This is a genomic window from Hymenobacter sp. IS2118 (assembly GCF_000715495.1).
Classification (GTDB): Bacteria; Bacteroidota; Bacteroidia; order Cytophagales; family Hymenobacteraceae; genus Hymenobacter.
Genome location: NZ_JNLX01000165.1, coordinates 57,672 through 112,865 on the forward strand (window position 1 = coordinate 57,672; position 55,194 = coordinate 112,865).

Annotated in this window: 42 protein-coding genes, 1 tRNA gene and 2 pseudogenes (1 of these 45 cut by a window edge); 11 read left to right on the plus strand and 34 right to left on the minus strand. The window is 59.6% G+C overall.

The genetic code is table 11. The features are described 5' to 3' along the window. On the plus strand, nt 1–1,484 hold the 3' portion of the coding sequence (gene accC, locus GM79_RS17190; RefSeq protein WP_035566339.1) for an acetyl-CoA carboxylase biotin carboxylase subunit. Its footprint begins 28 nt before the window's first position; only the last 1,484 of its 1,512 coding nucleotides appear in the window; its start codon lies off the left edge, out of view; it ends in the stop codon at nt 1,482–1,484. Nucleotides 1,485–1,693: 209 nt separating this feature from the next. Here accC and GM79_RS17195 read toward each other — a convergent pair whose 3' ends face one another. From GM79_RS17195 to GM79_RS17240, 10 genes are all read right to left on the minus strand, one after another. Further along, nucleotides 1,694–2,152 (minus strand): RES family NAD+ phosphorylase, encoded by a 459-nt coding sequence (locus GM79_RS17195; protein ID WP_035566342.1) that lies wholly within the window; start codon nt 2,150–2,152, stop codon nt 1,694–1,696. Between the two features lie 8 nt (nt 2,153–2,160). Next, the gene (locus GM79_RS17200; RefSeq protein WP_081867841.1) at nt 2,161–2,601 is read right to left on the minus strand and encodes an antitoxin Xre/MbcA/ParS toxin-binding domain-containing protein; all 441 of its coding nucleotides are present in this window, start codon (nt 2,599–2,601) and stop codon (nt 2,161–2,163) included. Between the two features lie 99 nt (nt 2,602–2,700). After that, nucleotides 2,701–3,420, minus strand: coding sequence for a bacillithiol biosynthesis deacetylase BshB1 (gene bshB1, locus GM79_RS17205; RefSeq protein WP_035566349.1), 720 nt, complete (start codon nt 3,418–3,420; stop codon nt 2,701–2,703). Between the two features lie 133 nt (nt 3,421–3,553). Beyond that, nucleotides 3,554–4,708 (minus strand): M23 family metallopeptidase, encoded by a 1,155-nt coding sequence (locus GM79_RS26350; RefSeq protein WP_316930132.1) that lies wholly within the window; start codon nt 4,706–4,708, stop codon nt 3,554–3,556. A gap of 124 nt (nt 4,709–4,832) precedes the next feature. Beyond that, on the minus strand, nt 4,833–5,768 hold the full coding sequence (gene trxB, locus GM79_RS17215) for a thioredoxin-disulfide reductase (RefSeq protein WP_035566350.1): 936 nt from the start codon (nt 5,766–5,768) through the stop codon (nt 4,833–4,835). Nucleotides 5,769–5,913: 145 nt separating this feature from the next. Beyond that, a complete protein-coding gene (locus GM79_RS17220) occupies nt 5,914–6,777 on the minus strand; it encodes an RNA polymerase sigma factor RpoD/SigA (protein WP_035566352.1) in 864 nt (287 codons plus the stop codon). Between the two features lie 123 nt (nt 6,778–6,900). Further along, the gene (pnp, locus tag GM79_RS17225) at nt 6,901–9,072 is read right to left on the minus strand and encodes a polyribonucleotide nucleotidyltransferase (protein WP_035566354.1); all 2,172 of its coding nucleotides are present in this window, start codon (nt 9,070–9,072) and stop codon (nt 6,901–6,903) included. Between the two features lie 197 nt (nt 9,073–9,269). Continuing rightward, entirely contained in the window at nt 9,270–9,545 is a 276-nt protein-coding gene (rpsO, locus tag GM79_RS17230) for a 30S ribosomal protein S15 (RefSeq protein WP_035566361.1), read from the minus strand. A gap of 218 nt (nt 9,546–9,763) precedes the next feature. Next, nucleotides 9,764–11,218, minus strand: coding sequence for an LptF/LptG family permease (locus GM79_RS17235; protein WP_035566369.1), 1,455 nt, complete (start codon nt 11,216–11,218; stop codon nt 9,764–9,766). A 104-nt stretch (nt 11,219–11,322) separates the two neighbouring features. Then, nucleotides 11,323–11,736, minus strand: coding sequence for an START-like domain-containing protein (locus tag GM79_RS17240; protein WP_035566372.1), 414 nt, complete (start codon nt 11,734–11,736; stop codon nt 11,323–11,325). Nucleotides 11,737–11,868: 132 nt separating this feature from the next. On the opposite strand from GM79_RS17240, the gene GM79_RS17245 reads away from it, so the two are divergent. After that, nucleotides 11,869–11,942, plus strand: a tRNA-Met gene (locus tag GM79_RS17245). A 191-nt stretch (nt 11,943–12,133) separates the two neighbouring features. Here GM79_RS17245 and rplT read toward each other — a convergent pair. The 8 genes and pseudogenes from rplT to GM79_RS17285 form a co-directional block, all read right to left on the minus strand. Next, nucleotides 12,134–12,478: a 50S ribosomal protein L20 gene (gene rplT / locus GM79_RS17250; protein ID WP_035566374.1), complete on the minus strand. Its 345-nt coding sequence runs from the start codon at nt 12,476–12,478 to the stop codon at nt 12,134–12,136. Nucleotides 12,479–12,634: 156 nt separating this feature from the next. Next, the gene (rpmI, locus tag GM79_RS17255; RefSeq protein WP_035566377.1) at nt 12,635–12,829 is read right to left on the minus strand and encodes a 50S ribosomal protein L35; all 195 of its coding nucleotides are present in this window, start codon (nt 12,827–12,829) and stop codon (nt 12,635–12,637) included. Between the two features lie 213 nt (nt 12,830–13,042). Further along, nucleotides 13,043–13,600, minus strand: a pseudogene (infC, locus tag GM79_RS17260) (translation initiation factor IF-3); the annotation flags it as partial. Nucleotides 13,601–13,816: 216 nt separating this feature from the next. Beyond that, the gene (gene thrS / locus GM79_RS17265; protein WP_035566458.1) at nt 13,817–15,751 is read right to left on the minus strand and encodes a threonine--tRNA ligase; all 1,935 of its coding nucleotides are present in this window, start codon (nt 15,749–15,751) and stop codon (nt 13,817–13,819) included. 133 nt (nt 15,752–15,884) lie between these two features. Beyond that, on the minus strand, nt 15,885–16,943 hold the full coding sequence (locus GM79_RS17270) for a tetratricopeptide repeat protein (protein WP_161787209.1): 1,059 nt from the start codon (nt 16,941–16,943) through the stop codon (nt 15,885–15,887). A gap of 228 nt (nt 16,944–17,171) precedes the next feature. Further along, on the minus strand, nt 17,172–18,146 hold the full coding sequence (locus GM79_RS17275; protein WP_152560057.1) for a tetratricopeptide repeat protein: 975 nt from the start codon (nt 18,144–18,146) through the stop codon (nt 17,172–17,174). 222 nt (nt 18,147–18,368) lie between these two features. Continuing rightward, a complete protein-coding gene (locus tag GM79_RS17280; RefSeq protein WP_410471189.1) occupies nt 18,369–21,095 on the minus strand; it encodes a DNA gyrase/topoisomerase IV subunit A in 2,727 nt (908 codons plus the stop codon). 863 nt (nt 21,096–21,958) lie between these two features. Continuing rightward, complete coding sequence (locus GM79_RS17285) at nt 21,959–23,896, minus strand: DNA topoisomerase IV subunit B (RefSeq protein ID WP_035566388.1); 1,938 nt, start codon at nt 23,894–23,896, stop codon at nt 21,959–21,961. 184 nt (nt 23,897–24,080) lie between these two features. On the opposite strand from GM79_RS17285, the gene GM79_RS17290 reads away from it, so the two are divergent. The 3 genes from GM79_RS17290 to GM79_RS17300 all read left to right on the plus strand — a co-directional run bounded on the left by GM79_RS17290 (nt 24,081) and on the right by GM79_RS17300 (nt 27,645). After that, a complete protein-coding gene (locus tag GM79_RS17290; protein ID WP_081867843.1) occupies nt 24,081–25,274 on the plus strand; it encodes an AI-2E family transporter in 1,194 nt (397 codons plus the stop codon). 95 nt (nt 25,275–25,369) lie between these two features. Further along, nucleotides 25,370–25,846 carry a ferritin-like domain-containing protein gene (locus GM79_RS17295; RefSeq protein ID WP_051719005.1) on the plus strand — a complete coding sequence of 159 codons (477 nt, stop codon included), beginning with the start codon at nt 25,370–25,372 and terminating at the stop codon, nt 25,844–25,846. Nucleotides 25,847–26,160: 314 nt separating this feature from the next. Continuing rightward, nucleotides 26,161–27,645 (plus strand): exonuclease domain-containing protein, encoded by a 1,485-nt coding sequence (locus GM79_RS17300; protein ID WP_035566391.1) that lies wholly within the window; start codon nt 26,161–26,163, stop codon nt 27,643–27,645. A 68-nt stretch (nt 27,646–27,713) separates the two neighbouring features. Here the strand turns inward: GM79_RS17300 and acs are convergent, their stop codons facing one another. From acs to GM79_RS17340, 8 genes are all read right to left on the minus strand, one after another. Further along, nucleotides 27,714–29,642, minus strand: coding sequence for an acetate--CoA ligase (acs, locus tag GM79_RS17305; RefSeq protein ID WP_035566393.1), 1,929 nt, complete (start codon nt 29,640–29,642; stop codon nt 27,714–27,716). Between the two features lie 59 nt (nt 29,643–29,701). Further along, the gene (locus tag GM79_RS17310; RefSeq protein ID WP_035566395.1) at nt 29,702–31,621 is read right to left on the minus strand and encodes an AMP-binding protein; all 1,920 of its coding nucleotides are present in this window, start codon (nt 31,619–31,621) and stop codon (nt 29,702–29,704) included. A 75-nt stretch (nt 31,622–31,696) separates the two neighbouring features. After that, the gene (locus GM79_RS17315; RefSeq protein ID WP_035566397.1) at nt 31,697–32,074 is read right to left on the minus strand and encodes a response regulator transcription factor; all 378 of its coding nucleotides are present in this window, start codon (nt 32,072–32,074) and stop codon (nt 31,697–31,699) included. A 27-nt stretch (nt 32,075–32,101) separates the two neighbouring features. Beyond that, complete coding sequence (locus tag GM79_RS17320) at nt 32,102–34,927, minus strand: sensor histidine kinase (protein WP_035566399.1); 2,826 nt, start codon at nt 34,925–34,927, stop codon at nt 32,102–32,104. A gap of 60 nt (nt 34,928–34,987) precedes the next feature. Next, complete coding sequence (locus tag GM79_RS17325) at nt 34,988–35,215, minus strand: hypothetical protein (protein ID WP_072008651.1); 228 nt, start codon at nt 35,213–35,215, stop codon at nt 34,988–34,990. Nucleotides 35,216–35,332: 117 nt separating this feature from the next. After that, complete coding sequence (locus GM79_RS17330; RefSeq protein ID WP_035566401.1) at nt 35,333–36,826, minus strand: MFS transporter; 1,494 nt, start codon at nt 36,824–36,826, stop codon at nt 35,333–35,335. A gap of 52 nt (nt 36,827–36,878) precedes the next feature. Next, nucleotides 36,879–38,417: a hypothetical protein gene (locus GM79_RS17335; RefSeq protein WP_235184094.1), complete on the minus strand. Its 1,539-nt coding sequence runs from the start codon at nt 38,415–38,417 to the stop codon at nt 36,879–36,881. A gap of 150 nt (nt 38,418–38,567) precedes the next feature. Then, the gene (locus tag GM79_RS17340) at nt 38,568–38,990 is read right to left on the minus strand and encodes a terminase gpP N-terminus-related DNA-binding protein (protein WP_035566404.1); all 423 of its coding nucleotides are present in this window, start codon (nt 38,988–38,990) and stop codon (nt 38,568–38,570) included. A gap of 178 nt (nt 38,991–39,168) precedes the next feature. Here GM79_RS17340 and GM79_RS17345 point away from each other — a divergent pair, with 178 nt between their 5' ends. Both GM79_RS17345 and GM79_RS17350 read left to right on the plus strand, forming a co-directional pair. Further along, on the plus strand, nt 39,169–40,092 hold the full coding sequence (locus GM79_RS17345) for a flavin reductase family protein (RefSeq protein ID WP_035566472.1): 924 nt from the start codon (nt 39,169–39,171) through the stop codon (nt 40,090–40,092). 474 nt (nt 40,093–40,566) lie between these two features. Continuing rightward, nucleotides 40,567–41,532, plus strand: a complete 966-nt coding sequence (locus GM79_RS17350) for a sodium-dependent bicarbonate transport family permease (RefSeq protein ID WP_035566405.1) — start codon at nt 40,567–40,569, stop codon at nt 41,530–41,532. 115 nt (nt 41,533–41,647) lie between these two features. On the opposite strand, the gene GM79_RS17355 is transcribed toward GM79_RS17350, so the two are convergent. The 6 genes from GM79_RS17355 to GM79_RS17380 all read right to left on the minus strand — a co-directional run bounded on the left by GM79_RS17355 (nt 41,648) and on the right by GM79_RS17380 (nt 50,805). Next, nucleotides 41,648–43,216, minus strand: coding sequence for a glycosyltransferase family 39 protein (locus GM79_RS17355; RefSeq protein ID WP_161787210.1), 1,569 nt, complete (start codon nt 43,214–43,216; stop codon nt 41,648–41,650). A gap of 358 nt (nt 43,217–43,574) precedes the next feature. Then, nucleotides 43,575–45,143 (minus strand): TolC family protein, encoded by a 1,569-nt coding sequence (locus GM79_RS17360; protein ID WP_081867844.1) that lies wholly within the window; start codon nt 45,141–45,143, stop codon nt 43,575–43,577. Beyond that, the gene (locus GM79_RS17365; protein WP_081867845.1) at nt 45,140–46,528 is read right to left on the minus strand and encodes an HlyD family secretion protein; all 1,389 of its coding nucleotides are present in this window, start codon (nt 46,526–46,528) and stop codon (nt 45,140–45,142) included. The genes GM79_RS17360 and GM79_RS17365 overlap by 4 nt, the downstream gene beginning before the upstream one ends. A gap of 194 nt (nt 46,529–46,722) precedes the next feature. After that, entirely contained in the window at nt 46,723–48,453 is a 1,731-nt protein-coding gene (locus tag GM79_RS17370; protein WP_035566409.1) for a peptidase domain-containing ABC transporter, read from the minus strand. A 19-nt stretch (nt 48,454–48,472) separates the two neighbouring features. Beyond that, the gene (locus tag GM79_RS17375) at nt 48,473–49,171 is read right to left on the minus strand and encodes a TetR/AcrR family transcriptional regulator (protein WP_035566411.1); all 699 of its coding nucleotides are present in this window, start codon (nt 49,169–49,171) and stop codon (nt 48,473–48,475) included. Between the two features lie 143 nt (nt 49,172–49,314). Beyond that, nucleotides 49,315–50,805, minus strand: coding sequence for an NADP-dependent isocitrate dehydrogenase (locus tag GM79_RS17380; RefSeq protein WP_035566415.1), 1,491 nt, complete (start codon nt 50,803–50,805; stop codon nt 49,315–49,317). A gap of 228 nt (nt 50,806–51,033) precedes the next feature. Between GM79_RS17380 and GM79_RS17385 the strand changes: the two genes are divergently transcribed. The 4 genes from GM79_RS17385 to GM79_RS17400 all read left to right on the plus strand — a co-directional run bounded on the left by GM79_RS17385 (nt 51,034) and on the right by GM79_RS17400 (nt 53,755). Next, nucleotides 51,034–52,089, plus strand: coding sequence for a prohibitin family protein (locus tag GM79_RS17385; protein WP_235184095.1), 1,056 nt, complete (start codon nt 51,034–51,036; stop codon nt 52,087–52,089). 230 nt (nt 52,090–52,319) lie between these two features. Further along, nucleotides 52,320–52,820, plus strand: a complete 501-nt coding sequence (locus tag GM79_RS17390; protein WP_035566417.1) for a hypothetical protein — start codon at nt 52,320–52,322, stop codon at nt 52,818–52,820. Nucleotides 52,821–52,875: 55 nt separating this feature from the next. Continuing rightward, nucleotides 52,876–53,400: a hypothetical protein gene (locus GM79_RS17395; protein WP_035566420.1), complete on the plus strand. Its 525-nt coding sequence runs from the start codon at nt 52,876–52,878 to the stop codon at nt 53,398–53,400. Nucleotides 53,401–53,440: 40 nt separating this feature from the next. Then, nucleotides 53,441–53,755, plus strand: coding sequence for a hypothetical protein (locus GM79_RS17400; RefSeq protein ID WP_035566423.1), 315 nt, complete (start codon nt 53,441–53,443; stop codon nt 53,753–53,755). A 74-nt stretch (nt 53,756–53,829) separates the two neighbouring features. On the opposite strand, the gene GM79_RS25590 is transcribed toward GM79_RS17400, so the two are convergent. Further along, nucleotides 53,830–53,967: a DUF4272 domain-containing protein gene (locus GM79_RS25590; RefSeq protein WP_161787211.1), complete on the minus strand. Its 138-nt coding sequence runs from the start codon at nt 53,965–53,967 to the stop codon at nt 53,830–53,832. Between the two features lie 450 nt (nt 53,968–54,417). Continuing rightward, nucleotides 54,418–55,194, minus strand: a pseudogene (locus GM79_RS26570) (IS5 family transposase); the annotation flags it as partial.

Here is a 55,194-nt window from a genome sequence, read left to right on the forward strand (position 1 = left end):
CTAACCGGGGCGAAATCGCATTGCGTATTCTCCGCTCCGCCAAAGAAATGGGCATTGCCACCGTGGCCATCTACTCCGAGGCCGACCGCAACGCCCTGCACGTGCGCTACGCCGACGAGGCCGTGTGCGTGGGCCCGCCCGCCTCGAAAGACAGCTACCTGCGCGGCGACAAGATTCTCGCGGTTTGTAAAGAGCTGGGCGTCGACGCTATTCACCCCGGCTATGGTTTCCTTTCCGAGAACGCCGGCTTCGCCCGGGCCGTACGCGAGGCGGGCCTGATTTTCGTGGGGCCCAGCCCGGAGGCCATGGAAATAATGGGCGACAAACTCTCGGCCAAGCAGGCGGTGAAAGCCTACAACATCCCGCTGGTGCCGGGCACCGACGAGGCCATTTCCGACGTGGCCGTGGCCAAGCAGATTGCGGAGGAAGTCGGCTTTCCCATTCTCATCAAGGCCTCAGCCGGCGGCGGTGGCAAGGGCATGCGCATCGTTAACAATGCCGGGGAGTTTGAGGAACAGATGCAGCTTGCCATCAACGAAGCGGTATCAGCCTTTGGCAACGGCGCCGTTTTCATCGAGAAGTTTGTGACCGGGCCACGCCACATCGAAATTCAGGTGCTGGGCGACGAGCACGGCCACATCGTGCACCTGTTCGAGCGCGAGTGCAGCATCCAGCGCCGGCACCAGAAAGTAATTGAAGAAGCGCCTTCGTCGGTACTCACGCCTGAGCTGCGCGCCCAAATGGGCCAGTGCGCCGTGGACGTGGCCCGCGCCTGCGACTACACCGGCGCCGGCACCGTAGAGTTTTTGCTCGACGACCAGCACAACTTCTACTTCCTGGAGATGAACACCCGCCTCCAGGTAGAACATCCCGTAACCGAGCAAATCACGGGGCTCGATTTGGTGAAGGAGCAAATTAAAGTGGCTCAGGGCGAGCCCCTCGCCTTCGCACAGGCCGACCTCACCATCACCGGCCACGCCCTGGAGCTGCGCGTGTACGCCGAAGACCCCCAAAACAACTTCCTGCCCGACATCGGAACCCTAACCACCTACGTGCGCCCCCAGGGCCCCGGCGTGCGCGTAGACGACGGCTTTGAGCAAGGCATGGAAATCCCGATTTATTATGACCCTATGATTGCCAAGCTGGTCACCTTCGGGGCCGACCGCGCCGAGGCCATTGCCCGCATGCTGCGTGCCATCGAGGAGTATAAAATCACCGGCATCGAAACCACGCTGCCTTTCGGCACCTACGTACTAACGCACCCTGCCTTCGTGAGCGGCGACTTCGATACCAACTTCATCCGCGACCATTTCACGGCCACCACCCTCGCGCCCACCCCGCCGGACGAGGCAACGGCTAAAATAGCCGCCGCGCTGGGCGCGTTGCTGCTTAGCGAGAAGAAACCCAAAGTAGCTCCTGCCACTGGCGAAACTGGTGGCGCGGAGGTTTCGGGCTGGCGGCGCAACCGGCTGGGTGTGCGGTAAGAAGCATGTTTTAAGCACACGGGCACAAATAATCGCAGTTTTCAAACCGTCATGCCGAGCGCAGCCGAGGCCTCTCGCTCGTACCGTCCAACGCAGCAAGCGGTAGGCCTCGGCTGCGCTCGGCATGACCAAACGCAATATGATTGCTTTTACCCTACTGCTCATAGCCCCAAGTTGGCGAACTCCAACAGCGGCGTAGGCACTGGCAACTATCCGTTTGCTTCCTTAATCCGCGGGTCAAACGCAAATTCCTCCCAGCCCACGATGCGAATCTGCCCGAAATCCGGGTGCAGGGTGTTGAGGACGTAGTTGTGCTCGTGGGCAATGATGGATGATGGCACCCGCAAGATGGCGGCCTCCTGGCGCTGGTACCAAGTGGCGCCCAAGGGCTGGCAGCGGGCGTAGTGGCGCGGCAATTGCCAATCGGCAGGCATTTGGTCCAGCGGTAAGTCCGCTATTGCAAGCGTTTCTGGTACGTCGATGCGGATGACTTTGAAGAGACTGTTGAGCCCTTCGCCGCTGCGGTGCACCACGTTTTCGAGGCAGGCCAGGGCGCGGCTGCCGGCGGCGTAAATAACCAGCTGGCCGCGCAGGTTCCAGCGGCCGGGGTTGCCGGAGGCCACCAGCTCGCCAGCATACTTGGCCAGGCAGATGCGGTAAATTTCCACGCGCGGCCCTATGCGAAATCGCCGTGGGCGATGCGGTCGACTTCATCGGCCACCAAATCGATGCCGCCGCTGGTTTCCAGCAAGGCCAGCGGTGGTTGGTTGTCGAGGCCGTAGGCGGGTTTGTCGAGCCAGCGCCGGAATGCGGACACCGAGCCAAACACTTCTTCGCCCTGACTAGCCAAGGCCAGCAACTTGAGCACTTGCTCGCTAGCAGCCGGTGCCAGACGCTTTTTGTCCAGCCGGTAAGAACGCAGGGTTTTGGTGGTGGTGTGCAGCAAATCGGCCAACTCGTCGGCACTCAACTGCAGCAGCGCGGCCACGTCGAAAGCCGTTTTAGCCAGCACGCCGGTTCGCGCGTGCATTACCAGTGCGAAGGAATCGGCTACGGTAGCTTGCAGCCCAAGCAGGGCTGGCGTGTAAAGAGCAGAGGGAGCAGCAGCAGCAGTCATGAGCGCAGGCAAAGGTGAGTTCCGAAAGATAGGAAGTTTTTCCGTAGATACGAGAAAAATTTCCTATCCGTTCCCGCTTCCCCCCTAAACAGCTGGCGCTTAGATAAGCTCCATTACGTCCTTAACCCCTATCGGCCGGTGCGTGGTAAAGCCTTCGCCAAACTCCACTCCTATCATGTGGCCGAACTCGCGGGCCCGGGCTTCCATAAACTTTGAAAATTCCTGGCTCGATAAATAGGTACTCGGCCCATCGAGGTCGGGGTTGAAAAACTGCGTTTTATACGCCTGAATGGACGCCCACTTGGTTTCCCAATGCGCCGATATATCCACCACGAAAGCCGGCACAATGGCGCGGTCCTGAATGTAGTGGTACACGTTGCGGGGGCGCCAGGGTACTTGCGGCTGGCCATCGTCGCCCAGGGTTTCAATCATGCGCAAACCTGCTAAAAAACAGGCATCAGCCGCCAACTGAGCGCCGCGCCCGTGGTCGGGGTGGCGGTCGCGAATGGCGTTGCACAGCACCACCTCGGGCTGGTAGCGACGGATTGCGGCAATGAGGGGTAGCTGGTGCTCACGCTCATTACGAAAAAATCCATCGGGCAGGCCCAGGTTCTCGCGGGCGCTCAAACCCAAAATCACGCTGGCGGCAGCAGCTTCCTCCGCCCGGGTCGCGGCCGTGCCCCGAGTGCCCAGCTCGCCGCGCGTGAAGTCCACAACTCCGATTTTTTTTCCCGCGGCGGCGGCCACGGCCAACGTACCGGAGCACGACATCTCCACGTCGTCGGGATGCGCCCCAAGGGCCAGGATATCAAGCTTCATCACTGATTTTCGCTGATTGAAATGATTACACTGATTATTAGTATGGCATCGAAGCCGTTGTCAGGATTTACGGAGCTACTGGGATTACGGTACGAAACAGGGTAATCATTCCAATCAGCGAAAATCAGTGATACTACTTGATGCGAACCGTGCGACCAGGCTGCAACGTTTTGATGCCGGGGTTCAACCTCTTCAGCGTGCTCAGGCCCACGCCGTGGCGCTCGGCAATTTCCGAAAGGGTATCGCCCGAGCGCACCTTGTAGGTAACGGTCTGCCGGGCCTTGGCAGGCCGGCTGCTGCTGGTTCGGCCGCTGCTACTACGGCTGCTGCTACTCCGGCTTCGGGTTTGCAACGACCGGTTGTAGTAGTTGAACAGCTCCGAGGTAATGGTGAAATTATCCTTCCGCAACTTGTAGTCCGGAAAATCATACACCAATGCCGGGTTGATGGGGTTGCCTTGGTAGCGCACTTCAAAGTGCAGGTGCGAGCCCGTGCTCCGCCCCGTACTGCCGCCGTAGCCAATAAGCTGGCCCGCCTTCACGAAGGTACCCACCGGCACCAGCGCCTTGCTCATGTGGCCGTATATGGTTTCCAGGCCGTTGTAATGGCGCACCAGTATGTAATTACCGTACCCGCCCCCGTCCCAGGCGTTGATACGAACCACGCCATCAAAAACGGTTTTTACCGAGTCCCCGGTGTTGAGGTCGAGGTCCATGCCATAATGCCAGCGATAGCCCCGGAAAGCAAACCCGGAAGTAATAGGGGTCTTCACCAGAGGCATGCTGGCAAAACGCTCGCGCGAAGGGTCGGTGAGCTTCAGTTGCAGGGAGTCGCGGTAGGTGCGGCCATCCACGCGGTAGGGATTTACGGTGCGCGTGTCCCAGATGGAATAGTAGCCCGCCACCTTCACCCAGGAGGAATCAATCAGTACTTCCTCCGACATTTCCACGATTTCCTGCCCGCCCAAATTGAGCCGGGAAGTGTCTTCGCTTACAATGCTCAGCTTTTTGGCGGGATTGAAGAAGATTGATTTTGCTGCGTCAGAATCGTCATCAGCTAATTCCTCGGTTTCGATAACCGTTGTGGTATCAGGGCGCACGTAACGCATTCTTGGCGTTTTGATGCGGAAAAAGTCGGCATTGCCGGTGGCGTTGCCGGCCTGGGCTTTGGTGCGTGGCGCTTTGCGACGCTGCGCGTACGCCGGGTTCAGTCCCGCCAGCAGCACCAGGAGCGCCAACAGCAGCAGCGCCGGACGCCAGTAACTTATTTTCAGATAGGTCAAAAGCAAACAGGGAAAAGGCCGAGGGCAATGGGAATAATCAGCCCACGCCTCGTGCCGTTCTTTTTAAAACAAGTGGTCAGAAAAGACGAGCTCCAGAGCTCGCCTTTTCTAACACGTCAATGCGCGGTTTTTAGTGTGCGCCCAGCGCTGCTAAATAACGTTCCGCGTCCAAAGCAGCCATGCAGCCGGTGCCAGCGGCCGTCACGGCCTGCCGGTAAGTGTAGTCCTGCACGTCGCCGCAGGCAAAAATACCGTCGATGTTGGTCTTGCTCGTGCCGGGAATGGTCTTCAGGTAGCCCTGCTCGTCGTGGTGCAGGTAGGACTGAAAAATCTTGGAATTCGGCTCGTGCCCGATGGCCACAAAGAAACCGGTAAGCTTGATTTCGCGGGTTTCCTGCGTCAGTGTATTTTTCACACGCACGCCCTCCACGGCGTGCTCACCCAAAATCTCATCCGTCACAGTATCGAACAGCACCTCAATCTTAGGGTTGTCGAGCACACGCTTTTGCATAATTTTCGAGGCTTTCATCTCGCTTTTGCGCACAATCATGGTCACCTTGCTGCACAGATTGGCCAGATACGTAGCTTCCTCAGCAGCAGTATCGCCGGCGCCCACAATGGCTACTTCCTGCCCGCGGTAGAAGAACCCGTCGCACACCGCGCAGGCCGACACGCCCGAACCATTCAGCCGCGCTTCCGACGGAATCCCCAGCCACTTGGCTGAAGCGCCAGTGGCAATAATTACGGTATCGGCCGTCAGCTCCAGGCTTTCGTCGATGGTAATTTTGCGTGGGTGCACCGAAAAGTCCACGGCCGTGGCAATACCGAAGCGAATGTCGGTACCGAAGCGGGTGGCCTGTTTTTTCAGGTCTTCCATCATCTCCGGGCCCATCACGCCATCAGCGTACCCCGGAAAATTCTCCACGTCATTCGTAATTGTGAGCTGGCCACCAGGCTGCAAGCCCATGTACATAACGGGCATCATGTTGGCGCGGGCAGCGTAGATAGCAGCAGTGTAACCAGCCGGCCCGGAGCCGATAATCAGGCATTTGATGTGTTCAGACATTGCGTTGTGCGGTCAGCCTTCGCTTTCCGTATTAAAGCTGATTTTTAAATAAAAGTCTCACGGCAAGCCAAAGCCTCCCGCTCAGGTGCTACAAAAAACCCCAACCTTACAGTCGGGGTCTTTCAATAACAAATCTAACTAAAAGTTAGCCCAGATAAGGCTTCAGCGCCTTCGAGCGCGACGTGTGCCGCAAACGACGAATCGCCTTCTCCTTAATCTGACGCACCCGCTCGCGGGTCAGATTGAACTTCTCGCCAATTTCCTCCAGGGTCAGAGCAGCCTCACCATTGAGCCCGAAATAGAGCGTGATAACATCAGCCTCACGCTTGGTGAGCGTGCTCAGGGCGCGCTGCACTTCCTTGCGAAGCGAGTCGTTCATCAGCGCCATATCCGGCGACTCTTCGTCCTCGTTTTCAAGTACGTCGAGAAGACGGTTTTCCTCACCCTGTACGAAGGGAGCATCTACCGATACATGGCGGCCCGAGATTTTCAGGGTGTCCACCACTTCCGAGGTAGTCAATTCCAGCACTTCGGCGATTTCCTCCGGCGAAGGCTCGCGCTCGAATTTCTGCTCCAGTTCCGAGAAGGACTTGCTGATTTTGTTCAGCGAACCCACCCGGTTCAGGGGCAACCGTACGATACGGCTCTGCTCGGCCAGGGCCTGCAGAATCGACTGGCGAATCCACCAAACAGCGTACGAGATGAATTTAAAGCCGCGGGTTTCATCGAAACGCTTAGCCGCTTTGATAAGACCGAGGTTGCCTTCATTAATGAGGTCACCCAGGCTAAGCCCTTGGTTCTGATACTGTTTTGCAACCGACACTACGAAACGCAGGTTGGCTTTCGTCAATTTTTCCAGCGCCTGCTGGTCTCCGTCGCGGATGCGCTGCGCAAGCGTAACCTCCTCGTCGGGCGTGAGCAAATCAACCTTGCCAATCTCCTGGAGGTATTTATCCAGCGACTGGCTTTCGCGGTTGGTAATCTGCTTACTAATTTTTAGCTGTCTCATTGGGGACTAGGTAAGAACAATATCTGATGGGGTTATACGTAAGAAAAAGCCGTCCGGACAGGCCCCTAAGTCAGAGGTAGCCAACAGGCTTCCTCCGACATTAGTTCGGGACCGTCCGTGCAACTACGCCTGAGCTTCGCCGTTGCTGGCTGCGGCCGTTTCCGGCTTGGGCAGCAACACCTTACGCGACAAGCGGTATTTACCGGTTTTCTTATCGATTTCCACCAGTTTCACGTCAATATCCTGGCCCACTTCCAACAAGCCTTCCAGCGTCTGAATCCGCTCGTGCGTCACTTCCGAAATGTGCAGTAGTCCGTCTTTGCCGGGCATAATCTCCACAAAAGCGCCGTAGGGCTGAATGCTGCGCACTTTGCCTTTGTACACCTCGCCCACTTCCGGCTGCGCCGCGATGGCCCGAATCCGGTCGATGGCGCCTTGCATGTCGTCTTGGTTAGCCGCGTAAATGCTTACGTGGCCCTTCTCGTCCTTCTCCTCGATAATCACCGTAGCGTTGGTATCCTTCTGGATTTGCTGGATAACCTTGCCGCCTGGCCCGATGATGGCGCCAATAAACTCTTTATCAATCAGCATTTTGTGCGAGCGTGGCGTGTGAGCTTTCAGCTCAGCTGCTGGCGCGGCAATGGTCTTCGCCATTTCGGCGAGAATGTGCAGGCGGCCGGCACGGGCCTGGTGCAGCGCGGCGGTCAGAATCTCATTACTCAGGCCCTGGATTTTGATATCCATCTGGCAGGCGCAAATGCCTTTCTCGGTGCCGGTCACTTTGAAGTCCATGTCACCGAGGTGGTCCTCGTCGCCAAGAATGTCGCTCAGCACGGCATATTCGCCGGTTTCCTTATCCTGAACCAAGCCCATGGCAATGCCCGAAACGGCACCCGTGATTTTCACACCAGCATCCATCAGCGCCAGCGAGCCGGCGCAAACCGTGGCCATCGAGCTGGAACCGTTCGACTCCAGGATGTCCGACACGATGCGGATGGTGTAAGGGTTTTCGTCCTCCGAGGGCAGCACCTGCTTTAGCGAGCGCAGGGCCAGGTTGCCGTGGCCGATTTCGCGGCGGCCAGCGCCCCGGTTGGGCTTCACTTCGCCGGTCGAGAAACCGGGGAAGTTGTAGTGCAACATGAACTTCGAGTAACCCTTGGTCAGCGGCTGGTCCACAATCTGCTCATCGAGCTTGGTGCCGAGCGTGGCCGTGGTCAGGCTTTGGGTTTCGCCACGGGTGAAAATGGCCGAGCCGTGCGCACCGGGCAAATAGTTGATTTCCGACCAGATGGGGCGAATTTCGGTGAGCTGACGGCCGTCGAGACGCACCCGCTCCTTCACCATCATGTCGCGAATAGCTTTCTTTTCAGCTGAGCCATAATAGCGGCTGAACATCTTCATGTTCAGTTCCGCATCTACGGCCAGTAATTGCTCCAGCACGGCTTTTTTCACCTTGCCAAAGCCTTCCTTGCGGCCACCTTTGCTGGTGTTGCCGCTGCGGGCCACGTCGTAAGCACCCTGGTAAACAGCGTCCAGAATGGTCTTTTTCAGTTCCTCGTTTTCCTCGTACTTGGGGTACTCGCGCGTAGGTGAATCGGCCGTGCGGCCCACGGCCTCGGCCAGGTCCTTTTGCAACTGGCACTGGGCCTTGATGGCTTCGTGACCGAAGGCAATGGCCGCTACCATTTCCTCTTCGCTCACTTCCTTCATCGCACCTTCCACCATGGCCACAGAGTCGGCAGTAGCGCCTATCATGAGGTCCATGTCGGCGCGGGCCAGGTCGGAAGTTTTAGGGTTGATATGGAACTGGCCGTCGATGCGCGCCACGCGCACTTCGGAAATCGGGCCAGCAAACGGAATGTCGGAAATCGACAGCGCAGCCGAAGCGGCCAGGGCGGCCAGTGCATCGGGCTGTACTTCTTTATCGGCCGAGATGAGGGTAATCATTACCTGCACCTCATAGTGGTAGTCTTTGGGGAACATCGGCCGCAGGATGCGGTCGACGAGGCGGCAGACCAGGATTTCGTGGTCGCTCAGGCGGCCTTCGCGGCGCTGAAACGAGCCGGGGATTTTGCCGGCCGAGCCGAATTTCTCCTGATAATCAACCGACAGCGGCAGAAAATCAACGCCTTCGCGCTGGCTCGGGGCCGAAACCACCGTGGCGAGCAGCATGGTATCGCCGAGACGAACCACGACGGCACCGTCGGCGAATTTGGCCAGCTTGCCGGTTTCGATGGAGATGACGCGGCCGTCGGGCAGCGCCAGGGTTTTAGTAATGGCGTGGGGTTGGGACATCAGCGGGATTTGCTTGGATAAGCGACAGCGGGCGAGCAGCCAAAAACGAGCGCCGCGCACGGCTCTCGCTACTCTGGTAAACACAACAATGCAACACGATAAACAGCTTTCCGGGCCGGCCTCGGCGCCAAACCAACCCGAACAAAAAAAGAGTAGGGAACCTTCGTTGGAAGGCTCCCTACTCTCAGATTCCGGACTTACTTACGGATGCCCAGCTCCTTGATGATGGCACGGTAGCGGTTGATTTCGCGGTGCTGCAGGTAATCCAGCATGCTGCGACGCTTACCTACCAGTTTCAGAAGGCCCAGGCGGGTGCTGTGGTCCTTCTTGTTCACCTTGAGGTGCTCGGTGAGGTGGGTGATGCGGTGCGTGAAGAGGGCAATTTGCGACTCGGCCGAACCAGTATCGGTTTTCACTTTTTGCAGGCTGTTCTTTTCGAAGATGGCCTGTTTTGCGTCTGTAGTTAGAATCATCGGCTGATAGGTGTTACCCCGTCTTAGATTTAAAGATGAAAAAAAGAATTGTGATTACCCCACACATTGGGGTGCCGCAAAGGTACGAAATTTAATAACAGGATGAAAGAGCTTTGTGGCCTAAGCTTTGGCTTATGACGAGCGCAGCGACTATCGGCACCCGCACCGCCTGACGCTTGCAGTCCCCAATACTCGCTGCGCTCGTCACAAGCCAAAGCTTAGGCTACTTGCTCTACTTCTGGTTCCGTGATTTTGCGCAGAGAAGGGATGCCCAAGCGTTGTGGCAACCGCCGCCAGAAATCCAATTCCAGCAAGCCGGAGTCGTTATAGGCTTGGTAGAGGAAGAAGAGGCCTACAGGCATCAGCACCAAATTAGACATCCACATGCCGAGGCCAACGGGCATCACAAACTCGCGGCCGTACTTCTCGCCCATGATGCTCAGCACGTAATAAATAATAAAGAAGAGGATGGATACCAGAATGGGCACCCCCAAACCGCCCTTTTTAATAATGGAACCCAGCGGCGCTCCAATCAGAAACATCAGCAGCACGGCAACGGACTGCGAATACTTCCGGTAAACCTCAATCCGAAATAAGGCCGAACTACGCGCGTATTCGTTTATGCGCTCGGCGCTGGCGGTGGCAAAGGCTTTGATATTGTTGGCGCGGTTGGCGGCCTGCTGCAGAATGGGCGCCGTGGCTTCAGCCAGCCGGGAAGCCGGCACCTGAATTGCCGCTACCCGCCGATTGGCGGCCTGCCCGGTAGTATCGAACCGGAAATACGTGTAGTAAGCATTGGTTTGCCGCGTAAGTTGGCCCTGCTCCATGTTGAGCTTCTTCTGCACCGAATCCGTCGCGCTGCGAAGCTGCGGAATATTGAGCATCATCCGGTTCTCCTTAAAAAGGTCTTCCGGTGTGCGGGTAGTCCCGAACGAAGCCAACGAAAAAGTAATCATATTGTGGTCGAACCCCTGCCGGATGAAACTTGCGCCGGCCCGGTCTTGCGCATTGGGCTGCTCCACGTAGTTATAGCCGTTAAATAGCTCTAGGCCGAGGTAGCCGCCGTTGAAGCGGGTGAACATGCGGCCCGAATCGGCCAGCATCAATTTGGCATTGCCCGATTGCTGGGTGTGGTCATAAATCATAACGCCGTGCAGTTGGTCGCCATTTTCGCCGGATTTGCGCTCCACTTTAATGGTGTAGCCCGGAATCCCGTTGTAGAAAACCCCGGCCCGGATGTCCAGAGCGAGCTTTTGCTGGCGTACGTCCCAGAGCAAGCTGTAAGCCTTGAGGTTGGCCCGTGGAACGATGGTTTCATTAAACCAAAAGGCCCCAATGGCCAAGCCAACCGTGAGCAGGAACACCGGCCGCAAAATGCGGGTCAGGGCAATGCCCGATGCTTTAATAGCCGTGAGCTCATGGTGCTCGCCCAGGTTGCCATAGGTCATCAACGATGACAGCAGTACGGCCAGCGGCAGCGATACCGGCACAATGAGCACACTGAAATAGAACAGCAGCTGCAGCAGCACCGCCGTTCCCAAATCCTTACCGATAATGTCGTCGAGGTATTTTAGCAGCGTATGTGTGAGCAGAATAAACTGCACGACCGCAAACGTGAGCAGAAAGGGTCCGGCAAAAGCCTTTAAAATCAGCTTGTCGAGCTTTTTGAGCATAAATCAGGGTAACGGGAATGGACTGCTACCAGCAGTTGAACGAAACACCACACGAAAAAGTACCGGACGATAAAACGCTTCCTGGTACCGATTTTCGCCGGGCGCTACCCTCCTACCTGCTCACGCAATTTGGCCACTAGGCTTTCCCATAGTTCCTGCTGCTCCTCGGCATCGTGGCCGGCAGAGTAGTCCACCACCCGCAAGTACACCTCATCGGTTACCTGCGAGGAGTCCAGCGTAAACTCCAAAAAGTTGGCGTCGGCCACCGGCTGCCGCTGTTCGTCGAGGAACACGAACCGGACCCCGCGGTTCAGGCGTTGGCCCGAAATTTCGGCGTAGTGATTTTCCTGGTCCCAGATAAAATTGAGACGCTGCCCCTCCACATAGCGCACATCGTCGCAAAACCACTGCGAAAGGCCGGAGGCAGTTGCCAGATAGGGAAAAAGTATCTTGGGCGAGGCGTTGATGGGAAATTCAACAATGAAACGCGTTTTGGTTTGAGTATCAGGCGCAGCCATAGGGATTAAGACGAAGGGACCTGAACAAACCACAGAGTGAATCCGGTCACAAGAGATAAATATGATGTTTTTTGCCCCTCACGCTTGCTTCGGGGTCTTTTGCAGCGTTACCTTTGCACCCACAAAAAACCCGGCGGGGTAGCTCAGTTGGTTAGAGCACAGGATTCATAACCCTGAGGTCACGAGTTCAACTCTCGTCCCCGCTACTTCTAAAACCGTTTCGGCTGTCTGCCGAAGCGGTTTTTCTGCTTTATGCCAGTTACAGACCTTAGTTGGGTTGGCCACAGAAGATGGGATTACAACAAGTACGGGGTCGTGATGGATAACAAGGCCCAAAAACAAGAAAACGCTGAACCCAAAGGCCAGCGTTTTCTTATTAAATCGCGCTGAAAGGCAATTACTTCACTTTCTCCACGATGCCTTTAAAGGCACCGGGGTTGTTCAAGGCCAAATCAGCCAACACTTTGCGGTTGAGTTCAATGCCAGCCTTTTTCAGGCCGCCCATCAGCTGCGAGTACGACAGGCCGTGCTCACGCGCACCGGCGTTGATACGCTGAATCCAGAGGGCACGGAATTCACGCTTCTTTACTTTACGGTCGCGGTAAGCGTACAAGAGGCCTTTTTCAACGGCATTCTTAGCTACGGTCCACACGTTTTTGCGACGGCCATAATAGCCTTTCGCCAAACGCATAATTTTCTTGCGACGGTGGCGCGAGGCCACGTGGTTGACACTTCTTGGCATAACCTAGAGCATTTTTGGCAGCCGGCGACGGGTTAAAGTCTTAAGGCCGGAAGCCTGGTGAATTAATTAGTGAGGGATAATTGGCAATTAACAGTCAGCAAAAAAAGAATTAAGACAAGAGTCACAATTCTTAATGGCTAATATTTTAATTACTAATTAAAAATTGAGCATCTGGCGCACACGGTTCATGTCGGCGCTGCTCACGAGGCCGGTACGGGTCAGGCCACGCTTTTGCTTGGTCGTCTTCTTCGTGAGGATGTGTGATTTGAAGGCGTGCTTCCGCTTCACCTTGCCCGTTCCGGTGAGCGCAAAGCGCTTCTTAGCACCGGATTTCGTCTTTACTTTCGGCATTGTAGTAAGTGTTGGAGGGTTGGTTGTTGATAGTTGATTGCTGACCGACCAAGGGTCGGGAAGCCATTTTCAACCGGGTAAAATCTATTCGGTGGCGTCGGTTGAAACCGGAGCCGTTTCGGAGGTCTGTTCGGTGGCTTCGGCCTTGGCTTCAGCCGGTTTAGGGGCTTTCTTCTCGGCCTTGTCCGGAGTTGCGGCGGGCTTGGCAGCAGGTTTCACAACGGCAGCCGCTTTCGGGGCTAGGTAGAGAAACATGCGCTTGCCTTCCAGCTTGGGCAGCTGCTCCACTTTGGCTAGGTCTTCGAGGGCCTGCGCAAACTTGAGCAGCAGGATTTCGCCCCGCTCCTTGAACACGATGCTACGGCCCACAAAGTGTACGTAACTCTTGATTTTAGCACCTTCCCGCAAAAACTCCTGAGCGTGCTTCACCTTAAAGGCAAAGTCATGCTCGTCGGTATTGGGGCCGAAGCGTATTTCCTTGAGAACGACTTTGGTCTGCTTGGCCTTCAGCTCACGGGTTTTCTTCTTCTGCTCGTACTTGAATTTCGAGTAGTCGATAACCCGGCAAACGGGGGGAGTGGCAGTGGGCGAAATCTCAACGAGGTCGAGATTTTGTTCCTGGGCCATTTTGCGGGCCTGGTCGGTAGGATAAACGCCTTGTTCGACGTTATCACCGACCAAACGCACTTCGCGGGCCAGGATTTTCTGGTTGATTTTGAACGGCTCTTCCACCTGCTGGCGGGGCACGTACCGACGGTTCGGGGCTGCTATGGTTTGGTCCTCCTCCTAAAAAGTGGCGAGAAATGAGAGTCTATATGATTCTGACCAGGTAGGGTCTGTCAATCAAGGGGCAAATATCGGGATTTATGTTGGTAAATGCAAGGCGGCTTGAGAAGCTTTAAGCTACAAGCCGCAAGCTGTAAGCTTCTCCCCAATGGAAATGGCTTGCAGCTTGTAGCTTAAAGCTTAAAGCTTAAAGCTTAAAGCTTAATAAGCTTCTACAATCTGACTCTGCACGCTTTGCACGAAGGCATCAAGTGGCATGGAGCCCAGGTCGCCTTCGCCGTGCTTGCGCACCGAGATAATGTTATCCTGTGCTTCCTTCTCTCCTACCACCAGCAGATACGGTATTTTGCCCATTTCGGCATCCCGGATTTTGCGGCCAATTCGCTCGTCGCGGGCATCCACGGTCCCGCGCAGGTCGTGCTGCTCCAACTGGGCTTTCACCTCGTAAGCGTAATCGATGTATTTATCCGAAATGGGAAGCACGATGAACTGCTCCGGGGTGAGCCAAAGCGGGAAATTGCCGCCGCAATGCTCGATGAGCACCGCCACAAACCGCTCCAGGGAGCCAAACGGAGCCCGGTGAATCATTACCGGCCGCTGGCGCGAATTGTCGGAAGCCACGTACTCCAGGTCGAAGCGTTCGGGCAGGTTGTAGTCGACCTGAATGGTGCCCAGCTGCCAGCGCCGGCCAATGGCATCGCGCACCATAAAGTCCAGCTTAGGACCGTAGAAAGCGGCTTCGCCCAGCACGGTTACGGTGTTCAGGCCTTTCTCGGCAGCGGCTTCCTGAATGGCAGCTTCGGCGCGCTCCCAGTTTTCGTCGGAGCCGATATATTTGGTTTTGTTCGTGGGGTCGCGCAGGGAAATCTGAGCCGTGAAGTCGGGGAAATCCAAGGCTTTCAACACGTAGAGTACGATGTCAATCACCTTTTTAAATTCGTCTTTTACCTGGTCGGGCCGACAGAAGATGTGCGCGTCGTCCTGCGTGAAGCCCCGCACCCGGGTCAGGCCGTGCAGCTCGCCGCTCTGTTCGTAGCGGTACACGGTGCCGAACTCAGCAAAGCGCACGGGCAGGTCGCGGTAGCTGCGGGGCTCGGTTTTGTAGATTTCGCAGTGGTGCGGGCAGTTCATCGGCTTAAGGAAGAATTCCTCGCCGGGATTGGGCGTTTTGATGGGCTGAAACGAGTCGGCGCCGTATTTTTCGTAGTGGCCGCTCGTCACGTACAGTTCCTTGGAGCCGATGTGGGGCGTTACCACGGGCTGGTAGCCGGCCTTCACCTGGGCTTTGCGCAGGAATTGCTCCAGCCGCTCGCGCAGGGCCGTGCCTTTGGGCAGCCACAGCGGCAGCCCCGCTCCTACTTTCTCCGAAAAAGCGAACAGCTTCAGCTCCTTGCCCAGCTTGCGGTGGTCGCGGCGCTTGGCTTCTTCCAGGCGCTCCAGGTATTCCGTAAGGTCCTTGGCTTTCTGGAAGGTGATGCCGTAGAGGCGCGTGAGCTGCTTATTCTTCTCGTCGCCACGCCAGTAGGCCCCGGCCACGTTCATCAGCTTGGCGGCTTTGATGGTGCTGGTATCGGGAATGTGCGGGCCGCGGCAGAGGTCGGTGAAACCGCCCTGCGTGTAGAAGGTAATCTGGCCATCTTCCAGGTTTTCGAGCAGCTCCAGCTTGTAGGGGTCCTGCTTTTCCTGGAAGTAGGCAATGGCGTCGGCTTTGGAGATTTCCTGCCGGACGTAGCGGTTTTTTTGCTTAGCCAGCTCCAGCATCTTCTTCTCGATTTCAGAGAAATCATCGCTGGAAATGCTGCGCCCTTCGCCCAAATCAACATCGTAGTAGAAGCCGTTTTCCACGGCGGGCCCGATGGCCAGCTTCACGCCGGGGTACAGCGTTTCGAGGGCTTCGGCCATGAGGTGGGCCGAGGAGTGCCAGTACGTCGCTTTGCCGGCATCGTCGTTCCAGGTTAGAATTTCGACGGTAGCGTCCTCGGTAAGGGGACGGTGCAGGTCGCGCACTTCGCCGTTGATGCGCACGGCCAACGCATTACGGGCCAGGCCTTCGCTGATGCTATTGGCCAGGGCATGGCCCGTAGAGCCGGATTCGACCTGGCGAACCGAACCGTCGGGGAGGGTGATATTGAGCATAGATTGGTGGTAAAAGGTGCCCACTGGGCAAAGCAAGGCGCAAGTTACGCGTTGCCCGACGAGGAATTAAGAATCTGAAACGAGAAATTGGGGTTTTTCTCATTCCAGTTTATGTATTGCTGTTGGCAGTTGGCTACTGCGCGCTAGGGCGCAGCAGCGGCAACGGGGCAATAGGCGCCGGCCGGGTGCTACCGGCAGGCCGGCGGTAGTAATATCGGGGCGAGGTGCGCAGGCTATCGGGCAGCGCGGCCTGCACCCGTTCGTTAGTTTTCCAAACTTTAAACGTCCAGTGGCCATTGCCGGGATTCTCCGCCACCAGCCGCCGAAATTGCGCCAGGGCCTCGGGCAGGCGGTTTTGAGTTTCCAGGGCTTCGGCCAACAGGACGCGGGCTTGTGGCAGCCGGGGATTGCGGCGCAGCGCCCGTTTTAGGTGCCCGATAACCTCGTTGGGGCGGCGCGCACTGGCCGCGGCCAGGCCCAACCGGTAATCGGCCCGGTACACAGTGGTATCGAGAGCGAGGGCCCGGCAGTAATACCAAAGGGCGCTATCGGGACGGCCACGCAGTTCCAGCTGTCGGCCGTAGTCGTAGCGCAAAAGGCCCGAGGTAGTGTCCAGCTTCATGCCCAGGGCGGCGTAGCGCGCCGCGTCGGCCGGCACGCGCCAGGCGTTCAACAGAAAAGCCAGCTGATGTAGAATTTCGGGTTGCCAGGGGTCGCGGGCCAGCGCATCCTGCAGGTATTGCACCGCCGTGGAAGTGTCGGCCGTAGCGGCGTAGGCCAGGCCCTTATAGAAAAGCGCGGCGGGCTGGTCGGGGTCCAGGCGCAGAGTCCGGTCGAGGTTATCGAGCGCGGCCGGGTAGTTGCGCGCGGCCAAGTGGGTTTCTCCTACTAATAAAGGCAATTCGGGGCCCGTGAAACCGTATTTGGCTGCCTGACGCGCGGCGGCCAGGGCCTCGGGCAGGCGGCCCAGGGTTCGCAGGGCCCGGGCTTGCACGTAGTACGTACGGCCGTCGGCATCATCGATTTCCAGGGCGGCGGCCACGTCGCTCAGCGCGGCGCGCGGGTCGCCGGCAGCCAGCCGCAAGGTGGCGCGCCGAACCCAAAGTGCGGCATTGCGCGGCTCCCGGGCAATTGCGCCGTTGAGCTCATCGGCCTGCACTTGGGGGCCGCTTTGCACGGTGGCCAGGTTCACAAGGGTATCGGGACGCTCGGTGGGCTGCGTGGAGCACCCCGGAAGCGCCAACGCTGCCAACGCACCCCATGCTAGCCTAAATAACCGTTGATAACTCATCATAGAAGGACACGCCACAAGCTACCGCAAAGAAAAGCACCCGCGAAGCTAAACCGGGTACGGCCCGGGGCGGCCAGCCAAAAGGAAGGTGTACGCGGCACTGCATTACCTACCGGGCCTGCCAAAAAACTAGTCGGAACCGTCATTATTACCGGTGGTATCTGCCGGCGCCCCGGCGTTGGGCGTGGCCGGGCGACGTGCCGAGGCCAGCCGTTTTTGGCGTCGGGCATCAGCGCGCAAAAGCGGGGGCAGCATCTTGCGGCATAGCCGGCTCAGCACCAAGTCTTCGCTTGTGACGGGGGGGATTTTTTCGGCGTGGCGCAAGATTTCAATGGCCCGGCGGCGGCGGCCCTGGTACTTGTACATGCGCGCCAGGTCGTAGCAGAACTGCAGGTTTTGGGGCGCCATGCGGTGCGCTTTTTCCAGGGCCTCAATGGCTTCCCGGCTACTGCCGCCGGCCGGCATTCCGCCCAGTACCAGGTTGGAGTATAGGCGTTCGAGCACGCTGTAATGGGCCACGCGGTACTGCCAGCGGCCGAGCAATTGCCAGGCCTGCGGCATGTCGGGACGATTTTGAGTGGCCAGGTACACATGGGAGCGCAGGTCTTTAAAGGCCTTCAGCCGGGCCCCGGCCTTGTACAGCGTGGCTTGGTTGAAGAGGGCCAGCGCCACGGCAAGGTTGCTCTCCCCGCCTTCGGGCCGAAGCAGGAGAGCGCGCTCGCCGTATTGGCGGCCGGCATCGAAATAAGCCGCTTTGCGGGTTTCGTCGGAATAACGGGCTCCGATTTTGACACTCAGCACGGCGGCTTGCCACAGGGCCAGGTAATGCAAGGGGTTGGTTTTGAGGACGTCCTGATAAATTGCCAGGGCTTCGGAATCCTTAAACTGGTTGACGAGGTCGGCCGCCAGGTCCAGCTTCTTCTGAACGGCCGGCGGGTTTTCGGGCAGTGGCGCAACCACCGCCGGCCGGGCAGGAGCAGCCTTGCGGGTGCGGGTTCGCAATTGGGCCGCAGCAGGCAGCCCCAGCATCAGGCCCAGGAGCAAAAGACTCAGCCATCGCACCCGGGCACGGGCCGGCAACACGCGCAGCCCTAACCACTCCAACGACAACATAAAGCAATTTAAGCAGTAAGCCACAAGCTTTAAGCTACAAGCTTTTATTTTGATTATCAATTGATTGTCAGCCAGTCAATGTGCGTTTACTTTTGCACAACTGCTCAACAGGACTCGCACCAAACTTTTCCAAAGCTGCAAAACGCGCTGCCGCTGCCGCAACGAAAGCGCGGGCGTTCCAGTTTCAACGGGCACTGCGAAGCCTCTGTGCGTTTAAAATAGCCCCAGCTGCGCCTTGGGCCGCTTGAGCAGCTCACGGGCCTGCGCCACTTCTTCGGCAGTAACGTCGACCGGGCCGCCGGGCTCGGCGGTGGGTGCCGGGCCATCAGTCGGCTTGCCGGGCACGGAGGCAGCGCGCTTTTTCACCTCGCGGCGCTGGGGCTCGGCGCCTTCGTCGGTGAGCAGCTCAATGGCGTGCACCTTGAAGTAGTTGAGCTTGTTGCCCATTGCCTTCCAGCCTTTTACATCAATAAATTCGTGCAGGCTGATTTTCTCGGTTTCCTTTTCCGCCTTTTTATCCCTCTGCAGTTTCACTTCCATCACCGGCTCCGGATTTGCCGTCACGGCCAACATTTTAGAGCCTTTCGACTCTGAAATAAACAGGAAACGCTTGCCCAGTGTCGTGGTTTCAATGCGGAAGCGCTTCACGTAATGGATTTTGCTTTCGCCCTCCATGTACACGGTTGCGAGCACTTCGTCGGGCTCAAATTTGCGCAGCAGCACGATGTTGGGCACATCGAAATGAATGGCGGAATCGGGTGGGGTCAGTTCGTAGCTGCCGTCGCGGAACACCACCAGCACGGTGTCGTTGGTATCGAAAGTGCCCAGGTAGCGGCCGTGGCTGGTACCGAGGCGGCCTACCACGCTGTCGAAGAACATTTCACGGCCGCCCAGGGTCGAGTCGCCCAGCAGCTTCTGGGTGATTTTTTTGATGGGCTGCTTCGTCACGATGTTGCCCATCGAGCCTTTGCCCTTGATGCCCAGCTCGGCGAAATCAAAATCAAACTGCTTGACCCGCGCCGGCGCTTTATCGGACAGTTGAATGCCAACAATTTCGGATTCAGAGTTAGGATTAGCCGTGAGATACAGGGTTTTGGTGCCCTTGGTGCCCTTGGTCAGGTCGTAGGTTTTGTCGCGGGTGATGCCCGAAACCAGGAAGCGCTTGGCGAAGGCAATACCCGACGCGCCATCGAGGTACACCATATTGTACACCAGCCGGTCGTCATTCTTATTGTACACGCCCACGTGCAGAATGTCCTTGCCCACGAAGGTTTTTTCCGCGATTCTGCTCACCGTGAAGGTACCGTCGCGCCGGATGGCGATGATGTCGTCCAGGTCGGAACAGTCGCAGATAGTGACGGCGTTTTCGTCCTTTTTCAAGCCGTAGCCCACAAAGCCGTCGGCGTAGTTCACGTAGAGCTTCTGGTTGGCCACGGCCACTTTCTGGGCCGTCACCACGTCGAAGGTGCGGAGCTGGGTTTTGCGCTCCCGGCCCGCGCCGTACTTCTTCAGCAGGCCCTTAAAGTAGTTGATGGCGTAGCGGGTGAGGTGGCCCAGGTGGTCGGCTACCTCGGCCAGCTCAGCCTCCAGGCGCTGCAAAAACTCGTCGGCCTTAAAGCCGTCAAACTTCGAAATGCGCTTAATCCGAATTTCGGTGAGGCGCGTGAGGTCGTCCTCAGAAATGGGGCGACGCAGCACGATGCGCTGGTCATCGGCGCGGGCTTTTTCGCCGTCGATGCGGACAAATTTCCGCAGGCCCTTATCAATGGTTTCGAGAATTTCCTCCCAGGTTTCGCACTCTTCAATTTTGCGATAGATGCGGTTTTCGATAAAAATCTTCTCCAGCGAAGCGTTGTGCCACTTCTCCCACAGCTCCTCCTGCCGAATTTCCAGCTCGCGCTCCAGCAGCCGCACGGTGGCTTTGGTGCTCTGGCGCAGCACGTCCTCCACGCCCACAAAGCGCGGCTTGTCATCGATGATGACGCAGGTGTTGGGAGAGAGGCTGATTTCGCAGTCCGTGAAGGCGTAGAGCGCGTCCATCGTGAGGTCGGGGCTCACGCCGGGCGGCAGCTGCACCTGGATTTCCACGTCCTTGGCCGTGTTATCGACCACCTTCTTAATCTTGATTTTATTGGCCTCGCTGGCTTTCACGATGCTCTCCATCAGCGCCATCGTCGTGGTGCCATAAGGAATGTCGCGGATGATGAGCAGCGTTTTATCGACCTTCTCAATAGTGGCGCGCAGGCGGATTTTGGCCCCGCGCATGCCCGAGTTGTAGTTGCTTACATCGCAAAGCCCGCCGGCCGGAAAGTCCGGAAACAGCCGCACCTCGTTGCCCCGCAGCACCTCAATGCTAGCCTCGCACAGCTCGCGGAAGTTGTGGGGCATAATCTTGGTGCTCAGGCCCACGGCGATGCCTTCCACGCCCTGCGCCAGCAACAGCGGAAACTTGACGGGCAGCGTGGTGGGCTCGCGCTTGCGGCCGTCGTAGCTCAGCTGCCACTCGGTGGTATCGGGGTTGAATACCACATCAAGGGCAAACTTGCTGAGCCGGGCCTCGATGTAGCGGGCCGCGGCCGCGCCGTCGCCGGTGCGCACGTCGCCCCAGTTGCCCTGCCGGTCAATGAGCAGGTCTTTTTGTCCCAGGTTCACAACAGCATCGCCGATGCTGGCATCGCCGTGCGGGTGGTACTGCATGGTCTGGCCGATGATGTTGGCCACCTTGTTGAGGCGGCCGTCGTCCATCTCCTTCATGGCATGCAGAATGCGCCGCTGCACGGGCTTCAGGCCGTCTTCGATGGCGGGCACGGCGCGCTCCAGAATCACGTAGCTGGCGTAGTCCAGAAACCAGTTCTGGTACATGCCGCGCACGGTGGCCACGTCGTGAATGGTTTCGCCGGGCGCGAATTTGGGCTCTTCCTCGGTTTCCGGCTCGGGCACCAGGTCAGCGGCCAAATGCACGGCCGGCGTTTCGCCAAACAGGCCACTCCCCTCGCCGGCCGGATTCAGGACCGGGCCATCGGCGGGCTCCGCCGCGTTGGCCGCATCCTGAGCCGCGAAACTGGTGGGCTCTGCCGCGTCGGCCGCGGCGGCGGGCGAAAAAGCCGTCAGGTCAAAATCCAGCGAATCGCCGGGCTGCAGAAAGTTTTGGTCAATGGATTCAGAATCGGGAGTATCGAGAGTAGCCACAGCGAAATTAAAAGAGGACGGCGAACGGCCATCAAAAGTACCGGAATCAGGAAGGAGCGCAGCAAATTACAATTCCCAGCCAAGCCGGAAAGTTCCTAATATTTTTAGCTTATCAGAGTGATTTGCTCAGCGCGATGGAAATCACAAACGCCGTCCCGAAGCAAATAACAGCATTATTCGGGAAAATACAAGCTAACAACAATAGCCAAGGCCGCTTGGCTCGAAATCCGCTCAGGCCGGCGAATCAGCCCCGATGACGCCAAAAGAAAAAAGCCCGAGCCAAAGGCCCGAGCTTTTCCGTGGAATGTGCCGACTAGTCTACCCCTAGGCGGCGATTCAAACCTACGCAAAATTTCCTGCAATGCAAAATCACTGCTTAAAAGGAAATGAGATATTTCCGCTGAACAGGCCCTGTCCGAAGCGAAAAGAACGGATTTAGTCGCTGCAATTACGCGGTTTCAGAGTATTTAAAGGGCCATATCGCTAAAAAACCAATCGCAAGAACCAGACTTTTTCAAAGCGCGACTAGTCTGATGGCAGTCAGATATATCACTATTGTAAAAATCATAGTTCAGCAGGTTGGCCAAGTCACCGAACGGCCCGTCAGCATCGGGTCAATCGGCTTCTACCACTTCCGCCACCGGCAGCACGTCGCTGGTAACCAAGTCTTTTTCGAGGCGGAGATTGTCGATGATAAAATTCTGGCGGTCGGGTGTATTCTTGCCCATATAGTAAGTCAGCACCTGCTGAATACTGCGGTCGGACTGCAAAATGACGGGTTCGAGCTTGATATTATCACCGATGAATTTGCCAAACTCATCCGGTGAAATTTCGCCCAAGCCTTTAAAGCGCGTGATTTCGGGGTTCTTGCCCAGCTTGCGCATGGCGGCCTGCTTCTCGCCTTCGTTGTAGCAATAGATGGTTTCCTTCTTGTTGCGCACGCGGAACAGTGGCGTTTCGAGGATGAAGACGTGGCCGTTGCGCACCAAATCCGGGAAAAACTGGAGGAAGAAGGTGAGCAGCAGCAGGCGGATGTGCATGCCGTCCACGTCGGCATCGGTGGCCACCACCACGCGGTTGTAGCGCAGGTGCTCAATACCTTCTTCAATGTTGAGGGCGTGCTGAAGCAGGTTCAACTCCTCGTTTTCATACACAATTTTCTTTTTCAGGCCGAAGCAGTTCAGCGGCTTGCCGCGCAGGCTGAACACGGCCTCCAGCTCCACGTTGCGGCTTTTGGTGATGCTGCCCGAGGCCGAGTCGCCCTCGGTGATGAAGAGCGTGGTGAGCAGCTCTTTTTCGGCGCCGTCCTTGGCATTTTCGCCCAAGTGGAAACGGCAGTCGCGCAGCTTGCGGTTGTGCAGGTTGGCTTTTTTGGCGCGCTGGTTGGCTAGTTTTTTCACGCCGGCCATGTCCTTGCGCTCCCGCTCGCTCTGCTCGATGCGCTTGCGCAGGGCTTCGGCCACCAGCTGGTTTTTGTGCAGGTAGTTGTCAAGATGCTCCTTCACGAAATCCACGATGAAGCCGCGCACCGAAGGCCCGTCCTCGCCCATGTTCACGCTGCCGAGCTTGGTTTTGGTCTGGCTCTCGAACACGGGTTCCTGCACCCGCACCGAAATGGCGGCAATGATGCTGGCCCGGATATCGGCTGCATCGTAATCCTTCTTATAAAACTCGCGCACAGCTTTAACCACCGCTTCACGAAAAGCCGCTAAGTGCGTGCCGCCCTGCGTGGTATACTGGCCATTGACAAAGGAATAGTACTCCTCGCCGTAGTCGTTGCCGTGCGTCATGGCCATCTCAATGTCCGGGGCCTTGAGGTGGATAATGGGGTAGCGCAGGTGCTCCACATCGGCCTTGCGGGAAAGCAGGTCGAGCAGGCCGTTCTCGGAGTAGTACTTCTGGCCGTTGAAGTTGATGGTGAGGCCGGCGTTGAGGTAAACGTAGTTCCAGATTTGATTTTCGAGGTATTCCGGAATGAAGCGGTAGTTCTTGAAAATCGTATCGTCGGGCTGGAACGTGACCAGGGTGCCGTTGCGCTGACTGGTTTTCTGAGCTTTGGGGTCGCTCACGAGCTTGCCCTGGGCAAACTCGGCGGCTTTCATCACGCCTTCGCGCACGCTCTGCACCAGAAAGTAGCCGCTCAGGGCATTCACGGCCTTAGTACCTACCCCATTGAGGCCCACCGACTTCTGAAACACCTTGGAATCGTACTTGCCCCCGGTGTTGATTTTACTCACCACGTCCACCACCTTGCCCAGCGGAATGCCGCGGCCGTAGTCCCGCACCTGCACCCGGGAGTCCGAAATCTTGATATCGATGGTGCGGCCGTGGCCCATCACATGTTCGTCGATGCAGTTATCGACCACTTCTTTCACCAGCACGTAGATGCCGTCGTCGTAGGCCGAGCCGTCGCCCAGTTTGCCGATATACATACCGGGCCGCAACCGGATGTGTTCGCGCCAGTCCAGGGAACGGATGCTGTCTTCGTTATAGCCGTGGTCGGCGGCTTTGACTTGTACTTCGTGGGCTTCCGTTTCGGGGGCGTCGTTCATGGGGCAACTGTTGTCCGGTTTTTTGGGTAAAATAACGTACAAAATAGCGTCAGGGCAAGAAAAATTGCCAGCTCTTTTAGCACCAACGCACTAATTTATTTAGCTTCCAACATCGCCTTCCGGCCGCCGGTTCACTAAAAATGCTTCGGCCGGTTCTCTTCTTTCTTCATTTATTCCCCTTCGCATGTTTCCCCCTCTAATCAATCGTGGCTCGCCGCGCTCCAATGTTTCTCAGCAAAGCGGAGCCGTGCCCGAAGCCAAGCTGGCGCCGGTGGTGCACTACACGTTTCTACTCATTGGCCTGTCGCTGCTAGTCTTTGTGCTGCACAAGCTCGATGGAATTCTGCTGCCCCTGTTTTTCGCGGCGCTGCTGTCCACGCTGCTGCTGCCGCTGGTGAGCAAGCTCGAATCGAAGAACTGGCCGCGCCTGTTAGCTATTATCACGGCGCTGCTGCTGTTGATTGGCGGCATCGCCGGGTTGATAGTAATATTTGGTAGTCAGATTCTGGATTTGCAGGCCGAGCTTCCCCTGATTCAGAAAAAGCTGGTGGTATTTTTCGACCAGGGCCAGCAGTGGCTGCACGACCGGTTCGGAATGCGGGTGATGAGCAAAGACGAGTTGATTACCTCCTCGCTCAGCACGGCCAAAAAGTCGGCCGGCGGGTTTCTGGGCAGCACGCTCAGCACCACGGCTGGGGTGCTGAGCGTGCTCACGCTGGTGCCCATCTATATTTTCTGCTTCCTGTACTACCGCGACCACATGCGGCAGTTCATGTTCCGCTTTGTGGCGCCGGACAAGCGCACGGCCGTGCTGCATACGATGGACAACATTCAGAGCGTGATTCAGGCCTATATCTCGGGCCTGCTCATGGTGATTGTGATTGTGGCGGTGCTCAACGGCATCGGACTGCTGGTGCTAGGCGTAAAATTCGCCATCTTTTTTGCCATTTTCGCCTCGGTGCTGGCGGTTATTCCCTACATCGGCATTCTGGTGGGGGCCACCATTCCGGCCCTTATTACGCTGGTCGAAACCGGTTCGCCCGCCAAGGCGGCGGCCGTGGTGGGCGTATTTTTGGTGGTGCAGTTTCTGGAGGGCAACTTCATCACGCCCATGATTACGGGCTCCAAAGTGAGCATCAATCCCATGGCCGCCATCGTGGCGCTGATTTTGGGCGGCGAGCTGTGGGGCACGCCGGGCATGATACTGAGCATCCCGTTGGTGGCGGTGCTCAAGGTGGTGTTTGACTCGAATAAAACCACCGAGCCCTGGGGCTTTTTGCTGGGCGACGTTACAGATGGTGAGGATAGCAAGCAGGATACTTCGGGGGCTACACCAAGCTTTTTGGGCAAGGCTTGGCGCATGATAAAACGCATGTAGCCGCGTGCGTGGCCAGGCATTTTATGCAACCCTGCGGCCCGCATAGCAGTATAGATTACAATACTTTCCTTTTCACTAAGACTTATTAAAACCACATGGCTACCACCAACGAAACCACCGCTGACGCTTACAACAACCTGGTTGAAATCAATAAAACCGGTGCCAAAGGCTACCAGGAAGCCGCCGAGGGTGTAACTAATCCCCAGTTGAAAGCCGAGCTCAGCCGGTTTTCGCAGCAGCGCGCTCAGTTTGCTTCCGAGCTCACGCAACATGCCAAGCAGCACGGCGCGAACCCCGAGGATACTACGACCGTGCAAGGCGTGCTAACCGATGCCGCTGCAACCGTGCACCGCGGCTGGATTAACCTGAAATCGGCCATCACCGGCCAGGACGATTCGGCCATTCTGGGCGAGTGCGAAACCGGCGACGCCATTGCGCTCGAAGCTTACGAAAAAGCTCTGCAGACCCCAAACCTATCCGGCGAAGCCAAGAGCGTGCTTGAGCAGCAACACAGCAAGGTGCTTGAGGCCAAAAACTGGGCTACCCAGCAGAAAAGCAGCATGGCTAATTAGTTAGCTTTCAAATTTGCTGTCGTAACGGGTATTTCAAGAGCGTGACTTCCGACTCTGCGACAAAGAAAAAAGGCAGCCTTAAACGGCTGCCTTTTTTCTTTGCAACCTTCTGCCTGGCTAAGTTTGTTAGCGAACTGTTCTGAACCGGATAGCAACTTAGTTGCTGGTTGTTAGTTTTCGGTTTTCAGAGGATTTAGTAGCCTCTACTCAACTATTTGCTTTGGTGTTAAGTCACTGATGAACCGCTGGCAACTGGCAACTAACAACCTACCAGCCAACAGCCCAATTTTCGACCACCTTCCCGGCCCCGCGATTTGTACGCCATTATCGACCTTGAAACCACCGGCGGGCAGCCCACCCAGGACCGCATCACCGAAATTGCCATCTACATTCACGATGGCGAGAAAATCGTGGACGAGTACGCGACGCTGCTCAACCCCGGCCGGGCCATTCCGCCGTTTATCAGCCAGCTCACGGGCATCACCAACGATATGGTGAGCGACGCGCCCAAGTTCCACGAAGTGGCGCGCAAGGTGGTGGAAATGACGGAGGGCTGCGTTTTTGTGGCCCACAACGTGCGGTTTGACTACTCGTTTCTGAAGAAGGAATTTGCCGACCTGGGCTATAACTACTCGCGCAAAACCCTGTGCACGGTGCGCCTGAGCCGCTCACTCATTCCGGGCCAGCCGAGCTACAGCCTGGGCAAGCTGTGCCAGAATATCGGCATTCCGCTCGAAAACCGCCACCGCGCCGCCGGCGATGCCCACGCCACGGCCGTACTCTTCGGCCGGCTCCTCAAAATCACGACCGAGAGCGAAAACCTGCCCCACGGCCAGGACACCAGCCACACCCTGTCCCGCGTGGATGCCCTGGCCCCGGCCGGCCGCCGGCCCGATGGTACCAAGGCGCCTTCGCCTAAGCGCGTGGCGGCGGTACAGTCGGCCATAAAGGAGGCGCTGATGCCGCCGCTGGTTTCGGCGGCGCTGGTGGCCAGCCTGCCGCAGGCCACAGGCGTGTACTATTTCCACAACGAGGCCGGCGAGGTCATTTACGTGGGCAAGAGCATCAACATCTACAAGCGCATTCAGCAGCATTTTGCCGTGGATGTAAAGTCGCGCAAAAGCCTGGAATTCAAGAATTCCATTGCCGATATTACCTGGGAGCTTACGGGCTCGGAGCTGGTGGCGCTGCTCTACGAGTCGCACCTGATTAAGCTGATGAAGCCGGCCTACAACCGGGCGCAGCGACGCTCGGTGTTTCCGGCCGGCATCTACCTGCGCGTTGATGAGCAGGGCTACAAACGCCTGGCCTACGGCCGCGCCGATGCCCGCAACGCCGAAATTCCCATCATCGCGCTGGGCAACCAGTACAAAGCGCAGGGATTTCTGTACCACAAAGTGGCCAAGCACAACCTCTGCCAGAAGCTGTGCGGCCTCTACAAAACGCAGGGCGCCTGCTTCGACTACCAGGTACACCACTGCCAGGGCGCCTGCGTGGGCCTGGAGCCGCCCGAGAGCTACAACCTGCGCGTGGACGAAGCCATCGACAGCATCAGCTACGAGCACGAAACCTTCGTGGTGATTGGCGAGGGCCGCACCGAGCTGGAAAAAACCATCGTGCTGGTCGAGAACGGCAGCTACCGCGGCTTTGGGTACGTGGACGAGACATTCACAGCCCGCAAGCTGGCCGATTTCCGCGACGTCATTAAGCCTTATAATGATAACAAGGACATTCAGCAGATTATCCGCCTGCACCTGCGCACCAAGCACAAGGGCGAGCGGGTGAAGGTGTTTGGGTGAGTTTTTAGTTGTCAGTTGTCAGTACAAGCGAGTGCCTGACTGACAACTGACAACTAAAACCAAACGGGCTACTTCCTCCCGGCCACGATTTCATCCACCACCAACGGGTCGAGCAGCGTGGTTACGTCACCCAGGTTGCTGGTTTCGCCCTCGGCGACTTTGCGCAGGATGCGGCGCATGATTTTGCCGGAGCGGGTTTTGGGTAGGCCCGAAACAAGCTGAATTTTGTCGGGTTTGGCGATGCGGCCGATATGGGCGACCACGGCTTCGATAATGCTGGCTTCGGTGCGCTGAATGTCGATATCAGTGGTCGGTAGGCCGTTCTGGCAGATGACGTAGGCGTAGATGCCCTGGCCTTTCACGTCGTGCGGGTAGCCCACCACGGCACTTTCGACCACAAACTCGCTTTCGTTGATGGCGCTTTCGATTTCGGCAGTGCCGAAGCGGTGCCCGCTCACGTTGATAACGTCATCGACGCGGCCGATGATGCGGTAGAGGCCCTGAGCGTCGCGCCGGGCGCCGTCGCCGGTGAAATAATAGCCGGGATAGGGCTGAAAATACGTTTGCTGGGCGCGGGCGTGGTCGCCCCAGGTGGTGCGGATGACGCCCGGCCAGCTGCCCTTTATGGCGAGGTAGCCTTCCTGGTCGTTGCCTTCGATTTCGGTCCCGTCCTGGTTCAGCAGCACGGGCTGCACGCCGGGCAGCGGCAGGCCCGCCCGCGCCGGCACCGAGGGCGTAATGCCCGCCATGGCCGAAATCATGATGCCCCCGGTTTCGGTTTGCCACCACGTATCCACGATGGGGCAGCGGCCCTTGCCCACGTGCTGGTGGTACCAGTGCCAGGCTTCCTCGTTGATGGGCTCGCCCACCGAGCCCAGGATGCGCAAACTACTCAGCGAGTACGCCAGCACGTGGTCGATGGGCGCGGCCATGAGCGAGCGGATGGCCGTGGGCGCGGTGTAGAAAATGGTGACGTGGTGCTTGTCAATTACCTCCCAGAACCGGCCGGGCGACGGGAACGTGGGCACGCCCTCGAACAGCAGCGTGGTGCTGCCAGCGAGTAGCGGGCCGTACAGCCCGTAGGTATGGCCCGTGACCCAGCCAATGTCGGCCGTGCACCAGTACACGTCGTTTTCCTCCACCTGAAATACGTTGCGGAACGTGTAATCGGCCCACACCATGTAGCCGGCCTGCGTGTGCACCACGCCCTTGGGCTTGCCGGTGCTGCCGCTGGTGTACAGAATAAAGAGCGGGTCTTCGGCCGCCATAACTTCGGCGGGGCAGTGCTTGTCCACTTCCAGCACTTCCTCGTGAAACCAGACGTCGCGGTCGGGCACCATTTCCACGGGCCAGCCGGTATGCTCCACCACCAGCACGCGCCGCACCGACGGGCACTGCGCCAAAGCTTCATCCACCACGCTTTTGACCGGAATTTGCTTGGCCCCGCGCTCCAGGGCGTCGGCCGTGATGACGAAGGACGCCTGCGCGTCGTTGATGCGGTCGGCAATGGCGGCGGCCGAGAAGCCGGCGAACACCACGCCGTGCACCGCCCCGATGCGGGCGCAGGCCAGCACCGCAATGGCCAGCTGCGGAATCATGGGCAGGTAGAGCACTACCCGGTCGCCTTTTCGCACGCCGTTCTTCTTGAGCACGTTGGCCATTTCGCACACTTGCGTGTGCAGCTCGCGGTAGGTCAGGCGCAGGTGGCGGGTGCGCGGGTCGTTGGGCTCGAAGATAATGGCCAGCTTGTTGGCGCGCTGTTCGAGGTGGCGGTCGAGGCAGTTTTCGGTGATGTTGAGCGTGGCGCCATCGAACCAGGTGCTCTGGCCTTCGGGCGAAAACTGCCCACCGCGCACGGTGTCCCACTTGCGGTGCCAGGTGAAGGGCGCGGCCGCCGCGGCCCAAAAGGCGTCGGGGTCGGCTATCGACTCTTGATAGGCCGTGTGGTATTCTTCGAGGGTGCGAACGCGGGCGTGCACGGAGGTAGTTTCAGCCATATTGGAGTGTTTGGTTTGGTGCAGAAATAAAGTTTGTGAAGCAGGGCAACGAAAATTGTTTACGCCGTCCTCTCAAAAGCAAGCCCGATGGCCCGACGCCGAAAATCAGCGCCGATTTCGTCAAGAATCGTTGGGTCGTCAATGGTAGCGGGCAGAAGAAAGTCTTCGCCATCGGCCAGTTGCCGCAGGGTTTTGCGCAGGATTTTACCCGAACGGGTTTTGGGCAACCGCTTGACGACCAACACCGCGCGAAAGCAGGCCAGCGCGCCAATGAGCGCGCGCACGCGGCTCACCAGCTCCCGCTCCAGGGACTCCTCCCCTGCTACGTGGCCGTCTTTGAGCACCACCAGGCCAATGGGTACCTGCCCGCGAAGTGCATCAACGATGCCCAGCACGGCGCACTCGGCCACGGCTGGGTGCGCGGCCAGAATCTCCTCCATTTCGCCGGTGCTCAGGCGGTGCCCGGCCACGTTGATGACATCATCGACCCGGCCCATGATGTAGCAATAGCCGTCGGCGTCGCGGTAGCCGCCATCGCCACTGAAATAATAGCCCGGAAACGGCTGGAGGTAGCTTTCCCGAAAACGCGCGTCGTCGTTCCACAGCGTGGGGAAGCAGCCCGGCGGCAGCGGCAGCCGCACCGCCACCAGGCCGGTAACGCCGGGGGGCACGGGCAAGCCTTCTTCGTCCAGAATCTGAATATCGTAGCCCGGCACGGGGAAGCCGGCGCTGCCAGCGCGGGGCGGCGGCATCTCTTCCAGGCCCACCAGCGTGGCCAGCATGGGCCAGCCCGATTCGGTTTGCCACCAGTGGTCTACCACGGGCACGCCGAGCAGCTGGCCGGCCCAGGTGTAGGTGGCGGGGTCGCAGCGCTCGCCGGCCAGGAAGAGCTGGCGCAGGCTGCTCAGGTCGTAGGGCCGAGCCAGCAGGCCTTCGGGGTCTTCTTTTTTGATGGCCCGAATGGCCGTGGGAGCCGTGAACACGACGTTGACCTGGTGCTGCTCGATGAGACGCCAGAAGGTGCCCGCGTTGGGTGTGCGCACCGGCTTGCCCTCAAACAAAACCGAGGTGCAGCCTTGCAGCAAAGGCCCGTACACGATGTAGGAGTGCCCCACCGCCCAGCCAATATCCGAGCCCGCAAACATGGTTTCGCCCGGCGCCAGGCCGTAAACCGTTCTCATGCTGAACAGTAGGGCCACCGCGTGGCCGCCGTGGTCGCGCACCACGCCCTTGGGCCGGCCGGTGGTGCCGCTGGTGTACAGAATGTAGAGCGGATGCGTGGCCGGCACCGGCACGGCCGCCACGGGCGCCGCCCGCAGCAATTCCTGATAGTCGACGTCCCGTTTGGGTTGCAGCTCGGCCGTCACGAAATCGCGCTGCAGCACCACCACATGCGCCGGCTGGTGCGTGGCCAGGGCCAGGGCCTCGTCCACGAGCGGCTTGTAGGGAATCACGCGGTCAAATTCCATTCCGCCCGAAGCGCACACGATGGCACGGGGCCGGGCGTCGTCGATGCGTACGGCCAGCTCGTGGGGCGCAAACCCACCAAACACCACCGAATGCACGGCCCCAATGCGCGCGCAGGCCAGCATGGCAACCACGGCTTCGGGCAAATTGGGCATGTAGATGATTACCCGGTCGCCGAGGGCCACGCCCAATTTGCGCAGGCCGCCGGCAAAACGCGCCGTCATTTCCAGCAGCTCGCTGTAGGTGTAGGTGCGCTGGGTGCTGGTCACGGGTGAGTCGTAAATCAGGGCCGGCTGCGGGCCGCGTCCTTCCTGCACCTGGTAATCCAGGCATAGATAAGAGGTGTTCAGCGTGCCCTGATTAAACCACCGGTAAAACCCGTTGGCATCCTGAATAATGGCTTCGCCGGGGGGCGTGTGCCACTGCAGCAGCTGGGCCTGGGCCAGCCAGAAGGCGGCGGGGTCGGCCAGGCTGGCGGCATAAGTGGTAGCGTAGGAACAGGCGGTTTTCATGGCGGGTGGGATTGGGTGAGAATGGGCAGGGAGAATGTGCGGACGCATTTTCAGCGCTGGAGTGCAGGACCGGTTTCAGGCCGAAAGGGCCAGCAGCTCCCGCACTTTTTCCATTAGCTGGCGGGTGCTGAAGGGTTTGGGAATATACAGGTCGGCTCCCACTTCGTACCCTTTTTTAATATCGGCCTCGCGGCTTTTGGCCGACAGGAAAATGACTTTGGTGCCGGCCCGGTCGGGGCGCTGGCGCAGCTCGCGGCACACCTGGTAGCCGTCCACGTCGGGCATCATAATATCGAGCAGCACCAGGTCGTAGGGCGTTTGGGCGATGGCGGCCAGGGCTTCGGTGCCGTTGCGGGCAATGCCCACCTGGTAGCCGTTTTTGCGCATCAGAAATTCGAGTGACATCACGATGTTGGGTTCGTCGTCAACAATGAGAATGTGGGGAGTTTTCATGGCTTGTGGGTGGCAGGGGGAGGGAAATCAGGCGAGCTGCGGGGTAGGTTCGGGAATGCTTGCCAGGGGCAGCGCTACGAAGAAGGCCGCGCCCTGGTCGGGTTGGCTTTCCACCCACAGCCGGCCGTGGTGCAGGTCGATAATTTTTTTGGTAATGGCCAGGCCCAGACCGGTGCCTTCGGGCTTACGGGTGGTTTGGTTGCGGGCCTGGAAAAATTTCTCGAAAATATGCTCCTGCTCGGCCGCCGCGATGCCCTTACCGTTGTCGGCCACTACCAGGGTAATGCTTTCGGCATGCGCGCCCAAAGCCGGCGCATACGTCACGGCCAGCCGAATGCGGCCCGACCCGTCGGCCCGACAGGCTTTAATGGCATTCGAGAGCAGGTTGACCAGCACCTGCATCAGCCGGTCGCGGTCGCCGGGCAGAGCGGGAACGTGCGCGGGCAGGTCGATTTCCAAGCCGATTTGCCGGTCGCGCAACAGCTGGCCCACGGCTTCCACGGCCTCCGTCAGCAGCTCGGGCACGGCCATGGGCAGGCGCTCCAGCGTGGCTTGGCCCGACTCAAACTTCTCCAGGTCGAGCACCAGGGAAATGAGGCGGGTCAGGCGTTCGGCCTCGCGGCTGATGGTGAGCTGAAAGCGCTGGCGCTCAGCCTCGTCCAGGTCGGGGTTGTCGGCCAGGATTTCGGCCAGGGCCCGAATGCTGGTGAGCGGCGTGCGCAGCTCGTGCGTCACGGTGTAGAGGAATTCGTCCTTGCGCTGGTCCAGGGCCTGAAGCTGGTCGTAGGCTTGGCGCAGCTCGTCGCTGAGGCGCTGGAGCTGGCGCGACTGCTTCTGCAGCTGGCGGTTGGCTTCGAGCAGCTGCTGGCTTTCGCGGAGCATGCCCACCACGTTGTCGTAGTTTATTTGCTCGGCTCCGGCCACCGAGGCCACCAGTATCCGGGCCGAGGCCGGGCCCAGGCTGCCGGCCAGCAGCTTCTCGGCGTAGGTCAGCAAGCGCGGGTCGGCGGGAAGCGTGACGGAGTGGCGGAGCGGCGGCGTAAGCTCTCCTTCCTGCTGCTGCTCCTGTTGCTGGGTTGAGGGAAGGGCATCGGGAAAGCGTGTGCCGAAAGCGCGCAGGGCCTGGTTGGTGCGCTTTTTTCCCAGGAAACCCAGCAGCAGCGCGCGCACGTCGGGGTACGGGGTGCGGCCCTGCCAGCCGGCGACTTCCTCGGCCAGACTTCGGCGCTGAAACACGTCCACGAACACGTCGGCCTGCCGCAGCTCCAGCGCGGTAGGCGGCTGGGCCAGCGACACGCCCAGGTACAAGCCAATGTTGAAAAACCAGCTCCAAAACAGGCCATGCGACAGGTAATCCAGGCCTTCGAGCCCAAACAAGGCAAAAGGCCGCAGCCCGGCAAGTCCCCCCACTCCTTCCGTCAGAATGGACTCCGGGAGCTTGCCCGGCCCCACCATCGTGGGCAGCACCAGCGTGAAAAACCAGACGCCGAAGCCCGCCAGCAGGCCGGCCGTGGCCCCGCGCCGCGTGCCGCCTTTCCAGTACAGGCCGCCCAGCACGGCGGGCACGAACTGCGCCACCGCCGCAAACGACACCAGCCCGGTGTTCACCAGCGGCAGCAGCTTGCCCACCTCGGCGTAATAGCCGTAGGCCAGCAGCAGCACCAACACTACGGCCAGCCGGCGGCTTTGCAGCGCCACCCGGCCCAGGTAGGCAAACCAGCGGGTTTGCAGCTTGGGCTGGGCGGCGGGCACCCGCACCAGCAGCGGCATAAGCAAGTGGTTGCTCATCATCACGCTCAGGGCAATGGTCTCCACGATAATCATGCTGCTGGCCGCCGAAAGCCCGCCCAAGTACGTGAGCAGCGCCAGCCACGAATGCCCCGCGGCCAGCGGCAGCGCCAGCACAAACGTATCGGCATCGATGCCACTGCCGCCAAGCTTAAGCATGCCCCCAAACGCAATGGGCAACACGAAAATATTGATGACGATGAGGTAGAGCGGAAACAGCCACATGGCCTTGCGCAGGTGATTCTCGTCTACATTCTCGACTACCGACACTTGGAACTGGCGTGGCAGCAGCAGCACGGCCGACATGCTCAGCACCAGCAGCGTGAGCCAGCCGGTACTGCTGACGCCCGCCCCTTGCAGGGTGAAGAGCTGCCGCAGCGCGGGCACCGCCGCCGCCTGGTCAAACAAGTCGCGAAAGCCCCCAAAAAGGCCAAAAGTCACGAAAATCCCCACTGCCAAAAAGGCCACCAGCTTCAGCACGCTTTCCAGCGCCACGGCCAGCACCATGCCTTCGTGGCGCTCGGTGGCTTCTACTGAGCGCACCCCAAAGAAGATGGTGAACACGGCCAGCGCCCCGGTGGTATAGAACGCCGTAGCCGGCGGCGTGCCTTCGGGCCCGGCCCCGCCCGTCATGGTCACGAAGGACATGGCGATGGCCTTGATTTGCAGGGCGATGTAGGGCACGATGCCCAGCACGCACACCACGGTAACCAGGGCGCCCAGGGCAGTGCTTTTGCCGTAGCGGGCCGAAATAAAGTCGGCAATGGACGTGAGCCGCTGCTGCCGGCACACCCGGATAATTTTGCGCAGCACCAGCCACCAGGCCGGCGCCAGCAGCGTGGGCCCAATGTAAATACTAACGAACTCCAGGCCGTGGTTAGCGGCGCGGCCCACGCTGCCGTAATACGTCCAGGCCGTGCAGTACACGGCCATGCTCAGGGCGTAAACGTAGGGGTTGCTCACCAGGCTTTTGCGGGCGGCCGACCGGCGCTCGGCGGCGTAGGCCACGCCAAAGAGCAGGGCCAGGTAGCCGAACGAAAAAGCAACGACGAGCAGTTTGGACATGGTAAACAGAACAGGTGCAGGCGAGAAGGCAAAAATTCGGATGGGCCCGTTTCAGGCACCTCATTCTTCGGGTTTTTGGTCCGTTTTCCGAACCAGATAACCCGTCACGGCTACCAGCAGTATCCAGAGCCCCAAAATATAGAGGTAGAGCAGCGGGATGCCGCCGGGGCGCGCGTCGTGGTCGAAAGCGCCCAGCAGCGGATAGGTAAGCAGCACGCCAAACAGCACCGTGAGGAATAGCAGCCGTTGGCCCCGCCGAATTTCAACGTCCTCGGGGCGGCTTGGCATGGGATACAGGTTTTGGTGAGTGGAAAAGAGGCGCAACCCGACGCGGGCCGGCCCCAATTTAACGGAAAAGCCGCTGGCCCAACAGACCAGCGGCTTTTAAGAAACGTTGTCAGGTTCTTACGCGCCCGCCGATGAATGGTCATCCATCAGCTTCACGTTGCGCTTATCCTGCACCAAGGCCATGCCCACAAAGAAGCAGATGAAGGCGATGACAACCGGGTAAATGAGGCCCAGCAGGCTTTTATGGTCGTTGGCGAAGGTCCCCGCTGGCTGGGCGGCGGCCCACACGCTGATAGAGGTGGCAATGAGCGGCACGAAGCCCCCAAACACGCCGTTGCCGATGTGGTAGGGCACCGACAGCGACGTGTAGCGCACGCTGGTGGGGAACAACTCCACGAGATAGGCGGCAATGGGACCGTACACCATCGTCACGAAAAACACCAGCAGGAAAGTGAGCAGCGTCATCATGGGGATGTTGGGCGTCAGGGCTTTCATCACGGCGGGCACGGCCTTACCGGCGGCGTCTACGGTGGCCGGCGTGATTTCGCTGATTGGCCCGGCGTAGGCCTGAATGCCGTGGAAGAGCGGAATGGTGAACAGTGCCCCGCAAATCATGCCGGTCATGATGATACGCTTGCGCCCGATACGGTCAGAGAGCGAGCCGAAGTAAATGAAGAGCGGCGTGGCCACCAGCATGGCGATAACCAGAATGGTGCTCGAATCCACGATGTCCAGCTTCAGGGTGCTGTTCATGAACGAATAGGCCTGAAACTGCGAGGTGTAGAAGATAACGCCCTGGCCCATAGTGACGCCGAAGAGAGCGATGAGCACCAGCCGGCGGTTCACGGGGTTCACGAAGGAGTCGCGCAATGGGCTTTTGCTGGTAGTGCCGGTGGCCTTGGCCTTGGCAAACAGCGGCGACTCGTGCAGCTGCTTGCGGATGTAGTACGAGGCAATAACCAGCACGCCCGAGAGCAGGAACGGCAAGCGCCAGCCCCAGTCCTTAAAGGCAGCTTCGCCAATTGCCTTGCGCGTTATCACAATAACCAGGATACTGAGGATGAGGCCACCCGTAGCCGTAATCTGAATAAAGCTGGTGTAGTAGCCGCGCTTGGCATCGGGGGCGTATTCGGCCACGTAGGTGGCTGCCCCGCCGTACTCGCCACCCAATGCCAGCCCTTGCAGCAAGCGCAGAATCACTACGATGATGGGGGCCGCGATGCCAATGGAATCATAGCTCGGAATCAGGCCCGTGACAAAGGTGGCCCCACCCATGATGAGCAACGTTACCAAAAAGGTGTATTTCCGACCCACCATATCGCCGATGCGGCCAAAAAATACCGCCCCAAACGGCCGCACCACAAAGCCCGCCCCAAAGATGGCCAGCGCCCCAAGCAGGGACTTAGTGAGGTCGCCGGACTGCCCAAACAGCACCGGGCCGATAATGGCCGCCAGCGAACCAAAAATGTAAAAGTCGTACCACTCGATGACCGTGCCCACCGACGAGGCCGTGATGACCTTCCAGATAGTTTTGGAATCGACCTGGTTATTGTCGTGGGTAAGCGCGGTATCCGCCGGGGACCCAAACGTGGGGGAAGCTATTTTTTCCATTTTTCAAGCGGGAGTTAAGGGTGCGGTAAATGATTCAATGACTATCCAGGGCCTACAAAAACACCTGGGTCTGCATGGTGATTTCGGGGCGGTATTTGACGTCGTTCACGTTGGTGAAGTCGGGCCGGGCGCGGTAGTTGATGGTGAACTTGGCGTTGTGGCTATCGATGTAGAAGTTGGCTCCCCCGTCGAAAATATTCACGTTCTGCTGCTCGCCGGAAGCCGTCTTCAGGCCCTCGTAGCCCGCCAGCTGATACGCCGCGTAGGGCTGCACCCGCAGCTTGGGGCCCAGCAGGTTTCTGGGCATCAGGAAGCCCGCCTGGGCGTAGCCCACCTGGCCGGTACCCGACTGCGGCACGGCATTGCCGCGGCGCGAAGCATCACCCGATACAATGCCGTAGCCGGGGTTGGCCAAGCCGATGAAGCGCACGTGGTTCGGGCCCATGTCGAAGTTGTAGTACACGCCGTAGAAGGTGAAGGCCGTGCCTGATTCCTTGTTCACCGGCGTGTCATAAAAGGCGTCGAGCGACCACAAGCCGATGTCGTGCTTCTGCACGCCGTTGGCCGCGTTGTTGAAGGCGGCAATGCCCGTACCAGCGGCCGAAATACCCGCCGCGTCCAGCACGCTCGTGGTCGGCCGCGACACCATCCCGTCCTGGTTGTAGAAGAAGCCGCCGCCGAAATTCAGCACCCGCTTGGTGCCCAGGTAAGTGCCCACGTTGAAGGGCAGCAGGTTGGACTCCTGGTCAAACAGCTCGTAGCTGACGTAACCCTGGTAGATGTGGTTGGTACCCTGGGGATTGTACTGCGCCGTGTTGGTGCCCCGGTTGGTGGCCGTGGCTACGTCAGTAGTGCCCAGCCCCAGCGGAGTGCTGAAGCCTCCTGTCTGATTGGTCAGAAACGACTCGTTCACGCTCAGCGCGTAGTCGAGCTTGCCCACGCGGCCCTTGGCGTAGGCCCCGATTCCCCTGGCAAACTGGTCGATGGCCTCGATGGTGGGCCAGTTCGTAATCGGCGCATCCATGGCCAGGAAGTTGAGGGTGCTCGACCGCGTCATGCGCGAAAGGCCGTTCTGGTAGTGCATGCCAGTGCCCAGGTTCAGGTACTTGTTCACCTTGAATTCCACCACCGCCTCGTGCACGAACAGCTGCGGCTTCTTGCCATCGGCGGCCGAAACGCCCCCGTTCACGGCCGTCTGGTTGTTGATACCAAAGTGCGTGTATACCAGAAAACGCGGGTTGAGCTGGGCCAGAATGATGGCGCGCGAACGACGCAGGGCAAAGTCGAACTGGCTGTTCTGCGGCTTGCCGGAGGCCCGCGTGGTGCCGGTGTTGTTTTCGGTGTAGCGGGCGTACACCTGATGCCAGGTAATGAACCGGAGGTACTTGGAGCCGTCGGCCGAGATGTTCACCTTCATGCCCGGCCCGTAGGGAACTGATTCGGTGGCAACAACCGGCGCGGGCGGTGCGACCGGCGCGGCGGGTGGTGGCACCGGCTGGCTACCGGAGGGCGGCGGCTGCACTTGCGCCGAAGCGGCGGTAGCGGCCAGCAGCAGGCCGCTCAGGGACAAAGCGTAGCGAGTAATTCGCATAAGCGGAAAGTGGTTTAGTAGGGTGGAAACTAACTAAAACAGGATGGTACACGCACCATCACCGAATTAGCAAGCACTAAATAGCACCCGCCTCCCCCCGTAAGCTACCCGCAGTAGTCGTTTTGCTAAGCGCCTATAGCTTCGTCCGTCCTACCCCGCCCGAAACCGCTCCCAGCGAATCACCATGAACTTATCGCCCAGTTCCGTCACCACCATCCCGGCGCCTTTCAGGTTGCTGGGCACTTGAAAAAATACGGACAGTTCGCTCTGATTCATGATTTTATAGGTCGGATGATAGTCGGTTTGGCGCGGGGCACGCACCCCGTACTTCTTCACCCAGTTCATCACGCTCACGTGGCTCACGCCCAGCAGCCGCTCAATCTCGCGGTAGCTCACGCCCTCAATATAAAGCTGCAGGGCCTTGATAACGTAGTAGCTATCGACTTCACGGCCTACTTTGGCAACCGTGTAGTGGTAGCCGCATTTCTTACACTTAAACCGCTGCCGGTTGTTCACCACGCCACTTTTTGTGGCCTCTATCGATTCGCATTTGGGGCAGGTAGGCGGAGTCATGAGCTAATTATCAGGTGAAAAACGCCTAAATCTACATCAATTGAGCAAACATATAGCAGTTTAGCAAAATTCGGGCACAGTTGCTCCTTTGCCTTACCAGCCGCTTGCGGGCATTCCCAAAACGGCTCTAGCTTTGGTCGGTTATTTCACTGATTTCTTAGCGGCTCCGCTCCTGCTTATGTCCATTCCCGAACGCGTTTTTCACTCCCTCACCCCTTCCGACCTCACGCCCGGCCAGTGGCACCCGTTTATGGTGGGCGCGGTGGCGCCGCGGCCGGTGGCCTTCGCGAGCACCATCGACGCCGAAGGCCGGGTGAACCTGAGCCCGTACAGCTTCTTCAACGCTTTCAGCTCCAACCCGCCCATTCTGGTATTTTCGCCGGCCAACCGGGTGCGCGACAACAGCCAGAAGCACACCCTGCAAAACGTGCGTGAGGTGCCCGAAGTCGTTATCAACATCTGCGATTTCGCCTTGGTGGAACAGCTGTCGCTGGCCAGCACCGAGTACGAAAAAGGCGTGAACGAATTCACCAAAGCCGGTCTCACCGAGCTGGCCTCCGAGCTGGTGCGGCCGCCGCGCGTGGCCGAAGCCCCGGCCGCGTTTGAGTGCGTGGTGGAGCAGGTGATTGAGCTGGGCCAGAACAACGGCGCTGGCAACCTCGTCATCTGCCGGGTGGTGCGGGCCCACTTCCGCGCCGATATTCTGCTGCCCGACGCCTCCGGCATCGACCCGTTCAAGCTCGACGCCGTGGCCCGCCTCGGTGGCGACTGGTATTGCCGGGCCAGCGGCACCAGCCTCTTCGAAGTGCCCAAGCCCAACCGCCACATCGGCATCGGCATCGACCAGCTACCCGAGCACCTGCGCACGTCCGATGTGCTCACCGGCAACGAGCTGGGCCGCCTGGCCAACATCGAGCGCGACGCCCTGCCCACGCCCGCCCAGGTCGAGGCCTTCCAAACCGAGCCCATGGTGGCCTACCTGCTAAATAAGCACCGCGCCGATGCCCCGGAGCTAAAGAAGCAGCTGCTGCAGCTGGGCCGCCAGTTCCTGGCCGAAGGGCGGCTGGTGGAAGCGTGGAAGGTGCTACTCCGGCCCGATTAGAGCAATTTCAAAGTCCATGCGCAGGCTAACGCGCCGGCCCTGGCCAGGTGCACCAAACGCGCGGCAAACCGAAACCTGCTATCGAAACTGTCGGGCGTCGAACTTACGCACTCCGTTGCTGGCGCGCGTCTCCGACGCGTTGCCCACTGGTTTCGCGTCTCCGACGCGCGGGCCCAACGAGACCAGACGGGGGCGAACGGCGGCGTTTGGAAACGCCAAGCCAACAAGCCACGCGTCGAAGACGCGCGCCAGCGGCTGACTGCGTAAGTCCTGCTGACAGAACGAAAACCCGTTAATCAAAGCAACTGCAAGTCCTCATTTAATAGTTTTACTATCTTTTTTAATAACCAATATATTATTTTGGATTGTATAACCTGCATTACCCAGTAGCTTTGCAGCGATTTTGGGTTTTCCTGCGGCGGCTTTATGTAGTGGCGGGCTGACTTCCCCCTCTTCTATTTTCGCATTTTCTGCATGGACACACACTTACTACTGTCCAACCTGACCAATCCGACGCTGTTGTTTTTCGTGCTTGGCATCATCGCCACCGCCGTTAAAAGCGACCTGGAGATTCCGCCCACTACGGTCAAGTTCATCTCCTTGTACCTGCTGTTTTCCATTGGTTTCAAGGGCGGGCAGGAACTGGCGCATAGCCCCTTCAACGCCGAAATTTTGTACTCGCTGGGGTTTGGGCTGTTGCTTTCGGCCCTAATTCCGCTCTATACTTTCTTCGTGCTCAAGCGCAAGCTGAGCGTGGCCGATGCCGGGGCGGTGGCGGCGGCTTATGGCTCGGTGAGCGCCGTCACGTTCGTAGCGGCCGTGTCGTTTCTGGAGGCCCAGCAGCTGCATTTCGACGGGCACATGGTGGCCGTGATGGCCCTGATGGAGGCGCCCGCCATCATCGTGGGCGTGATGCTGTTGCGGCACTACGAAGCCGACGACTCGGCCGCCGCGCCCCGGCTGGGCCCGCTGGTGCAGCACGCCTTCACCAACGGCAGCGTGCTCATGGTGCTCGGTAGCCTCGTCATCGGCCTGATTGCCGACACCAAGCAGGCCGACGGCATCAAGCCCTTCACCACGGACATTTTCAAGGGCTTTCTGGCTATTTTTCTACTTGAAATGGGCATGGTTACGGCCCGACGCTTCACCGCCTTTCTGCGCTACGGCCGCTTCGTGACGGCCTTTGCCGTGCTCGTACCGCTGCTCAATGGCTGCGTGGTGGCCATCGTCAGCCATGGCGTTACCGAGAACGTGGGCAACCGGTTCATTTTCGCCATTCTGGCGGCCAGCGCCTCCTACATTGCCGTGCCGGCCGCCATGCGCCTGGCCGCCCCCAAAGCCGACCCCGGCCTCTACCTGCCCATGGCCTTGGGCGTCACGTTTCCCCTCAACATTACGCTGGGCATGCCGCTGTATTTTGCCCTGGTTCAGTACACGTAAAGGCTCGGCGAAATAAGTAGTCAGAATCAGGTAGCAAACCCATGTTGACGACTACAGCCCCGTAGGGGGCGACATGTTGGTAGCAACTTAGGGTACTTAGAACGAAAAAGCACTTTTACCACGGGATACTCTCCTCCTCCACCAGAACAGGGTTCGGAATGAGTGTAATGGCCGCTTGACGTAAATAGGCGGGCAGCGGGTTTTCGCGGGGAGCAAAAGCGGCGAGCTGGAGGCCTTGCTGAGACAGCACCCGATATTCTGCCTCGGTGGGCCACCCGGCGTACACAACACGGTGCGAATAAAACATAGCCGCTATTTCGGTCCCATTGAGTGCATTGAACACGACGTATCCAGCCGGCACCGCTTGGTCTAAGCGGTGGTAAGCGGCGGCCCATTGCTGCTTGGCCATGCGTTCGGCTTGCGCGGCGGGCGCGGCAAAACGCGCGGTGTGGTGCTTGAGCAGGGCGGTGGGGCGCAGGTCTGCCCCCACCACCACGAGCAACAGCACGCCTTCGAGCAGCAGCGCCACCCGCCCGGTGCTGCGCCTCAGCCACGCCACGCCTTCGGCCCACGCCGCCGCGACCAGAAAGAGGATGCAGGGGGCCGCAACATAAGTGTAGGAAGGCATTTTAGTTGCCGCCAGGCTGAAAAAGCCAAAAAATAGCACCCCGCTCCACAGCAACGGGCGCCGGCAACCGCCGGGAGTGCGCCGCCAGTACATCGCAACCAGGCCCACCCCGACGAGTACCACCAGCCATTGGTATTGGTACCACAGGTTGTGACCGAGGTAAAAGTGCCACGGCTCGCCGTGTCCTTCCAGTACGTGGCCGAAATGCTGCGCGGCGTACCGTGTCTCGTACGCGCTTTCGAGGGGAAACCGGTAGTGCGTGTAGACTTGCCACGGCAAGGCGACGAGGGCCGTCAGGGCCAGGGCGCTTAGCGCCCGCCGGCCCTCGGCCCAGGTGCGGCGGGCTGGCTCCAGCAGCACATCGCCTGCCCACACGGCGTACACAACCAGGCCCGGCAGCCACTTGCAGAGCAGCGCCGCGCCCGCAAATACGCCCACAGCTGCCACCCAGCGGCCCGCCCGCGCCCCGGCCCTCCGCTGCTCGGCATACGCCCACAGGGCCGCGCCAACGTAAACCCCGAAGGCCACATCGGCGTGGTCAACGCTTTGCCAGCCCGTGGTGAGTTCCAGCTGATAATAGGCAAAGGTGAATAATACCGCCAAGTAGTAGCCCACCGATGCGGAAGCAGCCAACCGGCCCAGCCGATACACCGGCCACACGAAGAGCGTCCCCAACAGGGCACTGGGCAGGCGCACAGCGGCTTCGCTAACGCCCACGGCCTTCAGGGAGAGAGCCATTTGCCACAGGAACAACGGCTGTTTGTGCAACCACACGTAGTTGTTGGCCCACGCCCGGTAGTCGTAGGGCAGCACGGGGTTGGCGCGCAACACGGGCCGCCACCAGTCGTCCAGCAGGTTTTTGGCGACCAAGGCGTGAAATTGCTCGTCCCACGGATGAAGGAATTGGTCGCGGCCAATGAGCAGGAGGCGCAAACTGCCCGCGGCCCCCATCAGCAAAGCCACGGCCCAGTGGTGGTGGGCAAGGCGGTGCGTCACCCAGCTCGCGGCGGTCAGCCCAACGCATAGCCCCAAGAGTATCCCTTCGGTTAATGTCACGTGGTAAGTCTAGTAGATGGGCCTCCGGAAAGAAGCAGAGTCCGCGAAAACCCTGCAAAGGTAAACCCGTGCAGTCCGCAGCATCAGGCAGCGGACTGGTTTGTAGAGTGCACAGCCACCAAAAGCCACCGCTGCACTTCTGGCCTCTGGAAGCATTTTGGTCTGAGCAGTTTTTCGACATTGCTTATGCCCCATCTGAACTTCCAGGGGCTGAAGTAAACCGTATCCAATTTGGTAGAGCAAAACCTATCCGGCACTCTTTTTAAGTAATGGCGGTCAAGTAACCGCAAAAAAAGCCCTGACGCGGCGCGCCAGGGCTGCTAACCGGCCCCCGGTCAGATTTGCACAGTCGGAAGACTTAGTCGACGCCGCCCGCCGCCCAGCGCAGCGTGGCCTGGGTCTGGGCGTATTTGGCCTGCAATTCCGCCAGCTTCACGCGGGCGCTCACCAGGCTGGCTTCACGGGTGTTCAACAGAAACACCGAGCTTTCGCCGTTCTCGAAGCGGATTTGCTCGCCCTGACGCAGGCGCCCGGCGTTCAGCACCACCTGCTCCTGGAGGGCCAGCTGTTCGCGCAGGGCTTCCCAGTCGTTGGCCACGGTACGCACGCCCAAGTCGATGGCGCGGGTGTCCTGCTGGAGGTCCAACTCAGTGTCGCGTAATTTCAAGCGGTTGAGCTGCAGCTTGGCCCGTTCCTGACGCAGCAGCAACGGGTAGGCGAAGCTTGCGCCTAGCTTGTAATTATTCTGCAGGTAGGTGCCCTGGAAGCTGGCGCTGGTTTCGGGGCTGAAGGGCTGGCCAGCCTGGAGAATATTGTAGTCGAGGGTGAGCTTGGGCAGCAGCTTGTTGGTCAGCAAGCGGCGCTCCAGCCCCAACTGCACCAGCTTGGCGCGGCTTTTTTGCAGCTCCGGGTGCAGCTGCCGGGCCAGTTCGGTGAGGGCGGCCAGCGAATCGGCGGGCAGCGGCACCCAGCCGGCGGGGCCGGGCAAGGGCTGCGGGCGCACACCCACGGGCAATTCACGGGGCTGCTGCTGCTCGTCCCAGAGGTAGTTGCTGAGCTGCAGCGTGGCGTTTTGCCACTGCACCCGGGCCTGCACCAGCTGGGCCTGCCGGTTTTGTAGTTCCGTAAGCGCCTCCACCGAGTCGATAGCGGCTAGGTCGCCGTAGCGAACCCGCTCGCGCACGGCCTGCAGGCGCACCTCGGCCAGCTCCGCGTTCTGGCGCAGCAGCTCCTGCCGCTGGTAGCTCAGCGTCCAGTCCCAGTAGTCTTTGGCTGCCTGGAGCTGCAGCTTGTTGAGGGCACCGCGCCGCTCGGCTTCGGCCAGGCCCTGCAGGGCCCGTGCCTGGCGCACCGCCGCCCGCCGCTCGTCAATCAGCAGCCCCTGGGCCAAGGGCACCGAGATGCCCAGGTAGCTCAACCCGGCACGAGCAGTAGAGTTTTCGGGGTTGATAAAGGCCCCGGTGCCTCGTTCGTAACCGGCTTTCAGGTCGGCGCCAAACCAGAGCGGCACCCGCAGTTGGGTGTCCCAGTCGTGGAAATACTCCTTGCCGCCCAAGGCCTTGCCATAGTATTTGCTGGTTGCCATGGGGTCGAACTGCCCGCGGGCCAGTCTCACTTCCTGCAAGGCGCGCTCGGGCAGCAAGGCCGCCTGCCGGGCCACGGGGTGGCGCAGCGTCACGTAGGTCAGCAAATCGGCAAGGCCGAAGACGCGGCCGGTATCGGCCAGGGCTACCGGGCGGGTTACCAGGGCGGGCGCGCCCAGGGGGCCGCTGGGATAGTCCTGCCGGGCCTGCCGCCGGAGCTGCTCGGCAGTGCGCGGCGACTGCCCGGGCAGCGGGGCGCCCGGCTTGGTTGTTTGGGCGGCGGCCGGCCCGCCGGCAATACCCAGCAGCATTAGGCCCAGCCCGAAAAAGCGCAACTGCCTCATTTCGCTTCTTCTTCGGTAGAATAATCACCTTTCGCGGCCTTTTTATCGCCTTTGGCGTTGCTTGCGGGTTCGCCCGAATAGTCGGGCGGGAAGCCGTTCACCTGCCGCCACAGCTCGTACCAGATGGGCACGTCATCGAGCAGGGCCCAGCCGTAGACGCCGCTACCCACGCGCAGGGGCTTGGGCCAGGCTTCCTGCTTGGGGTCGGGCGTGACGAGAATGCGGTACTGGCCCTGGGAATCAATATTATCGATAACGGCTACCACGCCGCCGAAGGTGCCGAAGCTGGTGCCGGGCCAGCCGCTGAACACCAGCGCTGGCCAGCCATCAAACTGCAGGCGCACCTTCCGGCCCACGCGCAGCAGCGGAATATCCATGGGCTGCACGTAGAGCTCGGCGGCCAGGGCCGGCGCGTCGGGCATCACCGTCACGATGGGCTCGCCTTCCTTCACGATTTCACCCAGGCCTTCTTTCAGCGCCCGCACGACGTAGCCGTCCTGCGGGGCCGTAATCTGGTAGAAGCCCGAGCGGATGCGCAGGTTGGCCAGCTCGTTGCGCATCTTGGCAATCTGGCCTTCGGTGTCGAACTGGTAGGCCGTCACCGAGCGCCGGTCCGATTCGGACTTGGCCAGCTTGTCCTGATACTCAGCTGAGAGCGAGCTTAGCTCCAGCTGAGCATTGGTGAGGGCCTGGCGGCTGGCAGCCAGCTTGTTTTCAGCCGATTGCAGCTTGGCCGTGCTTTCCTGAAACTTGAGCCGGCGCTGCTCCACTTCAGTCAGCGACTTGAGACCTTTCTTGTAGAGTTCTTCCTGGCGCTCCTGCTGCCGCTCGGCAATCGTAAAGTCGTTGCGCGCGGCTACCAGGTCGGCGGCGTCGGAATTGACCTTCAGTCGGCTTTGCTCCACGTAGTTGCGGGCCTTGCTCAGGCTCACCTGCAGGCCGGCACGCAACGCCGTTTGCTGGGCGCTGAGGGCCGTGCCCTTGGCCCGATTCTCGCCAAGAGAACTAATTTTGGCGTCGAGCTGCTCGCTGGTGCGCTGCACCAGTTTGGGGTCAAAGTATTTTTCCTTCACTTCCACGATGTCGACCAGCGTGTCGCCTTTGCTCACGTGCTGGCCCTCGCGCACCCGCCAGCGCTGGATGCGGCCGGCAATGGTGCTGGGCACGGTCTGGGGGCGGTCCTGGGGGCGCAAGGTGGTGAGCGTGCCGGTAGAACGGATGTTCTGCGTCCAGGGCAGAAAGCCCCCAAGCACCACCAGCAAGCCCAGGCCGGCCGCCCAGCGGGCCAGCGTACGGCCCGCCTGCGGGGTTTGCACCCGCGCAAACGCGCGGAAGCGCCCAGTCAGCGGGTTGGATTCAGCCAACGGGTTTTCGGCAAAAGGCATGTATTTTCTAATTAATAATTTAAAAATGACTTCTTAAGAATTGGCAATGAGTGGTTAAAAAAAGGTCCTTGGCACCAATACTCGCAACTGTGACTCCAGCTACTGGCGGCACTTCAGGGTGCGTTACTACTGCCTTAACCACACTGACTGAAGAATCAACGCTCAGTCACTCATTCTGATTCTTAGTTTAAAACTTAACCCAGCAACTCCCGCATTTCCGGTTGCTCAACAACGGCTGCAAACGCACCATCTGCAATCAAACGGCCTTCGCGCAGCACCGCCAGGCGCGGGCATAAGGTCAGCAAGCGCAGGTCGTTGGAGGCCAGCACTACGGTCCAGGGGTGTTCGGGCGCCAGCACCCGGCGCAGGATGCGCATCTGCTCGGCGGGCTCTACACCCGGCAGGAAGTTGTCGAGCAGTAGCAGGCGCGGCCGGCGCACCAGCGCCCGCGCCAGCAACAGCTTCTGACGCGTGCTTTCAGCCAATGGCGTGCCAATGCCGAGCGGCGTGTTCAGCCCCTGCGGGCGGGCATATACATCATCGCGCAAGCCCACGAGCTCCAGGCCCCAGGCCACGTCGTCGGCCCCGATACGGGCCTGGCCGAGCGTGAGGTTGTCGAGCAAGGTGCCATCAAACAGGTGCTGGGGGGCAATGGTGTCGCCCACGTGCTCGCCCAGCGAGGAGGGCGCCAGGTCCTGCAGAGCCAAGCCATCGTAGGCCACCACGCCGGTGTAGCTGGTGAGCAAGCCGGCCAGGATGCGTAGTAGCGTGGTTTTGCCCGAGCCGTCGTAACCGGCCACGCCCATGTGCTCGCCTGCCCCAATAGTGAGCGTGAGCTGGTCGATGGGGGAACGCAGGCCGCCGGGATACTGGTAGCTGAGCTGGCGCAGCTCGGCCCGCAACCCGCCGCGCACGGTTGGCAGCGGTAGTGTGGTAGCACCTCCGCCGCCTACCAAGGGCAGGTCGAGCACATGGCCAATTTTGTCGAGGGCCGTCAGCGCGTCGTACACGACATCGAGCTTGAGCAGCACCTTCTCCACGGCCGATATGGTGAGGATGATAATGATTTCGGCGGCTACGAACTGCCCGATATTAATCTGACGGTCGATGAGCAGCCAGCAGCCAATGATAAGTAGCGTGGCAGTAATGAGGACTTTGAACGCTACAAAGCCCCAGAATTGGGCGAGCAGCACCCGAAAGTGGCTCTGTCGGGCATTCAGGTACCCCTCCACCAGTGCGTCGGTGCGCTCCAGGGCCAGTTCCTGCCGGGGCGGGTGGCGGAAGGTTTGCACGGTGCGGGCCACGTCTTCGAGCCAGGCCGCTACCTTGTACTTGTATTTGGACTCCTGCAAACTGGTGCTCAGTCCTTTGGGGCCGGTTGCCCGAATCAGCAGGGCCAGCAGCATCACCAGCAGCACGCCAAAAACGATGAAAATGGGGTGATAAAAGGAAAGCAGAATCAAGCCGAATAAAATTTGCAGCGCCGCCGCCGAAAACTCTATTAACATGGTAGCCAGTCCTTTTTGCAGGGTTGGTGCGTCCAGCAGGCGGTTCATTAGCTCGGGCAGGTACTGCCCGTTCAGGGCTTCGGTGCGCACCCGCGGCAGGCGCAGGGCAAAGTCGAAGCTGATGCGCGCAAAGAGCCGCTGCTGAATGAACTCGACCAGATAGACCTGCATCACCTGCAAGCCGCCTACCAGCAGCGTGCCCGTTACGATGAGGGCAATGAGTACCACGAGCGACGTACTTACGGCCCCGCTGCTTACGAAGTTGATGACCGACTGCACGCCCAGGGGCAGCGACAAGCTGATGACCCCGGTCAGGGCCGCGTACACGTAGAGGTAGGTAATGTCGCGCCGCTCAGAGGCGAGCAGGCGCCACAGGCGCTGGCCAGGAGTGAGGGATGAGGTGGGCAGGTCCGCCATAGGGGGAAATAAAGTCGAATTAGTCGGGTATAGTACCGGAAGCTTGGGCTAGGGTAGCAAAAGCCAGTTGCGTCAGAAAGGTTTGGAGCGTGTTTTCAGCCCCGCCGCCAGGGACGGCATCGGTGAGCGAGGGCAGGTGCTGCGCGAAAAAGAGCTGCTTGCGGGCCGATTCCAGTAACGTACTCACCAGCGCTTGGGGGAAAGCGTAGGCGGGATTAATCTCCTGCACCACGGCCACAATGCCGGCCGCCAACTGCTTGTACTCCCGAAACAGCCCCTCGCGGTTGTCGCCGTCCACGTCGCGGGTCAGGTAGGCTTTGGAGGCCTCGTGCACCACAATGCGGTAGAGGGCGGCCTCGTCGAGCTGCGTCGTGGCCGGGTCGTCCTGGTTGGCTTGGATGATAATGCCCATAATGAGCCGCAGCCGCTCGCAGGGGTCGGGCACGTTGTGGGTATGAAACCGAATCTGGTAGCGCAGCCAGGCCCAGTGCCAGCTCACCAGGTACACCAGCAGCTTGTGTTTATTTTCGAAATAGCGGTAAAGCGAGGCCTCGGTAGAGTCGATTCGCTGTGCCAGCTTTTTGAAAGTAAAATGCTCAAACCCGATTTCATCAATCAGCAGCACGCTTTCGGCCACCAGCCGGCGCCCCAAATCTGTGTCCTGCGGGTCGCGCAGGTACAGCTTTTCGTTTAAGTCGATGCGAAGGGAAGTATGCATTGTAAAATTCTCTGGACCAACAAATTGATTGCAAGAAAGAGGGCCGGGCACTACTAACTAAAAGCTCGTGGCGCGCTACGTATTTACCCCAAAGAAACGGCCTACGAGGCGTTTCGGCGACTTTTAGCCCTTCCGGAACGGCGCTATTCGCCCTGGCCCAGCGAAAAAACCCGTTGGCCGTCCATCAAATACAGGTGTTCGGTTTTGATGACGTACAGCCGATTATCCACTAGGCGGTGCAGCAGGGCCAGCACATCGGCAAAGGGCACGGGAGTAAATTTAAGCTGCGCAGCGCCCACCACCGCATTGGCGGCCACGAAACGGCAGCGCCAGTGGTCGGTGCAGAACGTTTCGGGATGCCCGTCGGGGTACACTTTCACACCGCGGTTGGTGATGAGCTTCAGCTGCATCCGGTCTCCGCAAATGGCTTCGAGCTGCCGGCCCAGCTGCTCGGGCTGCTTTCCGTCCCAGCGCAAAAACACATCAATCCCAACCAGTTCCTGCACCACGACAGGCGTTCCGTAAAGCGCGGTCACCGGGACTGCGGGCGCGGCCGAAACCCCGGCCGGCGCCGTGCCAGACATCATCGCCAGCTGCCGGGGCAGCTGCCCCAGGCGCGCAATCACGGCATCGGCAAAGCCCGTGGTCGTGACCTTGGCACGGCTGGTTTCGGGGTCGTAAATGTCGGCCGTGTGCTGGCCGTCTTCCAAAGCGCACAGCCAGGCGTTGTGGATTCGGGCCGCGGTTTCGCGCTGGCCCAGGTGCATGAGCATGAGCACCGCCGCCTGCAGCAGGCCCGAAGGGTTGGCCATGTCCTGGCCGGCAATGTCGGGCGCCGAGCCGTGGATGGCTTCAAACAAGGCCCCACCATCGCCAATATTAGACGAGCCCGCCAGGCCCACCGAGCCCGTGAGCTGGGCCACTACGTCGGAAATAATGTCGCCGTACAGATTCATCGTCACCACCGCGTCGTAGCGCTCCGGCGTGTCGGCCAGCCGCGCCGTGCCGATATCGATAATCTGGTGTTCCTGCGTAATGTCGGGGTACTCGCGCCCGATTTCCATGAACACCCGATGAAACAGCCCGTCGGTGAGCTTCATAATGTTGTCCTTGGTCATGCACGTGAGCTTGCGGCGGCCGTGGCGGCGGCAGTACTCGAAGGCGTAGCGCACAATTTTTTCGCAGCCCGTCCGGCTCACCAGCTTCAGGCACTGCACCACGTCGGGGGTTTGCTGGTGCTCGATGCCGGCGTAGAGGTCTTCCTCGTTTTCGCGGATAATGACCACATCCAGCGTGGGGTGGCGGGTAGCCACGGCCGGATACAACGAGCGGCAGGGTCGCACGTTGGCGTACAGGCCCAGGGTTTTACGCAGGGTCACGTTCAGGCTTTTGTAGCCCCCGCCCAGCGGCGTGGTAATGGGCGCCTTGAGCAGCACCCGCGTGCGGCGGAGCGAATCCCAGGCCGCCGGACCAATGCCGGAGCTGTGGCCGGCCCGGTACATCTGCTCCCCTACTTCGATAAATTCCGGTTCCAGAGCCGCGCCGGCAGCTTCCAGTATCCGCAGGGTCTGGGTCATAATTTCGGGACCGATGCCGTCGCCAACGGCAACGGTAATAGGGACTTTTATAGACATAGGGAAGCAGCTTATGCAGTGAAACACCTGCTGGCAACTGCCAGCTTGGAGCTGCAAATTTATACATACTTTCTTAGATAATAGTTTTACTTCTTAAAAAAGGCCGGTAATCATTAATCAGGAGGGTTTTACTAAAATATTTTTGAAGCCCTGCAACATTAATACCATGACTCTTGTATGTGATAGCAAAGCTATTAATATTGGTAGCTCTAATCAATCTCTTTTGTCATGGTACAGTTGCCGGTTTTTCGTCCCCGCTCGCGTAGGCACCGTCGTGCCGCGCTCCGTTCCATACTCCCGCTCACGGCCCTGGCTGCGGAGCAGGTGCTGGGCCGCGACAAAGTGCTCGTCCTGCTGGAAACATTTAGCTCCTACTGCCTGCACCGCCCTCTGATGACATTACGCCGCTCGCTGGCGCTGCTGCTGCTGGCCGGGGCCAGCGCCCTGGGCCTCAGCAGCTGCACTACCATACGCCAGGGCCAGGTGGGCGTCAAGCGCACGCTGGGCCGCCTCGACCAGCAGGTGGTACTCTCGGGCCCGAAGGCATTCAACCCCTTCCTGACCACTATCATCAAGGTACCCGTCACGACCCAAAACCTGGAGATTCGCTCCAGCTTACCTTCTAAGGAAGGCCTCTCGATTGCCTCCGACATCTCCATTCTCTACCGGGTAAAGGCCGATAAAGTGCCCGAAATCCTGCAAACCACTGGTTTGGGCTATGAGAACATCCTGATTCTGCCCGTCTTCCGCTCGGCCTCCGCCGACGTGTGCGCCCGCTACTTCGCCAAAGACATGCACAGTGCTGAGCGCTCGGTGATTGAGAAGGCCATTCTCACGCAGATGAACGAAGTGCTCAACACGCGCGGCTTCGAGATTGAGAACGTGCTGCTCAAGAACATTGCCCTGCCCGCCGGCCTGGCCAAAGCCATTGAGGACAAGCTCGAATCGGAGCAGGAAGCCCTGCGCATGGAGTTTCTCAAGCAGCGCGAAACCCGCGACGCCGAGCGCCGCGTGATTGAGGCCGAGGGCCAGAAGCGCATTGCCGTGGTGCGGGCCACGGGCGAGCAGGAAGCGGCCATCATTCAGGCCAGGGGCAAGGCCGAGGCCATGCGCATTGAGGCCGAGGCCGTGCGCCTCACCAACCAGCTCATCAACCGCGACCTGAGCCCGGCCGTGCTCCGCTTCAAATCCATCGAAGCGTTCCGGGAGCTGGCCAAATCGCCGAACGCGAAGACCATCATCACCGACGGCAACACGCCCCTGCTCAACACCCTGGCCCAATAAGCATTGAAACGGACCCTGCCAGCCACGTACCGGGCCGCCCCCAGGGGTCGGGCCAGACCCGCCGGCCCGGCTCCGCGCCTGCCCTTGCGCCTGATTTTGCTGCTGCTGCTCATGCTGTTGCTCGCGCGGGCGGCGCAGGTCCGGCAGCACCGGCTCGGGAGCCCGCCCTCACCCCGTCTGGAGCTGGCCGCCGCTTCTTCCACTTCACTTCTCACTTTTTCGTTATCGCCATGCGCTCCTTGCTGCTGTTGCTTTTCGCTTTGCTGATGTACGGGCGGCCCACTGCGGCCCAGGACCTGGAACCGGTGCAGAACCGCGCCTTCCAGGTGAAATACGCCGTGCCCCCGCACTGGGCCCTCACGCACCTGCGCACCGATACGGTGGAGGTGCTGCGCTACCACAGCCCCGAGGACGACGCCCGGCTGTGGGTGGGCCAGCTGCGGGGCCGCCACGCCGCGCTGCCGCCGGCCCGCGCCCTGGAACGGCTATTGCGCCACCTGGGTGCCACCCGCCACGAGGAGCATCGGGTGTCGTCGCACGGCCTCGACTTTCTGGAGAGTACCGGCACCTGCTTCGTGGGGGGAAGGGAGCTGCGCTACGATGCCCGCGTGACCACCTACCAGGGCCGCGTGCTGCTGGTGTACGTGTACGCCACCCCGGCCGCCTTCACCACCCAGGCTCCGATGCTACACCGGGTGCTGGACAGTCTCACGCCGCTGCGGGGCAAGTAGCAAGTTCGTTGTTAGCACTTCATCCTTTTTCTCAATTCCTTATCACTTGATACTCATGAAAAATTTGCTTTTGCTGCTCATTTTTTTGCTGCCGCTGAGTGTGCGGGCTCAGTCCGAACCCGAAATACATTACGAGTCCGTGCGTAGCAGCCAGTACCAGCTGCAATACCAGGTACCGGCCGGCTGGGACCAGATGCGCCAGGCCAACGATACGACGGTGGCCATTACCCACATCAGCCCCGGCCAGGACCTGATGCTCTTCATCGGCCAGCTGCGCGGAGCCGCCGAGCGCATGACGCCCAATCAGGCCCTCTACCACCTGGCCGAACAGTTCGGCGTCACGGTCAACAAGCAGTTCGCTACCACTTACAACGGCATTCAGTTTCTGGAAACAACCGGGGCGGGCAACCGCGACGGCCAGCAGCTGCGCTACGATGCGCTGGTTGCCCGGCACCGGGGCCACGTACTAATGATTTGTATTTCGGGCACCCCCGACGCCTTTATGACCCACGAGCCCCTGGTGCGGCACATCCTCAACAGCCTGGCCCCCTACAAGTCGCGCCGGGAGCCCCGCCGCTAGTACCCGCCCGGCTACTCAAACTCGTTTTCCATACTTCTCTATGATACTATTCAACTTGCTTACGCTGAGCGTGCAGCGCGCCCAGACCGCCACCGAGCTGGTGCTGAAGGAGCATCTGGCTACGGATGTGTTTCTCGACGAGGCCATCGGCAACCACTGCCTGAACGCCGATGGCACCATTGGTACGCAACCCCTGTACCGGGTGCTTTTCCTGACCAAAGCCCTGCTCTACCGCCGCATTGAGCTGGTACTGCAAGCCCGTTTCCCTGACAATGATTTCCGCATTTATGCCACCCCCGTGACCCACGTCAACGATGTGGAGGCGGAGCGGGTGCGGCAGCTTTGCGTTGTCTGAGGTGGCTTGGGTTGGGCGTTTTTAACAAAGAAAATGCTACCCAACACTGCGTTACAGGGCGACGGCCGGCCTGCTCAGGTGTCGGGTGGCACCTCGTCCCAGGGCTGGTTCTGATAGTTGGTGAGCCAGTTCAGGGCGTAGTGCCACTCATTGGCTCGTTGTAATCCGCTCGAGTCCCGCCCCTCGTCCGAGCTACCGACTTTCCGTTTCAAAACCAGCGCACCGGCACAATACCCCGAAACTGAAGAAGCTAGTGCTGCTGCTGGAGCGCCAGTTTCTCGCCGCAGGACGGTTGGTAGAGGCGTGGAAGGTGTTGCTTACCTGTAGGAACGGTTTCACTAGCAGGCAATTTGCAGCCTATAATTCTGATTGGCCCACTTTGAGGGTAAGTCTAAAATATTTTTTAAATCAGCTAAAGCAAACATTTTTTTCACTATCTACGCATGTCTGTAATCTCACCTGAATAATTGTGGTCATATAAATACGCGCCATTACGACTATACACAGCGATAGAGCGCCAACCATGTTTCCCATCAAATAGAATTGTATGAATACGATTCAAAGATGAAAGTTGAATATCGTTCGAATTAAGACGGCACATAATATAATATGACTCACAAGGGATGTATTCTAGGGCGTGAGGACATTAAGAAATGAGTTATTCATCTAAGCCAATCAAGTGCTGCTCCGATATGCCAGAACGCGAGGAAGGAAACGATGGTCTTCTCGTAGCGGGTGGCCAAGCGGCGATACTGCTTCATGCGTCCGAAAAAGCGTTCGATTTTGTTGCGGTCGCGGTAGGCATTCTCGTCCAGGGGCAGCGGTTGGGTGCGGTTGGGGTGGCTGGGGATGACGGCTTGAATACCGCGTTGAGCGCAATAGGCGCGGGTTTGGTCGCTGTCGTAGGCCGTGTCGGCCACTACCTGGCCCACGTCGAGGCCGTCGAGCAGGGGCAGCGCCTGCGGGCTGTCGCCGGCCTGGCCGGGGGTGGCGAGCAGGCGCACCGCGTTGCCCAGCGACTCGACGCAGGCGTGAATTTTGGTGCTCATCCCGCCCCGGCTGCGGCCGAGGCACTCGGTCTGAGCGTCGCTTTTTTTTGGCCCGCCGCGTGCTGGTGCGCCCGCACGATGGTCGAGTCGAGCAGCACCCAGTCCAGCTCCGGCGCTTGGACGACCTGGAAAAGGCGGCGCCAGACGCCTTTTTCGGCCAGCCGGCGGAAGCGTTTGCGGGCCGTGTCGGACTTGCCGAAGCGTTCGGGCAGGTCGGCCCACGGGCAGCCGGTGCGCATTATCCACACCACAGCGTTGAAAAACAGCCGGTTATCGACGGCCGTCGCCCCGCCATCGGCGGCCTTGCCGGAGAGGTGCGGGGCAACCAGGGCCCAGGTAGCATCAGAAATTTCGTGACGGCGCATGCTGAAAAGTAAATAAGCAGTAAAC

Coding starts and splice junctions, on each gene's coding strand:
- GM79_RS17320 (WP_035566399.1), bottom strand. CDS start 34,927: ATGTCCAAACTGCTCGTCGTTGCTTTTTCGTTCGGCTACCTGGCCCTG.
- GM79_RS17390 (WP_035566417.1), top strand. CDS start 52,320: ATGCGCTCCTTGCTGCTGTTGCTTTTCGCTTTGCTGATGTACGGGCGG.
- GM79_RS17285 (WP_035566388.1), bottom strand. CDS start 23,896: ATGAACGACGCCCCCGAAACGGAAGCCCACGAAGTACAAGTCAAAGCC.
- rplT (WP_035566374.1), bottom strand. CDS start 12,478: ATGCCAAGAAGTGTCAACCACGTGGCCTCGCGCCACCGTCGCAAGAAA.
- GM79_RS17370 (WP_035566409.1), bottom strand. CDS start 48,453: ATGGCGGACCTGCCCACCTCATCCCTCACTCCTGGCCAGCGCCTGTGG.
- thrS (WP_035566458.1), bottom strand. CDS start 15,751: ATGCTCAATATCACCCTCCCCGACGGTTCGGTTCGCCAGGTCGAATCC.
- rpsO (WP_035566361.1), bottom strand. CDS start 9,545: ATGATTCTAACTACAGACGCAAAACAGGCCATCTTCGAAAAGAACAGC.
- GM79_RS17335 (WP_235184094.1), bottom strand. CDS start 38,417: ATGCGAATTACTCGCTACGCTTTGTCCCTGAGCGGCCTGCTGCTGGCC.
- GM79_RS17200 (WP_081867841.1), bottom strand. CDS start 2,601: ATGACTGCTGCTGCTGCTCCCTCTGCTCTTTACACGCCAGCCCTGCTT.
- pnp (WP_035566354.1), bottom strand. CDS start 9,072: ATGTCCCAACCCCACGCCATTACTAAAACCCTGGCGCTGCCCGACGGC.
- GM79_RS17375 (WP_035566411.1), bottom strand. CDS start 49,171: ATGCATACTTCCCTTCGCATCGACTTAAACGAAAAGCTGTACCTGCGC.
- GM79_RS17360 (WP_081867844.1), bottom strand. CDS start 45,143: ATGAGGCAGTTGCGCTTTTTCGGGCTGGGCCTAATGCTGCTGGGTATT.
- rpmI (WP_035566377.1), bottom strand. CDS start 12,829: ATGCCGAAAGTAAAGACGAAATCCGGTGCTAAGAAGCGCTTTGCGCTC.
- GM79_RS17330 (WP_035566401.1), bottom strand. CDS start 36,826: ATGGAAAAAATAGCTTCCCCCACGTTTGGGTCCCCGGCGGATACCGCG.
- GM79_RS17325 (WP_072008651.1), bottom strand. CDS start 35,215: ATGCCAAGCCGCCCCGAGGACGTTGAAATTCGGCGGGGCCAACGGCTG.
- GM79_RS17350 (WP_035566405.1), top strand. CDS start 40,567: ATGGACACACACTTACTACTGTCCAACCTGACCAATCCGACGCTGTTG.
- GM79_RS17345 (WP_035566472.1), top strand. CDS start 39,169: ATGTCCATTCCCGAACGCGTTTTTCACTCCCTCACCCCTTCCGACCTC.
- GM79_RS17295 (WP_051719005.1), top strand. CDS start 25,370: ATGGCTACCACCAACGAAACCACCGCTGACGCTTACAACAACCTGGTT.
- GM79_RS17385 (WP_235184095.1), top strand. CDS start 51,034: ATGGTACAGTTGCCGGTTTTTCGTCCCCGCTCGCGTAGGCACCGTCGT.
- GM79_RS17315 (WP_035566397.1), bottom strand. CDS start 32,074: ATGAAAACTCCCCACATTCTCATTGTTGACGACGAACCCAACATCGTG.
- GM79_RS17340 (WP_035566404.1), bottom strand. CDS start 38,990: ATGACTCCGCCTACCTGCCCCAAATGCGAATCGATAGAGGCCACAAAA.
- GM79_RS17400 (WP_035566423.1), top strand. CDS start 53,441: ATGATACTATTCAACTTGCTTACGCTGAGCGTGCAGCGCGCCCAGACC.
- acs (WP_035566393.1), bottom strand. CDS start 29,642: ATGGCTGAAACTACCTCCGTGCACGCCCGCGTTCGCACCCTCGAAGAA.
- bshB1 (WP_035566349.1), bottom strand. CDS start 3,420: ATGAAGCTTGATATCCTGGCCCTTGGGGCGCATCCCGACGACGTGGAG.
- GM79_RS17235 (WP_035566369.1), bottom strand. CDS start 11,218: ATGCTCAAAAAGCTCGACAAGCTGATTTTAAAGGCTTTTGCCGGACCC.
- GM79_RS17290 (WP_081867843.1), top strand. CDS start 24,081: ATGTTTCCCCCTCTAATCAATCGTGGCTCGCCGCGCTCCAATGTTTCT.
- GM79_RS17220 (WP_035566352.1), bottom strand. CDS start 6,777: ATGAGACAGCTAAAAATTAGTAAGCAGATTACCAACCGCGAAAGCCAG.
- GM79_RS17395 (WP_035566420.1), top strand. CDS start 52,876: ATGAAAAATTTGCTTTTGCTGCTCATTTTTTTGCTGCCGCTGAGTGTG.
- GM79_RS17380 (WP_035566415.1), bottom strand. CDS start 50,805: ATGTCTATAAAAGTCCCTATTACCGTTGCCGTTGGCGACGGCATCGGT.
- GM79_RS17310 (WP_035566395.1), bottom strand. CDS start 31,621: ATGAAAACCGCCTGTTCCTACGCTACCACTTATGCCGCCAGCCTGGCC.
- GM79_RS17240 (WP_035566372.1), bottom strand. CDS start 11,736: ATGGCTGCGCCTGATACTCAAACCAAAACGCGTTTCATTGTTGAATTT.
- GM79_RS17365 (WP_081867845.1), bottom strand. CDS start 46,528: ATGCCTTTTGCCGAAAACCCGTTGGCTGAATCCAACCCGCTGACTGGG.
- trxB (WP_035566350.1), bottom strand. CDS start 5,768: ATGTCTGAACACATCAAATGCCTGATTATCGGCTCCGGGCCGGCTGGT.